Here is a 42,859-nt window from a genome sequence, read left to right as displayed (position 1 = left end):
CGGCGGCCATGGCCGCCGAACCGGCGAAGACACCGGGCAAGAGCTTCATGGTCAGGATGACGAGCGCGAGTTCCAGCACGGCGGCCAGGGCGCCGCGCGGCCGGCCGAACTGCCTGGTGATCGCGAGTACCGGAAAGAGCGTGAAGAGGAAGAGGATCGGTGTCGACATCTGCCGCATCGCGCTCAGGAAGTCGACGGGCAGATCGTGCGCCAGGTCATTGGCGCCGCTGAGGCCGAGGACGACCACCGCGCCCCAGGCGCCGCCGAGCAGCGGCGCGAGCCACTTCCTGGGCGCGAGGATGCCGAGGATGTCGGTGGGCAGGAAGAGCAGCCACGGGTTGAGCACACCGCTGGAGAGGGCCATCGGGGCGCCGAGCCCGAAGACGAAGCCGACCGAGAGCCCGAAGGACACCGCCGTGGTGCCGGAGCGCTTGGCGCGTCCCTGGACGAAGTCGAGCATGAAGGGCCGTACGCCGTCGTTGAACACGGCCAGGGCCAGATGCGAGACGAAGGCGGTCAGCGCGCACAGGGCCACGACGAGCAGCTTCTGCGCCGGTGACATGTCCGGACCGGTGCTCGCCGCGAGGACGGTGTTCACGGGATGTCTCCTCCGGGCGCCGGTTCATCGCTCCACGGGCAGGCGGCTACGGGCGGTCAGCCGCGTGCGGCGATCGCCCGGGCCATGACCGGGGCGACCACATCGATCTGGTCGAGGGCGAAGCCGAAGACCTTCTTGCCGTCCGCCAGCAGAGCGGTGACCTGGTCCTCGGTGGGCACCGACCGGCCGAAGGTGTGGCAGAGCGGCTGTCCCAGCAGCCCGACGAGGACGCCGAGGGAGGCGCCGGCGCCGGTGTGACAGGTGCCGAGGTAGTAGTCGGCCCGGCCGGCGCGGAGTCTCCGCGCGGCGTCCATGTCGTTGGAGACCGTGATCTCCAGTCCGTCGAGGGCGAGGGTGCTCACGGTGTCCGCGACCTCGGTCCTGCCGACGCCACCGGTGAGGATCTTTGTCATGGCTCAGTCCTTGTCCCTGGTTCTTGTGGGTCCTTCGGGGGCATGTCCTTCGGGGTCCTTCGAGGGGGCTTTCGCGGGGCGGTGCCGGTCGGCGGAGTGCTGACCGAGCACGGCCAGATGCAGGGCAAGGAAGTTGATCTCGGACTCCGGGAGCTCGGCGCCCAGCTCACGCCGGGCCCGTACGGAGACGGCGCGCGCCCGTGCCACGGCCCCGGGATGTCCGGCGAGTTCGGCCGCCACCTGCTCGTCCGTACGGAACCCGGCGACCGGTGTCCCGTCCAGAAGCCGGTCCAGCGCCATCATGAGATGGCTGGTGAGCATGGCCGCCGTGTCCTCGGTGACGGTGTTGCCCTCGGCGGCCAGGGCGTTCAGCTCGTCCCCGACGAACACGGCGATCTCAGGTCTGACCTGGCCGCTCTGCCGGAACAGCGTGATACGCAGGGCGAGCCGGGCGTCCATGGTGCTCCCTCTGTCCCTGACGATCTGTCCCTGGTGGTCGGACAGCGACCAGGATGTGTCTGACGCGTCGCGCCGGGGATCTCCTCGGGCGGGCCGTCCTTGTCGCGGAGGCCGGTAGGAGGGCATCGCGAAGGGCGCGCCCGCCTTCTCGAAGGCCGCGCGCAGCGCGGTGGCGGGCCCTGTCTAAGGGCGGGAGTACGGCAGCGGCATCGAGGCCGGCAGGGTGCCGAGCCCGGAGAGCCGCCGGGGTATCGAGCGGTCGGAGCGGGCGGGGAAGGTGCCGAGACGGCCCCGGGCCGTGGTCCCGACGGCCCGGGCGTTCTCCAGGAGCGGGAACGCGGCCTGGACGGTTCCGTTTCCGACACCCGGTTCCACGGCGAAGTCGCGGACACGCGGCAGCCGGGTGTCCGGCCCGTGGTTCAGCAGCAGAACGGCGAGCAGCCGGGCCGCGAGGCCGTTACGGGTCGGAAGACGCTCGTCGAGGCCGATCACGGAGACGACAGTAAACAGGATTCCGGACAGCGACAAGGCGCACATTTGTCCGTCTCCGTCTCCGTCTCCGCCGCCTCGGCGGCGGCCGACCGGCGTGCGAGCCGGAGCGTGGCCAGTGGGTGGCCGGCAAAGCGTGAGTACCCCGGGCGCGCACCCCGGCGCGCAAGGCCGAAACCCGCCGGCGGCCACCCTCCGCCGTACGATTCCTGTCGTCGCGAAGGCATCGGTTCCGACGCCCGGGGCACCCGATTTCCCGTGCCGGTACCAGGATCCGATCAACGAGGCGGAGCACGTCGAGGGGTTCGTACGATGCCTGGTCACCGAGGACAGGGCGGTGCCGGAGGCGGACGGCACTCCCGGTACTGTCGCCGTCGTGGCCCGCGCCCGCCGACGCCCACCGACCGAGGGCGCCCGCGCGGCGCCGCCCGGCCCGGCGTTTCCGCCCGCCGCATACCCGCCCGGTGAGCTGGGAAGACGACCGGAAGACGTAGATCGTCTACGCGTCCCTGCGTACGCGGCGCTACGTACCACCTTGGGGCGAGCTGTGAGGCTTCTCCGCAGATCGACGCACCCGCCCTCGTCAGGACGCATCAACGGCAACTGACGGGTACGTGCAAATTATTTGGGATGCCCCGTAATGGAACCCGCGAGGGCTCAGGCTCGTTGTTCACGACGTGAGCACGACACCACCTGTTCTCGCCGCAGAGCTGGCGCAGGCGTGGGCCGACATTCAGAGGTCCCACCCCGAGCTGCCGGATCTTGCCGCGCCAGAGTCCCTGATCGGAGAGTCCTCGTCCGCCTGCGGCGCCGAACTCTCCTTCGAACGACTGCTTCATGAAGCGGTCCACGGCATCGCCGCGGCCAGAGGTGTCCGCGACACCTCGCGCGCGGGCCGCTATCACAACCGCCGATTCCTGGCCATCGCCGAGGAGATGGGCCTCGACCATCCCGAGGAGCCGCATCCCAGCAGCGGTTTCTCGCTGGTCTCGCTCAGCCCCGAGGCCAAGCGCCGATATCGCCCCACCATCGAGCGCCTCCAGCGCGCGCTGAAGGCGCACACGGTCGCGACGGCCGCCGACACCAAGCGCAGCTTCCGCGGTCCGGCCGCCCGGCACGGCTCGTCCGGCGGCGGGGTCCGCGTCAAGGCGGTCTGCGACTGCGGGCGGAACGTACGGGTCGTTCCCTCGGTCCTCGCCCAGGCGCCGATCGTCTGCGGCGGCTGCGGGAAGCCCTTCCGTATCCCGGAAGTGGTGGGAGCCGCGAGCTGATCACCCCGTGCCGGAACGCGGGGTGGTGCGGGGCCAGGTGCGCGGCAGTGGGCCGCCGACGTGGGACACGTCCCGGTGTGCAAGTGTGGCAGAATGGCGAGCTGTACTCGACAGTCGCACAGGACCCCTCTCTCCTCCGGCTGACGCGTCCATCGGGCGGATCGGGTACCGCAACCCCACGCGGCATCCCGTTGTGCCCAACCACGTCAAGACCAGGAGACACCACTCCAGTGGCAGTCAAGATCAAGCTGAAGCGTCTGGGCAAGATCCGTTCGCCTCACTACCGCATCATCGTCGCCGACTCCCGCACCCGCCGTGACGGCCGGGCCATCGAGGAGATCGGTCTGTACCACCCGGTGCAGAACCCGTCGCGCATCGAGGTCGACTCGGAGCGCGCGCGTTACTGGCTGTCCGTCGGTGCCCAGCCGACCGAGCCGGTTCTCGCGATCCTCAAGCTCACCGGTGACTGGCAGGCGCACAAGGGCCTTCCGGCCCCGGCGCCGCTGCTCCAGCCGGAGCCGAAGGCCGACAAGCGCGCCCTCTTCGAGGCCGCCGCCAAGGACGCCGGCGACGAGCCCAAGGGCGAGGCCATCACCCAGAAGGCCAAGAAGTCCGACAAGAAGGCCGACGAGGCCGAGTCCTCGGCCGCCGCCGAGTCGACCGAGGCCTGAGCATGCTCGAGGAGGCTCTCGAGCACCTCGTGAAGGGCATCGTCGACAACCCGGACGACGTGCAGGTGGCCTCACGCAACCTGCGCCGTGGCCGTGTGCTGGAGGTCCGGGTCCATCCCGACGACCTCGGCAAGGTGATCGGCCGCAACGGCCGCACCGCACGTGCTCTGCGGACCGTCGTGGGCGCCATCGGCGGCCGTGGCATCCGTGTCGACCTTGTCGATGTGGACCAGGTTCGCTGACAGAGCTGGAACACCGGCACGGGCCGGGGAGGGCCACCGCCTTCTCCGGCCTTCGCTGCTTCCGCCGTCGTGTCGTCGTCGCCGTCGTGTCGTTTCATCGCCGCCGTGCCGACGGGAAACTCGTTGCCGTCGTGCCGGAAAAGATGCCGGAAAAGAAGGTGCAGCAGTGCAGTTGGTGGTCGGGCGGGTGGGCCGCGCCCATGGGATCAGGGGCGATGTCACCGTAGAGGTGCGTACGGACGAGCCGGAACTGCGGCTCGGCCCCGGCGCCGTACTCGCCACGGACCCGGCCTCGGCCGGACCGCTGACGATCGAGTCGGGCCGGGTGCACAGCGGCAGGCTGCTGCTGCGCTTCGAAGGAGTGCGGGACCGTACGGGCGCGGAGACGCTCCGTAACGTCCTGCTGATCGCCGAGGTCGATCCGGAGGAACTCCCCGAGGACCCGGAGGAGTTCTACGACCATCAGCTCATGGATCTGGATGTCGTCCTGGCCGACGGTACGGAGATCGGCAGGATCACCGAGATCTCCCACCTGCCCTCGCAGGACCTGTTCATCGTGGAACGGCCCGACGGCAGCGAGGTGATGATCCCGTTCGTCGAGGAGATCGTCACGGAGATCGATCTGGAGGAGCAGCGGGCCGTCATCGATCCGCCTCCCGGCCTGATCGACGACCGGGCGGAGGTCGCCGGCGGGCAGGGCGAGTCCGGCGCAGACGGTGAATCCGCCGGGGATGAGCACTGATGCGACTCGACGTCGTCACGATCTTCCCGGAGTATCTGGAGCCGCTGAACGTCTCGCTGGTCGGCAAGGCCCGTGCGCGCGGCCGGCTCGACGTCCATGTGCACGACCTGCGGGAGTGGACCCACGACCGCCACAACACGGTGGACGACACGCCCTACGGCGGCGGACCTGGCATGGTCATGAAGACCGAACCCTGGGGCGAGGCCCTGGACGAGATCCTGGCGGACGGTTACGAGACGGGGGCGCACGGACCGGTCCTGGTCGTCCCCACACCCAGCGGGCGCCCCTTCACCCAGGAAGTGGCCGTCGGACTGTCCGAGCGGCCCTGGCTGCTCTTCGCGCCCGCGCGGTACGAGGGCATCGACAGCCGGGTCGTGGAGGAGTACGCGACCCGGATACCGGTGATCGAGGTGTCCATCGGCGACTACGTGCTGGCCGGCGGCGAGGCGGCCGTGCTGGTCGTCACCGAGGCCGTCGCCCGGCTGCTGCCCGGTGTCCTCGGCAACGCCGAGTCGCACCGCGACGACTCCTTCGCCCCGGGGGAGATGGCCGATCTGCTGGAGGGTCCCGTCTACACCAAGCCGCCCGAGTGGCGCGGGCGCGGGATTCCGGACGTTCTGCTGAGCGGCCACCACGGCAGGATCGCGCGCTGGCGCCGGGACGAGGCGTTCCGCCGTACGGCGCTGAACCGGCCCGATCTGATCGAGCGCCGCGACGCGGCGGCCTTCGACAAGAAGGACCGCGAGACGCTCTCGATCCTGGGCTGGTCGCCGGAGCCGGGCGGCCGATTTTGGCGCAGGCCGGACGACGTGGAAGAATAGGCCGCTGCCGTACGTCCGGTGTGCGCCCCTGCCACAGGGGGAACGACGCCCGCCCGACGCCAACGGCACTCCGAACTCCTCTCCCGACATCCGCCGATGACCTGTGGCATCAGCGAGGAAGCAGATCCATATGTCCAGCCTGCTCGACACAGTCGACGCCTCGTCGCTCCGCAGCGACCTTCCCGCCTTCCGCCCCGGTGACACGGTCAACGTGCACGTACGGGTCATCGAGGGCAACCGCTCCCGTATCCAGCAGTTCAAGGGCGTGGTCATCCGCCGCCAGGGCTCGGGCGTCCGCGAGACCTTCACGGTCCGCAAGGTCTCCTTCTCCGTCGGTGTCGAGCGCACCTTCCCGGTCCACAGCCCGATCTTCGAGAAGATCGAGCTCGTGAGCCGTGGTGACGTCCGCCGCGCCAAGCTCTACTACCTGCGTGAGCTGCGCGGCAAGGCCGCCAAGATCAAGGAGAAGCGCGACAACTGAGTCGCGACCGGTCCGGCGTTCGTCACGTCGCACCCGGGTCCACAGGAGGGCCGGATAAGCTCTGGCCCCGATGGACACCGAAACGGAGCACACGGAGCGCGACCGCTCCTCCGGATTCCCTGCTGGGGCGAGCCCCACGGGGACGGAGGAGGGGTCGCGCTCCGCGCGTTCTCCACGGCGTTTCCCGGGCCCGCTCACCCTGCGTGGGGCGGGACTGCTCGGTGTCGGATGCGCGGTCGCCGTACTGCTCTTCAGCGCCTTCGTGGTGCAGCCCTTCCGGATTCCCAGTGGCTCGATGGAGCCCACCCTGCGGGCGGGGGACCGGGTGCTGGTCAACAAGTTGGCGTACCGTTTCGATGCCGAGCCGGAGCGCGGCGACGTGGTCGTCTTCGACGGCACCGGATCCTTCGTCCGGCAGCCGCCGCGGGAGAATCCCGTCACCGGACTGCTGCACGGCGCCGCCGCGGCCCTGGGGCTCGCCGAGCCCGCCGAGACCGATTTCGTCAAGCGCGTGATCGGGGTCGGAGGCGACCGGGTGGTCTGCTGCGACAAAGGGGGCAGGGTCGAGGTGAACGGCCGGGCGGTGGAGGAGCGGTATCTCCATTTCGGTGACGCGCCCTCCCGGGTTCCCTTCGACATCGTCGTACCGCGGGGCACTCTGTGGGTCATGGGCGACCACCGGAGCAATTCACGCGACTCCCGGGACCATCTCGGCGAGCCGGGCGGCGGCATGGTGCCCGTCGGCAAGGTCATCGGCCGCGCGGACTGGATCGGCTGGCCGCCGGGGCGCTGGTCCGGGCTGGACCCGACCGGCGCCTTCAGGGATGTACGGAGCCCGGACGGCGCCCATGGGTAAGCGCGGACGGCCCGCGGCCCATGGCGCCGACACCAGGCTCCCGACCGGCTCACGGCCCACCACGGGCCGGGCGCTGCCGGGCCGCGCCGAGCGGCGCAGACTCGCCCGAAGGGTCAAGCGGCGGCGCCGCAGGTCCGCCGTCGCCGAGATACCGATCCTGATCACCGTGGCGCTGCTGATCGCGCTCGTCCTCAAGACCTTCCTGGTGCAGGCCTTCGTGATCCCGTCCGGATCCATGGAGCAGACGATCAGGATCAGCGACCGCGTCCTGGTGGACAAACTCACACCGTGGTTCGGCTCCAGACCCGAGCGCGGCGATGTCGTGGTCTTCAAGGATCCCGGCGGCTGGCTCCAGGACGAGAAACCGCCGCCGGACGATTCGCCGGTCGTCGTCAAACAGATCAAGCAGGCGCTGACCTTCATCGGGCTGCTGCCCTCCGCCGACGAGCAGGATCTGATCAAACGGGTCGTGGCGGTCGGCGGCGACACCGTCAAGTGCTGTGGCGAGGACGGGAAGGTCTCCGTCAACGGCGTGCCCCTGGACGAGCCGTACCTGCATCCGGGCAATGTGCCCTCCGAGCTGACCTTCGAGGTCGAGGTGCCGGCGGGGCGCATCTTCGTGATGGGCGACCACCGGTCCAACTCGGCCGACTCGCGCTTCCATCTCGACGAGGCGTTCCGCGGCACGGTCTCGGAGGACGAGGTCGTGGGCCGGGCCGTCGTCATCGCCTGGCCGTTCGACCACTGGCGCGGGCTGGAGGAGCGGGGGACGTACGCTTCGGTGCCGGATGCTTCGATTCCGGATGCTCCGGCGCCGGTCGCTCCGGCCTCGGACGCCTCCGTACCGGATGTCTCGACCTCGGACGCGCGAGCCGCGCCGACGACGGCGCGAGGCGCGTCGAATAGTGTGTCCTCCCAGGATCTCAACGGATTGATCCGGCTCCCGAGCCCTGCGGAACTCCCGCTCGTTATGGGAGTGGTGGGCCTGTCCCGAATCGGCGGCAGGCGATGGCACCGCGTAATCGCGCGGAGCGCTCGCACGGAGTGAGGAGTGGATGTGGGGGATGTGGCGGTCGGCGCACGATCCGGACACGATGGTCCCGAGGAGGGACACGAGCAGCTCGCCGAGTCGCCCGAGACTGTGACGGACGCGACGGAACAGCGCAACGACAACCGGGACGTCGGTCGGGACGACGACGGACCCGATGCCGAGGACGGCGGATCCACGGACATGCGGAAGCAGCGTTCCTTCTGGAAGGAACTGCCTCTGCTGATCGGTATCGCGCTGCTGCTGGCGCTTCTGATCAAGACTTTCCTGGTACAGGCGTTCTCGATTCCGTCGGACTCGATGCAGGACACCCTCCAGCGTGGGGACCGCGTCCTGGTGGACAAGCTCACCCCCTGGTTCGGTTCCGAGCCCGACCGCGGTGAGGTCGTGGTCTTCCACGACCCGGGCGGCTGGCTGGAGGGCACCCCCACGCCCGATCCGAACGTGGTGCAGAAGTTCCTGAGCTTCATCGGGCTGATGCCGTCCGCGGAGGAGAAGGACCTGATCAAGCGGGTCATCGCGGTCGGTGGCGACACGGTGGCGTGCGAGAAGGGCGGCAAGGTCAAGGTCAACGGGCACCCGCTGAACGAGGAGGGGTACATCTACCCGGGCAACACTCCTTGTGATGACGAGCCGTTCGGGCCGATCAAGGTTCCCGAGGGCCGGATCTGGGTGATGGGCGACCACCGGCAGAACTCGCTGGACTCCCGCTACCACCAGGAACTGCCCGGCCGCGGCACGGTCTCCACCGACGAGGTGGTGGGCCGCGCCTTCGTCGTCGCCTGGCCGGTCAACCGCTGGTCGTTCCTGCCGGTGCCCGACACCTTCGGCCAGTCCGGGCTCGACACCCACGTGGCCGCGGCCGCCGCGGTGGCTCCCGGGGCGCTGGGTCTCGCCGGGGCGGTGCCTCTGGTGCTCTGGCGCAGGAGGAGGCTGACCGCCGGCGGTACCGCCGGGTAGGGTGCCGTCCCGGATCGCCGGTCTCCGAGGATCGTTCCCGGAGCGGCCGTTCTCCGGAGTGGGGGAAGTAGCTGGCATGAGCGGAACGGGACGTACGGAAGCAGGGCGTACGGAGTCGCCCGGGCAGGCGGCGCCCACGGAAGCGGGACAGGGGACGGACGGCCACGGCCGTCTCGGCAGTGTGCTGTCGGGGCTGGCCGTGGCCGTCGGCTGTGTGCTCTTCCTCGGGGGCTTCGGATGGGGGGCCGTGGAGTATCTGCCGTACACCGTGCCGACGGACTCGATGGACCCGACCGTGCGCGCGGGGGACCGGATACTGGCCCAGCGGATGTCCGGCGACGAGGTACGGCGCGGTGACGTGGTGGTCTTCACCGACGCGGACTGGGGCGATCTGCCGATGGTCAAGCGGGTGGTCGGGGTCGGCGGCGACCGGGTCGCCTGCTGCGACAAGGACCACCGGCTGACCGTGAACGGCGTACCGATGCGGGAGCCGTATGTGCGCGGGATGATCGGCGGGGTGGCGTCCACGACCGAGTTCGAGGCGTCGGTGCCCGCGGGACAGCTCTTTCTGCTCGGCGACGAGCGCAGCGGCTCGCTCGACTCGCGTGTGCATCTCCAGGACCCGGGACAGGGCTCCGTACCGCTCTCCGCGGTGGACGCGCGGGTCGATGCCGTCGTCTGGCCGCTCGGCCGTCTGATCGACCGGCCGGCGGCCTTCGCGGCGCTGCCGGGCGGGGTGTCCGAAGCGGGGCCGGTACGGCTGATGGCCTCGGCGGTCGTGGCAGGCACGGTGCTGATCCTGGGCGGTGCGGCGTACGGACCTGTCGCCCGGTGGCTGTCGCGCGGGCGGCGGGCCCGGCGGGCCGGGGAGGTGTCCGCCGGTGTCCGCTGAGGCGAAGCCCGAGGGAGGGCCCGAGGCGGCGCACGGCGGGCGGGGAGCGCTTCGCAAAGTGGCCCGGGTGGTGCTGCTGGATCCCGAGGACCGGATTCTGCTGCTGCACGGATTCGAGCCGGACGATCCGGACAAGGACTGGTGGTTCACGCCCGGCGGCGGTCTGGAGGGGGACGAGAGCCGGGAGGAGGCCGCGCTGCGCGAGCTGGCGGAGGAGACAGGGATCACACAGGTGGAGCTGGGGCCCGTGCTCTGGCGCCGGATGTGCTCCTTTCCCTTCGACGGGCGACGCTGGGATCAGGACGAGTGGTACTTCCTGGCACGTACGGCGCAGACCGAGACCTCGTCGGACGGGCTGACCGAGCTGGAGCTGCGCAGCGTCGCGGGGCTGAGGTGGTGGACCTCCGCCGAACTCTCGGCGGCGCGTGAGACGGTGTACCCGACCAGGCTCGCCGAGCTGCTGCGTACGCTGCTCGACGAGGGTCCTCCGGATCCGCCGGTGGTCCTCGCCCCCGAAATCGTCTGAGGGTGCGCGGCTCCGGAGCACAATGGGGGGACGTACGGCTGAAGGGGAACATGCCATGAGCGCCGAGGACCTCGAGAAGTACGAGACCGAGATGGAGCTGAAGCTCTACCGGGAGTACCGCGATGTCGTCGGTCTGTTCAAATACGTGATCGAGACCGAGCGTCGCTTCTATCTCACCAATGACTACGAGATGCAGGTGCACTCGGTGCAGGGTGAGGTCTTCTTCGAGGTCACGATGGCGGATGCCTGGGTCTGGGACATGTACAGACCCGCCAGGTTCGTCAAGCAGGTGCGTGTCCTCACGTTCAAGGACGTGAATATCGAGGAGCTGAACAAAAGTGACCTCGAACTGCCCGGCGGCTGAAGGGCATGAGCCGGGGTGTGAGCCCAAGGCGTGGGCTGGACGGTGTGAGCTCAGGGGTGTGGGCCGGACTGGCGTGACCTCAAGGGTGTGGGCCGGAGGGTGTGGACCCGCGGCGTGAGCCGGAGGGTGCGTGAGCCGGAGGGTTTCAGGCGCGCCGTTGTGCCTGCCCGCCGTGAGGCTCGGGCCCGCCGTGGAGGCCGGCCCGTCCGCTCGTACGGGTGAGCGGGTTTTCCACAACGGGTGAGTTGTCCACCAAGATCCACTCGTTGCGGACGGTCGCGTCAGAGTCGGTGCCGGAGGTGGTGCCGAGATGAACGCGACGGGGGCACTGGGACGGTTCGGTGAGGAGCTGGCGGCGCGTCGGCTGGCCGAGTCGGGAATGACCGTGCTGGCACGCAATTGGCGGTGCGGCAGGACGGGCGAGATCGACATCGTGGCCCGGGACAGCGACGCCCGGGGCAGCGATGTGCTGGTCGTCTGCGAGGTGAAGACCCGCAGGGCCGGCTCGTTCGAGCATCCGATGGCCGCCGTGACCCGGGAGAAGGCGGACCGGCTGAGACGGCTCGCCGCCTGCTGGCTGGAGCGGTGCGGCGGCCCGCCGCCCGGCGGTGTGCGGATCGATCTGGTCGGAGTGGTTGTGCCCCGGCGGGGCGCTCCCGAGGTCGAGCACGCGCGGGGGGTGGCCTGATGGGATTCGCCCGAGCGTGTTCGGTGGCGCTGGTGGGTGTCGAGGGCGTGGTGGTCGAGGTCCAGGCGGACCTGGAGCCGGGCGTGGCCGCGTTCACGCTGGTGGGGCTGCCGGACAAGAGCCTGGTGGAGAGCCGGGACCGGGTCAGGGCGGCGGTGGTGAACTCCGGCGCCGAGTGGCCGCAGAAGAAACTCACGGTGGGGCTGAGCCCGGCCTCCGTGCCCAAGGGCGGCAGCGGGTTCGATCTCGCGGTGGCCGCGGCGGTGCTCGGCGCGGCCGAGCGCCTCGACGCCGCCACGATCGCCGATCTGGTGCTGATCGGGGAGCTGGGCCTGGACGGGCGGGTCAGACCGGTGCGCGGGGTGCTGCCGGCGGTGCTCGCGGCGGCCGAGGCCGGCTATCGCCAGGTGGTCGTCCCCGAGCAGACCGCGGGCGAGGCGTCGCTGGTGCCCGGGGTGTCGGTGCTCGGAGTGCGGAGCCTGCGGCAGCTCATCGCGGTACTGACCGACGAGCCGGTGCCCGAAGAACCCCGGGACACCGTGACGGGACGTCCGGACGCCATGACCGCCGGGCTGATGGTGCCGGGCGCGGGCGTCGGCACCGGTCTGGCGGCCGGGGTCGGGGAGGGCGAGGGGCACCGGCCCGACCTGGCCGATGTGGCCGGTCAGGCAGCGGCGCGCAAGGCACTGGAGGTGGCCGCGGCGGGCGGGCACCATCTGCTGCTCCAGGGACCGCCGGGAGCGGGCAAGACCATGCTGGCCGAGCGGCTCCCCGGGATCATGCCGCCGCTGACCGGACAGGAGTCGCTGGAGGTCACGGCGGTGCACTCGGTGGCGGGCATTCTGCCTCCCGGCGAGCCGCGGGTCCGTACGGTGCCCTACTGCGCGCCGCACCACTCGGCCACCATGCAGTCCCTGGTCGGCGGCGGGAACGGACTGCCCCGACCGGGCGCGGTGTCGCTGGCGCACCGCGGCGTGCTCTTTCTGGACGAGGCGCCCGAGTTCTCCGGGCGCGCGCTGGACGCGCTGCGGCAGCCGCTGGAGTCGGGACATGTGGTGGTGGCGCGCAGCGCGGGAGTGGTGCGGCTCCCGGCCCGCTTTCTGATGGTCCTGGCGGCCAATCCCTGTCCGTGCGGGCGGCACACCCTGCACGGCGCCGGGTGCGAGTGCCCGCCCTCGGTGATCCGCCGCTATCAGTCGAGGCTGTCCGGGCCGCTGCTCGACCGGGTCGATCTGCGGGTCGACGTCCAGCCCGTGCACCGCGAGGACCTGATGGGCCAGGGCGGCAGAGGCGAGCCCTCGGCGGAGGTCGCCGCACGGGTACGGGACGCCAGGGCCCGGTCGGCGGCCCGGCTGGACGGCACTCCCTGGGCGGTCAACAGCGAGGTGCCCGGCCATGAGCTGCGTACCCGCTGGCCGGTCGCGCCCGGCGCGCTCGTGGCCGCCGAACGCGATCTGGAGCGCGGACTGCTCACCGCGCGCGGCCTCGACCGCGTGCTGCGGGTGGCCTGGACGGTCGCGGATCTCGCCGGGCACGGCAGACCTGAGGCACGAGATGTCGCCCTCGCGCTGGAGCTGCGCACCGGTATCGCCCGGGGCGCGGCGGCCGGAGCGCCGTCATGACGCCGGGCGTCAGCCCGGAGGAGCGGCTGGCGCGGGCGGCGCTCACCCGGGTGCTGGAGCCCGGCGACGAGCGCGGCGGGCGGTGGCTGCGCGAGTTCGGCGCCGCCGGTGTGCTGGAGCTGCTCACCTCGCCGGACGCCGGGCGCGGCACGCTCACCGGGGTCGGCGAGCAGCGGCTGGAGGGCTGTCGGATACGGGCCGAGGCGGCCAGGCCCGAGCGCGATCTGGCGGCGGTCGCCGCGCTGGGCGGGCGGTTCGTCTGCCCGGGCGACACCGAGTGGCCCAGTCAGCTCGACGACCTCGGGGAGGGCAGGCCCATCGGGCTCTGGGTGAGGGGCCGCGCGGACCTGCGGATCTGGTCGCTGCGCTCCGTCGCCGTGGTGGGCGCCCGCGCGTGTACCTCATATGGGGCACATATGGCGGCGAGCCTCGGCTCGGGTCTCGCCGAGCGCGGCTGGGTGGTGACCTCCGGCGCCGCGTTCGGTGTGGACGGCGCGGCACACCGGGGCGCGCTCGCCGCCGGCGGCGCGACCGTGGCCGTGCTGGCCTGCGGCGTGGACGTGGTCTATCCGCGCGGTCACGCCGAGCTGATCGGACGCATCGTCCAGCAGGGCCTGGTCGTCGCGGAGCTGGCGCCGGGCGACCACCCCACCCGCAGCAGATTCGTCCTGCGCAACCGGGTGATCGCCGCGCTCACCCGGGGCACGGTCGTGGTGGAGGCGCAGTACCGCAGCGGCTCCCTGGTCACCGCGCGCGACGCACTGCGGCTCGGCCGCTCCACGATGGGCGTGCCGGGGCCGGTCACCAGCGGGCTCTCGGCCGGTGTGCACGAGCTGCTGCGCGGCGAAGGAGTACTGGTCACGGACGCCGCGGAGGTGATCGAGCTGGTCGGCGACATGGGGGAGCTGGCACCGCCGCGCCGGGGGCCCGTACTGCCCAGGGACCTGCTCGATCCCGTCAGCGCGCGTGTCCTGGAGGCGCTGCCGGCCAGGGGCACCGCCACCGGGCCGGAGATCGCGCGCAGCGCCGGCACGGGCTCCGACGAGACGCTCGGCAGGTTGTACGAACTCCATTCCCTGGGGTTTGCCGAGCGCCACGGAGACGGCTGGCGGCTGGCCTCCCGGCCGACTCCGACGGCCACCGCGCGGCGAGGCGGTACTTGACCTGGGGCATTCGGGTGAAAGGGTGAGAGGGATGATCTCCGCGACTCCCTCAGCGATGCCTGAAGGACCGGCGCGAGCGGTGTCGGCCGTGGATCGAAGGTGTGGTCGAAGGCGTCCACCGGAGCGGGCGCGGTCGCCTGTTGCACGCGTGGAGCGACGCTCCACTCACGCTACGCTCACCTGCATTCCGGCCCCAGACAGACGACGTCCCCCGCATTCGACTGCAGAACGGCTCAAGGCAACGCATGCCCCAGCACACCTCCGGGTCTGACCGCGCGGCAGCGCCCCCGGCTGCACGGAGCGCCGTACGGCCCCCGGCACCCTCGTCGCTCGACGAGCTGTGGCGGTCGTACAAGACCACGGGCGACGAGCGGCTGCGTGAGCAGTTGATCCTGCACTACTCACCGCTGGTGAAGTATGTGGCGGGCCGTGTCAGTGTGGGGCTGCCGTCCAATGTCGAGCAGGCCGACTTCGTCTCCTCCGGCGTCTTCGGGCTGATCGACGCGATCGAGAAGTTCGACATCGAACGCTCCATCAAGTTCGAGACCTACGCGATCACCCGGATCCGCGGCGCGATGATCGATGAGCTCAGGGCCCTGGACTGGATCCCGCGCTCCGTACGGCAGAAGGCCAGAGCCGTCGAGCGCGCCTACGCCACGCTGGAGGCGCAGCTCAGACGCACGCCCTCCGAGGCCGAGGTCGCCGCGGAGATGGGAATCGCGCTGGAGGAGCTGCACGCGGTTTTCAGCCAGTTGTCCCTGGCGAATGTCGTGGCGCTGGAGGAACTGCTGCATGTCGGCGGCGAGGGCGGCGACCGGCTCAGCCTGATGGACACCCTGGAGGACACCGCCGCCGACGACCCGGTGGAGGTCGCCGAGGACCGCGAACTGCGGCGGCTGCTGGCGCGCGCCATCAATACGCTCCCCGACCGGGAGAAGACCGTGGTCACGCTCTACTACTACGAAGGTCTCACTCTGGCCGAGATCGGCCATGTCCTCGGCGTGACGGAGAGCAGGGTCAGCCAGATCCACACCAAGTCCGTGCTGCAACTGCGGGCCAAGCTGGCCGACGTCGGACGCTGACTCTGTACCGGAGACGCCCCATCCGTAAAGTAGGTGGCGTGCCCAGGATTCGAGCGGCCTCGGTGGCCGAGCACCGGACCATGCAACGCGGCGCCCTGCTGGACGCCGCACGCTCCCTGCTGTCCGAAGGCGGCACGGACGCGCTGACCTTCCCCGCACTCGCCGAGCGCACGGGCCTCGCCCGGTCCTCCGTCTACGAGTACTTCCGCTCGCGCGCCGCCGTCGTCGAAGAGCTGTGCGCCGTCGACTTCCCGGTCTGGGCGGCGGAGGTCGAGGCGGCCATGGCCGGGGCGCGGACGCCCGAGGCCAAGATCGAGGCCTATGTACGGCAGCAGCTCGCGCTGGTCGGCGACCGCCGGCACCGAGCCGTCGTGGCCATCTCCGCGAGCGAACTCGACGCGGGAGCCCGGGAGAAGATCCGCGCCGCGCACGGCGGTCTGATCGCCATGATCGTGGAGGCCCTCGGCGAACTCGGCCATGACCAGCCCCGGCTCGCCGCGATGCTGCTCCAGGGCGTGGTGGACGCGGCGGTCCGCCGTATCGAACTCGGCGCGGCCGAGGCTCCACCGGAGATCGCCGAGGCGGCGGTGTCCATGGCGCTGCGCGGCGTACGGGGCTGAGCCTGCGCGCCGGCCTGGGCCGGCGCGCGCCCGCCCGGCGGCGCCCCGCACGGTGCGCCCACATCGCGAGGGCCCACAGGACGACCGCGTGCGGTACGCCGTACGCCATCGACGCCACCGACGCCGCGGGCGGGAGGGGCGGCGGAGGCATCGCGCTTGGGGCGGTCTCCGGGACACCGAGGACCGGGAGCAGCCGGGACGGGCCCAGCCGGAGCAGCTCCGGCGGCAGCAGCGACAGCGGGTCCAGATAGACGGTGCCTCTCAGCAGGCCCCAGTGCAGACAGCTCGCGGCGCAGTGCGACAGGCCGGTGGACACGGTGGCCACCGGCCGGCCCGCGGTCACCTCGTCGCCCTCGGAGACCAGCGGCTCCACCGGCTCGTAGGTGATCCGTGACGGCGGGACGCCCGAGCCGGTCAGGGTGATCGCCAGCACTCCACGGCCCGCGACCCGGCCCGCGAAGGAGACCCGGCCTCCCGCGGCGGCCCGAACCACGGCTCCCGGGACAACGGCGAGATCCACTCCGCGATGACCCGGGCCGTACGCGGACGCGGGCGGCTCCCAGCCGCGCAGCACCACGGGCCGCGGCCCGACGGGCAAGACCCGGCCGCCGCTCCCGCCGCTCCCGTCCCGCGCCCCGGTGGCCGCGACGGCGCGGTGGCACAACAGTGGGAACAGCGGGACGAAGAGCGCGAGAACGAGCACGAGAACGAGCGCGACGACAGGACCCAAGGGCCGGACGGGCCAGGCGGAACGGCCGGTGCGACAGGTGTCGGTACGGACAGTGATCATGGCGCCCAGCGTGCCCCGGAACGGCATGATCGCGTTGATCATGGACCGGTTCTGTGGACAGCCGACCGCTTGTGGACAGCGCCGTCACCCGTCGGTGCGAAGGTCCCGTACACTTCTTGTGGCGATCCGGGTCACCGGGTCGACTTCGCACGCCCCGCCATCGGCCCTCTTCGCGCCGATGTCAGCGCTTCTCGGTCCTCCGTGGCACAGCGCACCGGGACGTCAGGCGCATCCGCCGTCCGGTGGACGCGACAACCGAGTATCTCAAGGAGTACGGCCATGGCCGTCGTCACGATGCGGGAGCTGCTGGAAAGCGGCGTCCACTTCGGTCACCAGACCCGCCGTTGGAACCCGAAGATGAAGCGCTTCATCTTTACCGAGCGCAACGGCATCTACATCATCGACCTGCTCCAGTCGCTGTCGTACATCGACCGCGCCTACGAGTTCGTCAAGGAGACGGTCGCGCACGGCGGCTCGATCATGTTCGTCGGTACGAAGAAGCAGGCCCAGGAGGCCATCGCCGAGCAGGCGACGCGCGTCGGCATGCCCTATGTCAATCAGCGCTGGCTGGGCGGCATGCTCACCAACTTCTCCACCGTCTACAAGCGCCTCCAGCGTCTGAAGGAGCTTGAGCAGATCGACTTCGAGGATGTGGCCGCCTCCGGTCTCACCAAGAAGGAGCTGCTGGTCCTCTCCCGCGAGAAGGCCAAGCTGGAGAAGACCCTCGGCGGTATCCGCGAGATGCAGAAGGTGCCCAGCGCCGTCTGGATCGTCGACACCAAGAAGGAGCACATCGCCGTCGGTGAGGCGCGCAAGCTCCACATCCCGGTCGTCGCGATCCTCGACACCAACTGCGACCCCGACGAGGTCGACTACAAGATTCCGGGCAACGACGACGCCATCCGCTCCGTCACCCTGCTCACCCGTGTGATCGCCGACGCCGTCGCCGAGGGCCTCATCGCCCGCTCCGGTGTCGCCACCGGTGACTCCAAGCCGGGCGAGAAGGCCGCTGGCGAGCCGCTCGCCGAGTGGGAGCGCGACCTGCTCGAAGGCGAGAAGAAGGCCGATGAGACGGCCGTCGAGGCCGCCCAGCCCGAGGCAGAGGTCCAGACGTCCGCCGAGACGGAGAAGGTCGCCGACGCGGAGGCCGAGGCCCCGGCCGCGGACGCCGAGCAGGCCTGACCTTTCATCGGTTCGGCAGTTGACGGCGGGGGCATCACGGCCCCCGCCGTTCACCCGTAGATCTTTCAGACCTTCGAGAGAGAATTACAGATCATGGCGAATTACACCGCCGCCGACGTCAAGAAGCTCCGCGAGCTCACCGGCGCCGGCATGATGGACTGCAAGAAGGCACTGGACGAGGCCGACGGCAACGTCGACAGCGCCGTCGAGTTCCTCCGTGTCAAGGGCCAGAAGGGCGTCGCCAAGCGCGAGGGCCGTTCGGCCGAGAACGGCGCCGTCGTCTCCCTCATCTCCGAGGACAAGACCTCCGGCGTACTGCTCGAGCTGAAGTGCGAGACGGACTTCGTCGCCAAGGGCGAGAAGTTCCAGAGCGTGGCCAACACGCTCGCCGCCCATGTCGCCGCGACGTCCCCGGCCGACCTGGAGGCGCTCCTCGCCTCCGAGATCGAGGCCGGCAAGACCGTCCAGGCGTATGTGGACGAGGCGAACGCCAACCTCGGCGAGAAGATCGTCCTGGACCGCTTCGCGCAGTTCACCGGCGGTTACGTGGCCGCCTACATGCACCGCACCATGCCCGACCTTCCGCCGCAGGTCGGTGTGCTGGTCGAGCTGGACAAGGAAGACGCCCAGGTCGCCAAGGACGTCGCGCAGCACATCGCCGCCTTCGCCCCGAAGTACCTCAACCGCGACGAGGTCCCGGCCGAGACGGTCGAGAACGAGCGCCGTGTCGCCGAGGCCACCTCGCGCGAGGAGGGCAAGCCCGAGGCTGCCCTGCCCAAGATCGTCGAGGGTCGCGTCAACGGCTTCTTCAAGGAGGTCGTCGTCCTGGAGCAGGCGTTCGCGAAGGACAACAAGAAGAGCGTCCAGAAGGTGCTGGACGAGGCCGGTGTCACCCTGAAGCGCTTCGCGCGCATCAAGGTCGGCATCTGAGTCCGTACGCGATCGACCGAAGACCCCGATAGGGTCTGACGCAGTCGTCCGCGTACGCGCCGGGCGACCGCAGATCTGACGAGGAGGCCATTGCCGCATTGGGAACCGCGAGGACCCCCGGGCAATGGCCTTCTTCGTATGTGCACGAGGAGATCTCCATGGAACAGGCCGACAAAGCCGATAAGAGCGACGACGGCACGAAGCACGGCCGCTTCATGCTGAAGCTGTCCGGTGAGGCGTTCGCCGGCCGGGGAGCGCTCGGCGTCGACCCAGACGTCGTACACGCCATCGCCCGCGAGATCGCCGCCGTCGTCCGGGACGGCGCCCAGATCGCGGTCGTCATCGGCGGTGGCAACTTCTTCCGCGGCGCGGAACTCCAGCAGCGCGGTATGGACCGGGCACGCTCCGACTACATGGGCATGCTCGGCACGGTGATGAACTGCCTGGCCCTCCAGGACTTCCTGGAGAAGGAAGGCATCGACTCCCGCGTCCAGACCGCCATCACCATGGGCCAGGTCGCGGAGCCGTACATCCCGCTGCGCGCCGTGCGTCACATGGAGAAGGGCCGTGTGGTCATCTTCGGCGCCGGTATGGGCATGCCGTACTTCTCCACCGACACCACCGCCGCCCAGCGTGCCCTGGAGATCGACGCCCAGGCGCTGCTGATGGGCAAGAACGGCGTGGACGGGGTGTACGACTCGGACCCCAAGACCAACCCCGACGCCGTCAAGTTCGACGCCCTGGAGTACAGCGAGGTGATCGCGGGTGATCTGCGCGTCGCCGACATGACCGCGATCACGCTGTGCCAGGACAACAAACTGCCGATTCTTGTCTTCGAACTGCTGAAGGAAGGCAATATCGCGCGTGCGGTCAAGGGTGAGAAGATCGGCACGCTCGTGAGCGACCAGGGCACCCGGACCTGATCCGGGCCGGCCCCGTACGGGATGGACAGAGCCCTGCCGGTCGGACACCGTGCAGGAGAAGACGCGACGCAGGTTCCGCCGGCCCACGCGCACGCCGGGCCCACTCAAGACACGCAGGAGCAAGTGGTGATCGAAGAGACCCTCCTCGAGGCCGAGGAGAAGATGGAGAAGGCCGTCCTGGTCGCCAAAGACGACTTCGCCGCGATCCGCACAGGGCGGGCACATCCGGCGATGTTCAACAAGATCGTGGCGGACTACTACGGTGCCCTGACCCCGATCAACCAGCTCGCCTCGTTCGCCGTGCCCGAGGCGCGGATGGCCGTGGTGACCCCGTTCGACAAGAGCGCGCTGCGCAATATCGAGCAGGCGATCCGTGACTCCGACCTCGGGGTCAATCCGAGCAACGACGGCAACATCATCCGGGTGGTGTTCCCGGAGCTGACCCAGGACCGCCGCAAGGAGTTCATCAAGGTCGCCAAGACCAAGGCCGAGGACTCGAAGATCTCGATCCGCGCGGTCCGCCGCAAGGCCAAGGAGACCATCGACAAACTGGTCAAGGACGGCGAGGTCGGCGAGGACGAGGGACGCCGCGCGGAGAAGGAGCTCGACGACACCACCGCGAAGTATGTCGCGCAGGTGGACGAGCTGCTCAAGCACAAGGAAGCCGAGCTGCTCGAGGTCTGATGAACGACTCTTCCCGGGGGGCCCCGCCGACGGCCGGTTACTCCGGTTACACCGACTACTGGGGACCGACCGACCACGGGGCCGCTCCGGCGGGTCCCGCGTACGACGCGCTGGACACGCAGCAGACTCGGCCCATGCCCATCGTGCCCGACGGACCCGCGAACGGCGGGGACCAGGATGACGACCGGGAGGGTGCTCGGCCGGGCGGCCCTCTGTTCCGTGACGAGACGCCACAGGAGCCCATGGGAGCACCGTCACCACCGCCACCGAGGAAGCGGGCGGGCCGTGATCTGCGCGCGGCCATAGGAGTGGGCCTCGGCCTCGGGGTGCTCGTCGTGACGTCGCTCTTCATCGTGAAGGCCGTGTTCGTCGGTGTCGTCGCGGTCGCGGTGGTCGTCGGGCTGTGGGAGCTGACCTCGCGGCTCGACGAGAAGAAGGGCATCAAGGCCCCGCTGGTACCGCTGGCGGTCGGCGGCGCCGCGATGGTCGTCGCCGGCTATCTGCGCGGTGCCGAGGGCGCCTGGGTCGCGATGGCGCTGACGGCGCTCGCGGTGCTGGTCTGGCGGATGACGGCACCGCCCGAGGGCTATCTCAAGGACGTCACCGCGGGGATCTTCGCCGCGTTCTACGTGCCGTTCCTGGCCACCTTCGTGGCGATGATGCTCACGGCGGACGACGGTCCGCGGCGGGTCCTGATGTTCATGGTGCTCACGGTCGTCAGCGACACGGGCGCCTACGCGGTCGGCTGGCGCTTCGGTACGCACAAGCTCGCGCCGCGCATCAGTCCCGGCAAGACCAGGGAAGGACTGGCCGGAGCCATCGTCTTCGCCATGGTGGCGGGCGCCCTCTGCATGCAGTTCCTGATCCACGACGGGATCTGGTGGCAGGGCCTGCTGCTGGGGCTGGCGGTCGCGGCCACCGCCACACTCGGCGATCTCGGCGAGTCCATGATCAAGCGGGATCTCGGCATCAAGGACATGGGCACGCTGCTGCCGGGGCACGGCGGCATCATGGACCGGCTCGACTCGCTGCTGCCCACGGCGCCGGTGGTCTGGCTGCTGCTGGTGATCTTCGTAGGCTCCTGACCCGGCGCCTCCGGTCACGTCTGTGGCCAGGACCGATGCGGTACGGGGGCCCGTTGTCCACAGGACGGCGGGCCCCCTTCGTATGTCTGCGACACTGGATCCACCATGCCTGTACCCGGAGAACTCACCTTTGTCGCGCCCCGCGGAGCCAAGAAGCCCCCGCGGCATCTCGCCGACCTCACTCCCGCCGAGCGCCGTGAGGCGGTCGCCGCGATCGGCGAGAAGGCGTTCCGTGCCAAGCAGCTTTCGCAGCACTACTTCGCGCGGTTCGCACACGATCCCGAGCAGTGGACCGACATCCCGGCCGCCGCGCGTCAGAAGCTCGCGGCGGAGCTGCTGCCCGATCTGATGTCGGTGGTGCGGCACATCTCCTGCGACGACGACACCACCCGTAAGACGCTCTGGCGGCTGCACGACGGCACCCTGGTCGAGTCCGTGCTGATGCGCTATCCGGACAGGGTCACGATGTGCATCTCGTCTCAGGCGGGCTGCGGGATGAACTGCCCGTTCTGTGCCACCGGACAGGCCGGTCTCGACCGCAATCTGTCCACCGCCGAGATCGTGCACCAGATCGTGGACGGGATGCGCGCCCTGCGCGACGGTGATGTGCCGGGCGGGCCCTCCCGGCTGTCGAACATCGTCTTCATGGGCATGGGTGAGCCGCTCGCCAACTACAACCGGGTGGTCGGTGCGATCCGCCGGCTGACCGATCCCGAGCCCGACGGTCTGGGCCTGTCGCAGCGCGGGATCACCGTGTCGACGGTCGGTCTGGTGCCCGCGATGCTGCGCTTCGCCGACGAGGGCTTCAAATGCCGGCTCGCGGTCTCCCTGCACGCGCCCGACGACGAGCTGCGCGATACCCTCGTCCCGGTCAATACGCGCTGGAAGGTACGGGAAGTGCTGGACGCGGCGTGGGAGTACGCGGAGAAGTCGGGCCGCCGGGTCTCCATCGAGTACGCGCTGATCCGTGACATCAACGACCAGGCGTGGCGCGGCGACCGGCTGGGCCGGCTGCTCAAGGGCAAGCGGGTGCACGTCAATCTGATCCCGCTCAACCCGACACCGGGATCGAAGTGGACGGCCTCGCGCCCCGAGGACGAGAAGGCGTTCGTCGAGGCGATCGCGGCCCATGGGGTGCCCGTGACCGTACGGGACACCCGCGGCCAGGAGATCGACGGAGCGTGCGGGCAGTTGGCCGCGTCGGAGCGGTAGGACACCGGCGCCCTGTGGGCGTCGGTGCCGCGTGGGCGGGGGCGCCGGGCCGGCGGATCCGCCCATGAGCGGGACCGTTCCGGAGGTGAACCGGGCCCGGACATGCCGTGCGTGTAGCCTTGACGCGAACGCATTGCATATTTTCCGACAGGGGAGCGCCACAGCGCTGAGAGTGCGGCACATGTCCGTGAGAGCGGGCAGCGGTCGCAGACCCTCTGAACCTCGCCCAGGTCATTCTGGGTAGGAAGTTCGGTCACCACTCAAGCTGTTGCGCCCTGCCCGCGGTCCGGTCCGTCCGGACCCCGGGCAGGGCCGCGTCTTCTCCTGGACATCCCAGGAGGAAAATCAGTGAGCATCATCAGTGTCAGGAGAATGGCGGTCGCGGCGGTCGCCACCGCGCTCGGTGTCTCCTCGCTCGCCGCCTGCGGCGGGTCAGACGGCTCGGCGCCGTCCGGCGACAGCGCCGGTACGCGCGGTGGCGGGACGGCGTCGAAGACCGTCACCCTGGTCAGCCACGACTCGTTCAACGCCACTCCCGCCGTGCTCAAGGAGTTCACCCGGCGCACCGGCTACACGGTCAGGGTGCTGAAGAGCGGAGACGCGGGCGAGGCCCTCAACAAGGAGATCCTGACCAAGGGTTCGCCTCAGGGCGATGTCTTCTTCGGCGTCGACAACACCCTGCTCTCCCGCGCCCTCGACAACGGTCTGTTCACACCGTACGAGGCGAAGGGCCTCGACCGGGTCGACGCGGAAACCCGGCTCGACGGGAGCAAGAACCGCGTCACACCGATCGACACCGGTGACATCTGTGTCAACTACGACAAGAAGTACTTCGCGGACAAGAAGCTCGCGCCGCCGCGGTCCTTCGGCGATCTGCTCAAGCCCGAGTACAAGAATCTGCTGGTCACCGAGAACGCCGCGACCTCCTCGCCCGGCCTCGGCTTCCTCCTCGGCACGGCCGCGCGGTACGGCGACGACGGCTGGCAGGAGTACTGGAAGAAGCTGAAGGCCAACGGCGTCCAGGTCGTGGACAGCTGGGAGCAGGCCTACAACGAGAACTTCTCGGGCTCGGCCGGCGGCAGGAAGGCCAAGGCCGACCGCCCGCTCGTCGTCTCGTACGCCTCCAGCCCGCCCGTCGAGGTGCTGTACGCCGAACCGCGGCCGAAGGAGGCCCCGACCGGAGTCTCCACCGGCACCTGCTTCCGGCAGATCGAGTTCGCCGGGCTGCTCACGGGCGCGAGGAACGAGGCGGGCGGCAAGGCCCTGCTGGACTTTCTGATCAGCGAGACCTTCCAGGCGGACATGCCCCTCAACATGTTCGTCAATCCGGTCGTCCAGGACGTGCCGCTGCCGGAGCTGTTCACCGAGTTCGGCACGACGGTCGACAAGCCGGAGACGATGGCACCCGACAGGATCACCGCCGGTCGTGAGCAGTGGATCCAGTCGTGGACCTCACTCGTAGTGAAGTAGCTCCCACACCCGGGGCCGGAACCGGCGCGACCGATGGCGCCGCGAACGGCCCCGGGACCGGGGCACGGGGCAGGGCCGGGCGCGCGAACGCCGTCCGGCTCGCCCTCATGGCCCTGCCCGTCGCGTTCTTCGCGGTCTTCTTCGCCTATCCCGTGGCCGCGATCGTCGGCCGCGGGCTCAAGGCCGACGGCGTCTGGCGGTTCGGCCGCGTCGGTGACGTGCTGAGCCGTCCCGACATCCTCGACGTCCTGTGGTTCACCACCTGGCAGGCGTTCGCCTCCACCGCGCTCACCCTGCTGATCGCCCTGCCCGGCGCGTACGTGTTCGCGCGCTTCGACTTCCCGGGCAGACAGTTCCTGCGCGCGGTCGTCACCGTCCCGTTCGTGCTGCCCACGGTCGTCGTCGGTACGGCCTTCCTCGCGCTGCTCGGGCGCGGCGGACCGCTCGACGAGCTGTGGGGCGTACGGCTCGACACCACCGTCTGGGCGATCCTCCTCGCGCATGTCTTCTTCAACTACGCCGTGGTCGTCAGGACCGTGGGCGGTCTGTGGGCCCAGCTCGATCCGCGCCAGGAGGAGGCCGCGCGGGTGCTGGGCGCGGGCCGGCTCATGGCCTGGTGGCGGGTGACACTGCCGGCCCTCGCACCCGCCGTGGCAGCCGCCGCGCTGATGGTCTTCCTCTTCACCTTCACGTCCTTCGGTGTCGTACAGATCCTGGGCGGCCCCGCCTACTCCACCCTGGAGGTGGAGATCTACCGGCAGACCGCGCAACTGCTCGACCTGCCCACCGCGGCCGTGCTCACCCTCGTACAGTTCGCGGCGGTCGGCGGCGTGCTGGCCGTGCACGCGTGGACCGTGCGCCGACGCGAGGGCGCGCTGAGGCTCGTCGATCCCGCGCTGACCGCGCGCCGACCGCGCGGCGCCGGGCAGTGGGCGCTGCTCGGCGCGGTGCTCGGCACCGTGCTGCTGCTGGTCCTGCTGCCGCTGGGCGTACTGGTCGAGCGCTCCCTCGACGTGCCCGGCGGGTACGGTTTCGGCTTCTACCGGGCGCTCGGCTCGGTGGAGGCGAGCGGCGGGACCTTTCTCGTACCTCCGCTGGAGGCCGTCTGGAACTCACTGCGTTACGCGCTGGTCGCGACGGCCGTGGCGCTGGTGGTGGGCGGTCTCGCCGCCGCCGCCCTCACCCGCCGCGCGGGCCGGCTCGTACGAGGCTTCGACGCGCTGCTGATGCTGCCGCTCGGAGTCTCCGCGGTGACCGTCGGCTTCGGGTTTCTGATCACCCTCGACAAGCCGCCGCTCGATCTGCGGGCCTCCTGGATTCTGGTGCCGCTCGCCCAGGCCCTGGTGGGCGTCCCTTTTGTCGTACGGACCATGCTGCCGGTACTGCGGGCGGTGGACGGACGGCTGCGTGAGGCGGCGGCCGTCCTCGGGGCGTCACCGCTGCGTGTCTGGCGGGAGGTCGATCTGCCGCTGGTGCGGCGGGCGTCGCTGGTCGCGGCCGGTTTCGCGTTCGCCGTCTCGCTCGGTGAGTTCGGTGCGACGGTGTTCATCGCGCGCCCGGACCGGCCGACGCTGCCGGTGGCCGTGGCGCGGTTGCTCGGGCGGCCCGGCGAACTCAACTACGGGCAGGCCATGGCCCTGTCCACCGTACTGATGGTGGTGTGCGCGGTGTCGCTGCTGGCGCTGGAACGTATCCGTACCGACCGCTCCGGAGAGTTCTGATGGCCCTGCTGACCTTGTCGGACATCACCGTACGGTTCGGTGACCGGGTCGCGCTCGACGCGGTCGACCTGGAGATCGCCGAGCACGAGACCGTGTGTGTGCTGGGGCCGAGCGGGAGCGGCAAGTCGACCCTGTTGCGTGTGGTGGCCGGGCTGACGCCGCCGGACGGCGGGCGGGTGCTGCTGGAGGGCGCCGACCAGTCGGGAGTGCCCGTGCACCGGCGCGGAGTCGGGCTGATGTTCCAGGACCACCAGCTCTTTCCGCAGCGGGACGTGGGTGGCAATGTCGCTTTCGGGCTGCGGATGCGCGGGGTCCCGCGCGCCGAACGGACCGGCCGGGTGGCGGAGTCGCTCGACCTCGTCGGACTGCAGGGTGCGGAGCGGCGGGCCGTCGCCGAGCTGTCCGGCGGTGAACAGCAGCGGGTCGCGCTGGCCCGTGCGCTGGCTCCCCGGCCACGGCTGCTGATGCTGGACGAGCCGCTCGGCCAGCTCGACCGCGGCCTGCGCGAGCGGCTGGTGGTCGAACTGCGCGGTCTCTTCGGACGGTTGGGTACGACCGTGCTCGCCGTCACCCATGACCAGGGCGAGGCGTTCGCGCTCGCCGACCGCGTCGTGGTGATGCGGGACGGGCGTGTCGCCCAGACCGGCACGCCGGTGGCCGTCTGGCAGCGGCCCGCCTCGGCCTTCGTGGCGCGCTTCCTCGGCTTCGACAACGTCGTGGACGCGACGGTGGGGGGCGATGCGGCCGATACGGTCTGGGGACGGATCCCGGTGCCGGAAGGATCGGCGCGAGGGGAGCGGTCGGTGCTGGTGAGACCGGCCGGTGTACGGCTGGTCGCGCCCGGCGAAGGGCTGCGCTGCACGGTCGAGGCGCGTACGTTCCGCGGCAGCCGGGTCGCGGTGCTGCTGCGGCCCGACGGGCCCTCGGGCGGCGGACCGGTTCTTGAGGCCGAGTGCGGCCTCAGGGACGCGCCGCGGCAGGGCGCGGTGGTGGGAGTGGTGTTCGCCGCGGAGGACGTGGTGGTGCTGCCCGACCGTGACACGCGGCTTCGGCGACCGTCGTAGGGCGAGGCGCCGGAGCGTGGGGCACCGGGCTTCCGGGGTGCGGCGACCGGGCGTCGAGTAGCGTGGTCCCTCCGTGCCGGGACGGTCCGGAGCCCCCGCGGGGGCCGCTCCATCCGCTGAAGGGGTCAGGCATCGAACTCCAGGAGAAGGCCGCGGCCGGGACCGCGGCGGCCGAGAGCCCCGACGGCGCCTCGCCCCCGCGGATATCCGGGCGTCCCGGACCCGGCCGGCCGGCCGCGGGGCTGATACCCGCGGCGTCCGCCCTCGCCCTGGGCATGTGGGGCATCACGCGCGACGGCACCATGTGGCGCGACGAGTCCGTGACCTATCAGGTGGCACACCGGAGTCTTTCCGAGATCTGGCGGCTGCTGCATCACGCCGACGCCGTCCACGGCCTCTACTACGTCTTCATGCACGCCCTGTTCGGACTCCGGGACGGGGGCCTGCTCACGCTCCGCCTGCCCTCCGTACTCGCCATAGCGCTGGCGGCGGGGTGTGTCGGGCTCATCGCCCACCGGCTGGCCGGGGCACGGGCGGGAGTCCTCAGCGGAGTGGTCTTCGCCCTTGTCCCGGACATCCAGATGTACGCGCAGGAGGGGCGCTCCTACGCGATGGTGTGCGCGCTCGTCGCGTGGTCCACCTACCTTCTGGTCCGGTCGCTCGACAGACCGTCCCGCACGTGCTGGGCGCTCTACTCGCTGGTGAGCCTGACCGCGATCTGGCTCCATGAGTTCGCCGTACTCGCGCTGTTCGCGCACGGTGTCTCGGTCGCTGTCATCCGTCCCGGGCCGAGGAACGCACGGGGCTGGCGCGTCGCCGCCGGCCTCGCGTTCGCGGGATCGCTTCCGCTGATCCTCTTCAGCATGGGCCAGTCCGATCAGGTCTCCTGGATCGGCCGGCCCAAGGCGGGGGAGTGGTGCGAGATCGCGGGGTGGGCACTGGTCGCCCTGCTCTGCGCCGGACATCTGGGGACGGGCGGAGGCAAGGGCCGGAGCCGGGACACGGACACCGGCGCGGACACGGACACCGGCGCGGGCTCGGACACCGGCGCGGGCGCGGACACCGGCTCGGGCTCTGGCCATGCCGTCGTGCGGAGCGTGGGACTCTCTCTCGCCGTGGTCCCCACCGCCGCTCTGCTGCTCGGTTCCCTCTACGCGTCCATGTACGTCGACCGGTATGTGCTCTTCACCAATCTGGGCATCGCGCTGCTGCTCGGCACCACGCTGGACCGGCTGCTGAGGTCGCGCCGGTGGCCCGGCACCGGTGGCGCGCACCACCCGGGCGGCGCGCACCGCCCTGCCGTCCGTGTCGCCGCCCTGGCCGGGCTGATGGCCGTACTCGCGCTCGTCCTGGTCCCTGTCAGCCGGCAGTTGCGGACGCCCGAGAGCCGTAAGGACGATCTGACGGCCATAGGGAAGGCGGTCGAAGAGGTCTCCGCCGACGGGGACGGGGTGATGTTCACCCCCGCGCGGCGCCGTGAGTGGAAGCTCTCCTCCACCGGCCCCTTCGACACCCTGGACGATCTGGCCCTCCAAGAGAGCCCGGCCGCGTCCGGTTCTCTCCAGGGCGAGGAGATGTCCGCCGACCGTATCCGCGCACGGATGCTGTCCACACCGCGCATCGTGGTGCTGAGCGATCCGCCGGGCGAGCCCGAGGACGCCGTGGCACGGGAAGCGGTGAAGCGCGCGGTGCTCCGTACGTACTTCCACGCCTGCGCGCGGGAGCGGGTCCGGGGAGCGCAGGTGACGCTGTACGCCAGATCGGCCGCCGCGTGCGACGACGCGGGGTGAGAACGGCCGCGGGGCCGGGGAGTCGATCCCCGGCCCCGCACACTCCCGGCCCCCGCCGTCCGGTCCCGGACGGGACGGCGGGCTTCTGGCCTACGTCGTCAGCGGGACCGCCGCCAGGGCCGCCACCATCCAGGTCAGTGGGGCGAAGATCGCCAGGATCGCGGTCGCCCGTACCGCCGCGGCCGTACGCAGCAGTCCGGCGTGGGCGCCCAGATGGTGCAGGGTCGTGGTGGTGGGGACCCGGGCCTGCCGTGTCTCCAGGGCGGCGGTCAGCAGGGTGGCCGCCGTACAGCCGATGACCAGGGCCGCGCCGAGGCCGGTGAGCGGGCCGAAGGGAGGCTCGTCCCGGGGTCCGTAGAGGGAGTTGGCGGCGAACACACCCGAGAGCACCGCGCACAGGACGCCCAGCGGACGGCCGATCCCATGGGCCTCGGCCATCAGCGTGCGGCCCGCCAGCAGCCGGATCGCGCCGGGACGCACGGTCTGGAGCAGCCGCCCGCAGAGATAGGTGATGCCGGGACCGGCCAGGGCCAGCCCGACGGCCGTCAGCGACCAGCCCGCCAGCACCCCGGCCGAACTGCCGTCGAAGCGGCCCGGCAGCGGCGGCGTGGATCCGCCGCCTCCTCGGCTCGCGTAGGTCTCGATCGCCAGGCCCGCCGTGGTGAGGGCGACTCCCCAGGGCAGTCCGGTCGGCGCGGGCGCCGGGTCCGTACTCTCCGCGGGACGGGCGGTCCTGCGGGTGTGCCGCCGCATCACCAGTCCGGTCGCCGCCGTCGCGAACGTCGGCACCAGTGCCAGCAGCGTCAGCACGGCGGCCAGCGGGAGCGGCTGGTTCCTGGCGAGGAGGTCCGCCGCCTGCCCGGCGAAGAGCGTCCCGGTCAGATCGCTCCGCAGACGCAGGAAGCACAGCAGCGCCACCACGCTGCCCAGGGTGCAGGAGACGGCGGTCGAGGTGGCGGCCAGTGTGGTCAGCCGGGCCGGGCCGAGCCCCACCGCCGATAGTCCGGTGCGTGGCCGGGTGCCGGGATCGGTACGGGCGACCGCGACCGCGAGCTGCACCGTCGCCGCCAGCGGAATCAGACACCACAGCAGCCGTGGCAGGGAGCCGACCGGATGTTTCATCGCCCAGCCCAGCGTGCACAGCAGGAGAAAGCCGACCCCGGCGGACGCCGCCACGACCAGCAGACGGCGCAGCAGGGCCAGGGGGCGGGCGCCACGGCCTAGACGGAGAGCGAGCACGCGGCCTGACCTTCCGCCTCGGAGGGCCCCAGGGAGCTGACCCGGCGTCCGTCCACCAGGGGGACCGTACGGTCGGCGAGCGCCGCGACCTCCTCGTCCAGGGTGGCCAGGACGACGGTGATGTTGTGCGTACGGGCCGCGGTGGTCAGCGTACGGATCACCTGGGCCCGGTCCGTACGGTGCAGCGGGGCCGTCGGCTCGTCGGCGAAGAGCACCGCGGGCGTGGTGACCAGGGCGCGGGCGACCGCGATCCGCTGGCGCTGGGCCTGGAGCAGGGCGTACGGACGCTTCCTGGCGCAGTCACCGATGTCGAGGCGGTCCAGCCACTCCATCGCGGCGGTCTTGGCGACGCGGTGCGGGGCGCCGCGCAGCAGCAGCGGGAGCGCCGCGTTCTCCCACGCGCTCAACTCGGGCACCAGCGCGGGAGCGGGGTCGATCCAGCTGAAGCGGTCCCTGCGGAGCCGTTCGCGGACGACCGCGCTCATGGTGTGGACGGGCGAGTCGTTGAACCAGACCTCGCCCTCCTGCGGGACGAGCTGACCCGACAGGCAGCGCAGAAGAGTCGTTTTTCCGCTGCCGCGCGGGCCGTACACGGCGAGGATCTCGCCCTCGCGCACGCCGAGCGAGACACCGTCGAGCGCGGGCGATCCATTGTGGGAGTAGGTCAGGGAACGCGCCCAGAGCACGTCGTTGTCAGGCGGGGCCACCATGGCGTACACCTCGGTTCTGATCGGACTTACCTCCGCCGTCCGGGTGAACGAAGGCGGCGACGATCGGTCACAGGGCACGCTAGGTATTCGGAACGGGGTGAGCGGACAGCACACGGCCCGGGTGCCGCCCTTCTCACTCGAAAGGCGGCACCCGGGCCGTCATGCGGGTGGTCCGGTCAATCGCGGCCCGGTCCACCGGACCGCCGGAGCGTGGTACACGTCCGCGGCGGCGCGGGGCTCGCCGTCACAGCTTCGTCCAGGCCTCCGTCAGCACCGAGCGCAGAATCCCCTCGATCTCGTCGAAGGTCGACCGGTCGGAGATCAGCGGCGGCGCGAGCTGGACGACCGGGTCGCCACGGTCGTCGGCGCGGCAGTACAGCCCGTTCTCGTACAGCTCCTTGGAGAGGAAGCCGTAGAGGACGCGCTCCGTCTCCTCGTCCGTGAACGTCTCCTTGGTGGCCTTGTCCTTGACCAGCTCGATGCCGTAGAAGAAACCGTTGCCGCGCACGTCGCCGACGATCGGCAGATCGTGCAGCTTCTTCAGGGTGTCGAAGAACGTGCCCTCGTTGTCGAGAACATGCTGGTTGAGGCCCTCGCGCTCGAAGATGTCGAGGTTCGCCAGACCGACCGCGGCCGAGACCGGGTGGCCGCCGAAGGTGTAGCCGTGCAGGAAGGTGTTGTCGCCCTGGTAGAACGGCTCGGCGAGCCGGTCGGAGACGATGCAGGCGCCGATCGGGGAGTAGCCCGACGTCATGCCCTTGGCGCAGGTGATCATGTCCGGTACGTAGTCGAACTTGTCGCACGCGAACATCGTGCCGAGCCGGCCGAAGGCGCAGATGACCTCGTCGGAGACGAGCAGGACGTCGTACTGGTCGCAGATCTCACGGACCCGGCGGAAGTAGCCGGGCGGCGGAGGGAAACAGCCGCCCGCGTTCTGCACCGGCTCCAGGAAGACGGCCGCGACCGTCTCGGGGCCCTCGAAGAGGATCTGCTGCTCGATCTGGTCGGCGGCCCAGCGGCCGAAGGCCTCGGGATCGTCGCCATGGATCGGCGCGCGGTAGATGTTGGTGTTCGGGACCTTGTGCGCACCCGGGACGAGCGGCTCGAACGGCGCCTTCAGGGCCGGCAGGCCGGTGATCGACAGGGCGCCCTGCGGGGTGCCGTGGTAGGCGACGGCGCGTGAGATCACCTTGTACTTGGTCGGCTTGCCGGTCAGCTTGAAGTACTGCTTGGCGAGCTTCCAGGCGGTCTCGACCGCCTCGCCGCCGCCGGTGGTGAAGAAGACCTTGTTGAGATCGCCGGGCGCGTAGTGGGCGAGCCGTTCGGCCAGCTCGACCGCCTTCGGGTGGGCGTAGGACCACACCGGGAAGAACGCCAGCTCCTGGCCCTGCTTGTAGGCGGTCTCGGCCAGCTCGTGGCGGCCGTGGCCGGCGTTGACCACGAACAGCCCGGAGAGACCGTCGAGGTAGCGCTTGCCCTTGTCGTCGTAGATGTAGGTGCCCTCGCCACGCACGATGGTGGGCACGGGTGCGTTCTCGTAGGACGACATGCGGGTGAAGTGCATCCACAGGTGGTCGTACGCGGTCTTGGAGAGGTCCTTGCTCACGGCTATCGGGTTCCCCACATATAGGTCTGCTTCTTCAGCTTCAGATAGACGAAACTCTCGGTGGAGCGCACGCCGGGGAGCGCGCGGATCCTTCGGTTGATCACTTCCAGCAGGTGGTCGTCGTCCTCGCAGACGATCTCCACCATCAGATCGAACGAGCCCGCGGTCATCACCACGTACTCGCATTCGTCCATGGCCGCCAGGGCGTCCGCGACCGTCTCCATGTCGCCCTCGACATTGATCCCGACCATCGCCTGCCGCCGGAAGCCCACGGTGAGCGGATCGGTCACGGCGACGATCTGCATCACGCCCTGGTCGAGCAGCTTCTGGACGCGCTGGCGCACGGCCGCCTCGGAGAGTCCGACGGCCTTGCCGATCGCCGCGTAGGGCCGCCGTCCGTCCTCCTGGAGCTGTTCGATGATGGCGAGGGAGACGGCGTCGATCGACGACGACGCCCCGTTCCCGGTCCTGGAACCGGGCCCGGAGTCTGATCTGGAGTCTGCGCTACGACTGGCCACGCGCCTCACTGTGCACTGCGACTCCTCCGTCCCGCAACCCTCCAGCGATGATATTCGTTGTTGAAGGGCTGCTATCTCACTGAATCCGAAGTTCCCGGGGGGTTGGCCTGTCGAAAGCGTCGGCCGAAGGACTAGGGTTGGGGTGTCTCACCCATCGGACATCCGAGCATGAGCGACCAGGAGGAGGGGTGGCAGTGACCACCGAGGTGCGCCGGCTGCGCAACTACATCAACGGGGAGTTCCGGGACGCCGCCGACGGGCGGACCATCGAGGTGGTCAACCCGGCCACGGGCGAGGTGTACGCGACCTCCCCGCTCTCGGGACAGGCCGATGTCGACGCCGCCATGGAGGCCGCCGCGGCCGCCTTCCCCGGCTGGCGCGACACCACCCCGGCGGAGCGGCAGAAGGTACTGCTGAAGATCGCGGACGCCATCGAGGAGCGCGCCGAGGAACTGATCGCCGCCGAGTCCGAGAACACCGGCAAGCCGCTGGAGCTCACCCGTACCGAAGAGATCCCGCCGATGGTGGACCAGATCCGCTTCTTCGCGGGCGCGGCCCGGATGCTCGAAGGCCGCTCGGCCGGCGAGTACATGGAGGGCTTCACCTCGATCGTCCGCCGTGAGCCGGTCGGTGTCTGCGCCCAGGTCGCGCCCTGGAACTACCCGATGATGATGGCCGTGTGGAAGTTCGCACCGGCCCTCGCCGCGGGGAACACCGTGGTGCTCAAGCCGTCGGACACCACGCCGGTCTCCACCCTGCTGATGGCGGAGATCATCGGCGCGATCGCCCCCAAGGGCGTCTTCAACGTCATCTGCGGCGACCGCGACAGCGGCCGGGCGATGGTCGAGCACCCGGTCCCGGCGATGGCGTCCATCACCGGTTCCGTGCGGGCCGGGATGGAGGTCGCCGGCTCCGCGGCCAAGGACGTCAAGCGGGTCCATCTGGAGCTGGGCGGCAAGGCTCCGGTGGTGGTGTTCGAGGACGTGGACATCGCCAAGGCCGTCGAGGACATCGCGGTGGCGGGCTACTTCAACGCGGGCCAGGACTGTACGGCCGCCACCCGGGTCCTGGTGCACGAGTCGATCCACGACGAGTTCGTGGCGGCGCTGGCCAAGGCCGCGTCCGAGACCAGGACCGGTGCCGCGGACGACGAGGACGTGCTGTACGGGCCGCTCAACAACGCCAACCAGCTCAAGCGGGTCTCCGGCTTCATCGAGCGGCTGCCCGCGCACGCCAAGGTGCAGACCGGCGGCAATCAGGTCGGGGAGAAGGGCTACTTCTACGCGCCGACCGTCGTCTCCGGGCTCAAGCAGGACGACGAGATCATCCAGAACGAGGTCTTCGGCCCGGTCATCACCGTCCAGTCCTTCACGGACGAGGCGCAGGCGCTGGAGTACGCGAACGGCATCGACTACGCCCTCGCCTCCTCGGTGTGGACGAGGGACCACGCGCGTGCGATGCGGATGTCGAAGGCCCTGGACTTCGGGTGCGTATGGATCAACACCCATATCCCGCTGGTCGCGGAGATGCCCCACGGCGGGTTCAAGAAGTCCGGCTACGGCAAGGACCTGTCCGCGTACGGCTTCGACGACTACACGCGCATCAAGCATGTGATGACCTCGCTCGACGCCTGACGCGCCTGCCCGGCGCCCGGCGCCCGGCGCTCGTGGCCCGGGGCGGGCGGCGGACAGCTTGTCCGCCGCCCGCCCCGTACGGTCCCGGCATCCGGCGCCGTACGGGCTCGCGCCGCCGTCAGGGCTCACGGCGGCCCACCCCGAACCGCGCCACCTTCGCCGCGACTTCCTCCTCGTCGGGGTCGGGACGCCGACGCGCGCAGGAGAGGCGCCCGGCTCCAGCGGCTCCAGGTCCGGCGAAGCGTCGTCACCGGCCTGGGGCGGCCGGCCGCGGAAACGGGCGCGCCGAGCGGCCGCCCTCCGTGTCAGCATGCAACTCCGTCCAGCGGAGGAACAGCGAGCTCATGGCGAACGAAATGGTCACGGTCTGCCTGCGGCCGGACTCCCATCACGACCTGCGTGCCGCGATCGAAACGGCCTTGGCGCCCTTCGACATGAACGGCGACCACCAGCCCTACCGGGGCGAATGGGACCAGTGGTGGCTCGGCCGGGCGGGCGAGGAGTTCGACGTGCTCCCAGGCCACGAAGGCGACTCCCGCGTTGTCCGAGCACCGCTGGACTCCCGTGGGAACCCCGTGACGGGGCTCTCGGACAGTGCGACGGAGGCCCGCGCGGTCTGCTCGACTTCAAGGGCATGCGCACCCGCGCCGCGGAACTGGCCGCGGCGCTCGACCCTTGTCTCGCCGGTCAGACCCCGTATCGGATGAGAGAGCCCGAGTGGACGGTTCCCACGGAACACCTGCTCACCCTGGACGGAACGTGGATCCACGTCACCTCCACGCCTGAGTCCGGGAGCAGCCCCCTCGATTCCGCCAACGCGTACCTGGACGGTCTGGCGCCAGACGTCATGGTCGTCCGCCTGCGTATCCATTGCTGACGGCCGGTCATCTCCCGGCACCTCGGCGCCGGTCGCGGGCGATGCCGGAGCGCACGCGCCCCGCCGGCAGTGGTGCCCTACGAGCCGGGAGGCGCGGCGGCGGTCAGAAGAGCGGCCAGGACATCGACGCGGTTGGTCGTGATCGAGTCTGCGCCGCGGGCGATCAGCCTCCGCATGCTGCGCCGGGTGTCGGCGGTCCAGGCCGAGACCAGCAGCCCGTCGCGGTGGTTGCGGTCGGCCAGCTCCCGGCTGATCAGCCCGAAGCGGTAGTTGAGCCAGCGCGGCCGGACCGCCGCGAGCAGCGCGGGCCGTGGCGGCGCGAGCGTCGTCCACGTCATCGCGATCTCGGCGCCCGCGTCGGCGGCCCGGACGGCGAGCATCGCGCCTGCGCCCGCGCAGTAGTACACACGCTCGGCGGCGCCGCACTCGCGCACCGTACCCACGACCGTCCGCACCGACTCCTCCGTGGCACCCGGGAGATCGATCATGAGCCGGGCTCCGTCCACCGCCGTGAGCACCTCCCGCAGGGTCGGCACTCCGCCGGCGCTCACCTCGTCCAGCTCCTGGTGCGTCAGCTCCGCCAGGGGCCGGTCATGGCCCCAGAGCCGCCTCGTCGTGCGGTCGTGCAGCAGGACGGGCACGTCGTCCCTGGTCAGCCGTACATCGATCTCGACGGCGTGGGCTCCTCGCTCCAGCGCCGAGCGTATCGACGGGAGGGTGTTCTCACGGATGCGGTAGGGATCGCCGCGGTGGCCCACGGCGACCACCGTCCGCGCGGCTTCCCCGCCGTCGCCGGTCACCGTTCCTACCGCGCGAGCCATGCGGCGGTGTACGTGTCGATCTCCGCGGCGAGCCGTTCCTTGCCCGGCGCGTCGAGGAAGGACGCCTCGACCCCGTTCTTCGCGAGATCGGCGAGCCCCCGCTCGTCCAGTCCGAGCAGCCGCGCCGCGACCGCGTACTCCTGGTTGAGGTCCGTGCCGAACATCGGCGGATCGTCGCTGTTGACCGTCACCAGCACACCGGCCGCGACCATCGCCTTGATCGGGTGCTCGTCGAGATCGGCGACCGCGCGGGTGGCGATGTTGGAGGTGGGGCACACCTCCAGCGGGATGCGGTGCTCGGCGAGATACGCGAGCAGCTCCGGGTCCTGGACGGCGCTGGTGCCATGGCCGATGCGCTCCGCGCGCAGATCCCGCAGGGCGTCCCAGACGGTCCCGGGCCCGGTCGTCTCACCGGCGTGCGGTACGGAGTGCAGCCCGGCGTCGATGGCGCGGTCGAAGTAGGGCTTGAACTGCGGCCTGGGCACGCCGATCTCGGGACCGCCGAGCCCGAAGGCGATCAGGCCCTCGGGACGCAGATCGACCGCGAGCCGGGTGGTCTCCTCGGCCGCTTCGAGCCCTGCCTCGCCCGGGATGTCGAAGCACCAGCGCAGGACGACGTCCAGCTCGCTCTCGGCGGCCTTCCTGGCGTCCTCGACGGCCTCCATGAAGGCCACCTCGGGGATGCCGCGGCTGGTCGAGCTGAACGGCGTGATCGTCAGCTCGGCGTAGCGGATGTTCTGCCGGGCCATGTCACGGGCGACCTCGAAGGTCAGCAGCCGGACGTCCTCGGGCGTACGGATCAGATCCACGACGGAGAGATAGACGTCGATGAAGTGGGCGAAGTCGGTGAAGGTGAAGTACTCGACGAGCGCCTGCGGGTCGGCGGGCACCTTGGAGTCCGGGTGCCGGGCGGCCAGTTCGGCCACGATACGGGGCGAGGCGGAGCCGACATGGTGGACATGCAGCTCCGCCTTGGGCAGCCCCGCGATGAAGGGGCGCAGATCGGTCATCGGGATCCTCCGGAGGGTGAGGCGGACGCCTGTGGTGAGGCCGGCACGGCGTTCCGCGAGCCGCGTCGCCCGCCCCTGCCCGGGGCGGCTCGGGTCAGGGATCATCGTAGGCCGGGCCGGTTCCGCGTGGAGGGCAGGCCTTAGCATGACGGCATCACGATGGGGGAGGCTCAATGTCCGACAAGAGCGAGCGGCCGTCCGGCGGCTACGAGCCGAGCGATCCCTGGGCTCCACCGGAGCACAGGATTCCGCCGGACGGCCCGGCGGCGCACCAGGGACCGCACGGGCCGCGGGACGGGACCGTGCACGAGCAGCCGACGGTCGTCGGGATACCCGGCGGCGAGCCCGGCGCCGTACCACCGCCGCCGACCGCCCCGGGCGGACCGGCCCAGCCTGCCCCGGGACCGTACGGCTACCCGGGCGTCCCGCCGCAGCCGACGCCGGGCGCCCAGCAGTCGGCGCCGCCGTACGGTGCCACCCCGGGTTACGGCTACCCCGCTCCCGGCTATCCCGCTCCCGGTTACCCGGGCTACGGCTCCGCCGGCTGGCAGCCGAGCCCGTCGAACGGCATGGGGACCACCGCGATGGTGCTGGGCATCATCGCCGTCGTCGTCTTCTGCTTCTGGGGCGTCGGGATCATCGTCGGAGTCCTCGCGCTGATCTTCGGGGTCATCGGCCGCCGCAAGGCCCGGCGGGGCGAGGCGACCAATGGCGGGATGGCGCTCGCGGGCATCATCCTCGGCTCGATCGGCACGCTGATCAGTGCCGTGTTCCTCGGTTTCCTGATCTGGGCCCTCGCCAACGACGAGAGCCTCGACACGACGGACACCGATCCGTTCGCCACCTCGCTCGTGGCCGGCGCCGGCCGCTGACCCGGGCCCCGGGTCCCTCATATCGACCGGAGCCGCTCACGCGCCTCCATCAGCGCGAAGCCCAGCAGATTCAGCCCGCGCCAGCGCGCGGGATCCCGGGCGCGCTCGTCGTCCGAGGCCAGTCCGATGCCCCAGATCCGGTCCATCGGACTGGCCTCGACGAGTATCCGCTCGCCCGTGCCCAGCAAAAACGCGCGCAGCCCGGCATCCTGTCCGAACTTGTGGACACTGCCCGCCACCACGATGCCGAAGCGCTCGCGCTCCCAGACGGCCTGGTCGAAATCGCGCACCAGCCGGCCCGCCTTCTTGGCGAGCGCCGGATTCACCGCGCCGACGGCCGCGCGCTCGGCCTCCTCGTCCCCGAAGAGGCGGGCCTTGGCCGCCATCATCCAGTGCTCCGCCGTCGCGTACTCCACACCGGCGACCGTGAAGGGCGAGGGCCACCACTGGCTGAGACAGCTCGCGTCCAGCGCGCCGTCCCGCCGCGGGGTGTGCCCCCAGAAGCACACATACCTCATCGTTCCGCCGCGCTCCGCCCGCTCGACCAGCTCCGCCGCCGTGCGGATCACACTCCCCCGGTGATGCGTCATGCACGCGAGTCTGTCAGTCACCACTGACACTCCGTATGCCTCCGAGCCTGCCGAAGCGACACATGGTCGACCGATTCCGTTGCGTAACCAAAAGGCAACAACGGAATCCCTTGTTGAGGAGCATGTGCTCTGTCAGGATCGGCACTCAATTGAAGCCGGAGCTACAACTGGGCCAATGGAGAGCGTCATGACGAACCGCTTCCAGGTGCGGGACCGCTTCGCGGACGGCGCGCAGTTCATCGGCGGGCTGCCGCGGCAGGGTACGTCGGGACGTACGCACGCCGTGGTGAACCCGGCGACGGGCGAGGAGATCCACCGCTACGAACTGGCGGGCGCGGCCGATGTCGACGCCGCCGTCGCCGCCGCGCTCGCCGCCTTCCCCGGCTGGGCGGGCGCCACTCCCGGCGCGCGCTCCGACGCCCTCCACCGCTTCGCCGAGGTCCTCGCCGAACAGGCCGCGGACTTCGCGTACGCCGAGACGCTCCAGTGCGGCAAGCCGATCAGGCTCTCCACCGAGTTCGACGTACCGGGCACGGTCGACAACACCGTCTTCTTCGCGGGCGCGGCCCGCCGTCTCGAAGGTGTCTCCGCCGGTGAGTACAGCGGCGACCACACCTCCTACGTACGCCGCGAGCCGATCGGGGTCATCGGCTCCATCGCGCCCTGGAACTATCCCCTCCAGATGGCCGCCTGGAAGATCCTCCCGGCCGTGGCCGCGGGCAACACCATCGTGCTCAAGCCCGCCGAGATCACCCCGTTCACCTCGCTGATGTTCGCGCAGGCCGCCCGGCGCGCCGGACTTCCCGACGGTGTGATCAACGTCGTCACCGGTGCGGGCCCGGACGCCGGTGAGCATCTCGTCGGCCACCGCGATGTCGTGATGACCTCTTTCACCGGCTCCACCGCCGTCGGCCGGCGTGTCGCCGAGATCGCCACCGCCACCGTCAAGCGCCTGCATCTGGAACTCGGCGGCAAGGCGCCCTTCCTCGTCTTCGACGACGCGGACCTGGAGGCGGCGGTCCACGGCGCGGTCGCCGGATCGCTCATCAACGCGGGACAGGACTGCACGGCCGCCACCCGCGCCTATGTCCAGCGTCCGCTGTACGACGCGTTCGTCTCCGGAGTCGCCGCGCTGATGGAGACCGTGCGCATGGGCGATCCGCTGGACCCGGAGACCGACCTCGGTCCGCTGATCACGCACAGCCACCGGGACCGGGTCGCCGGCTTCGTCGACCGGGCGCGCGGCCACGCGCGTGTCGTCACCGGCGGCGAGGCGCCCGGAGGCGAGCTCAAGGAGGGCGCGTACTACCGCCCCACGCTGATCGTGGACGCCGCGCAGGACAGCGAGATCGTCCAGTCCGAGATCTTCGGACCGGTCCTCGTCGTTCTTCCCTTCGACACCGACGACGAGGGCATCCGCCTGGCCAACGACACCCCGTACGGCCTCGCCGCCTCCGCCTGGAGCCGTGACGTCTACCGCGCCGGCCGCGCGACCCGGGAGATCAAGGCCGGCTGTGTCTGGGTCAACGACCACATTCCGATCATCAGCGAGATGCCCCACGGCGGCTACAAGGCCAGCGGGTTCGGCAAGGACATGTCCGTGTACTCCTTCGAGGAGTACACCCAGGTCAAGCATGTGATGTACGACAACACCGCGGTGGCCAGGAAGGACTGGCACCGCACGATTTTCGGCGACCGCTGTTAGGCCGGCCGGCCGCCGGTCTTCTCACCCACCCGAAAGGGCACAGCGCATGGAGCAGTACGAGCCCGACCGTCTCTCCGCGGCCCAACTGGCCGCCGTGCGGCGCAGCATGACCAGTGGCCGGGGCGCCCTGACCCGCCGGTCGATGCTGCGCGCCACCGGTGCCGGCGCCCTCGCGATCGGCGGGCTCGCCGGTCTGAGCGGCTGCGGGATCCCGCCCGCCAAGCGCGAGGGCGACGGACCCGCGTCCACCGACCACTCGGCGACGGAGAAGCGGGTCGTCTTCTCCAACTGGACCGAGTACATGGACGTCAGCGAGGACGAGAAGCACTACCCCACGCTGGACGCGTTCACCGAACGCACCGGGATCACGGTCAAGTACACCGCGGACATCAACGACAACGTCGAGTTCTTCGGGAAGATCCAGCCGCAGCTCGCGGCCGGCCAGGACACCGGCCGTGACCTCATATGCGTCACGGACTGGCTCGCCGCGCGGATCATCCGGCTCGGCTGGGCGCAGAAGCTCGACCCCTCGAACCTGCCCCACGCGTACGCGAACCTCTCCCAGCAGTTCCGCTCGCCCGACTGGGATCCGGGCCGCGCCCACAGCTATCCATGGACCGGAATCCCCACCGTCATCGCCTACAACGCCAGGGCGACCGGCGGACGGAAGGTCGACTCGGTCTCCCAGCTCCTGGACGATCCGCAGCTCAAGGGCCGGGTCGCCTTCCTCTCCGAGATGCGCGACACCATCGGGATGACCCTGCTGGACCTCGGCAAGGATCCGGGGAGCTTCAGCGACGACGACTTCGACGCGGCGGTCGCCCGGCTCCAGAAGGCCGTCGACAAGAAGCAGATCCGCCGCTTCACCGGCAACGACTACACCGCGGACCTCGACAAGGGCGACATCGCCGCCTGTGTCGCCTGGGCCGGTGATGTCGTCCAGCTCCAGAGCGACAACCCGGACGTCAAGTTCGCGATCCCGGAGACCGGCTACATCATCTCCAGCGACAATCTGCTGGTACCGGCCAAGGCACGGCACAAGACCAACGCCGAGCGGCTCATCGACCACTACTACCAGCCGCCGATCGCCGCCCAGCTCGCCGCGTACATCAACTACGTCTGCCCGGTCGACGGGGTGCGCGCCGAACTCACCAAGATCGACAAGTCGATGGCCGACAACACGCTGATCCTCCCCGACGCGGCGATGGCCGCCTCCTCGCACGCCTTCCGCTCGCTGAGCGGCAAGGAAGAGACGGCGTACGAGGAGAAGTTCGCCAAGCTCATCGGCGCCTAAGAGCCGCCCGCCCGTCCACCTCTCATCCCCGGGACCGTTATCCATGACAGAGACCGCATCCACCAGCCGGGGCGGCGGCGACGTCCGCCTCACCGGGATCAGCAAGACGTACGGCTCCTTCCAGGCCGTCAAGCCGCTCGACCTGACCGTGCCCGAGGGCTCCTTCTTCGCGCTCCTCGGCGCCTCGGGCTGCGGCAAGACCACCACGCTGCGGATGATCGCCGGCCTGGAGGATCCGACCACCGGCACGGTCTTCCTCGGGGACACGGACGTCACGGAACTGCCGCCCTACAAGCGCCCGGTCAACACCGTCTTCCAGAGCTACGCGCTCTTCCCGCACCTCGACATCTACGAGAACGTCGCCTTCGGACTGCGCCGCCGCGGGATCAAGTCCGTACGCAAGCAGGTCGGCGAGATGCTCGACCTGGTCCAGCTCGGCGACTTCGCCAAGCGCAAGCCGCACCAGCTCTCCGGCGGCCAGCAGCAGCGGGTCGCCGTCGCCCGCGCGCTGATCAACCACCCGCGGGTGCTGCTGCTCGACGAACCGCTCGGCGCCCTCGACCTCAAGCTGCGCCGGCAGATGCAGCTCGAACTCAAGCGCATCCAGACCGAGGTCGGCATCACCTTCATCCATGTCACCCACGACCAGGAGGAGGCCATGACCATGGCCGACACGGTCGCGGTGATGAACGCGGGCCAGGTCGAACAGCTCGGCAGCCCGGCCGACCTCTACGAGAACCCGGACACCACCTTCGTCGCCAACTTCCTGGGCACCTCCAATCTCATCGAGTCCGAGGTCGCCGAGATCAGCGGCGGCGATGTGGTGGTCACGGCGGGCGGCGTCAAGCTGCGGCTGCCCGCGGACCGCTGCTCCGCGCCGACCACGAGCGGCGGCCGGCTGCTCGTCGGCGTACGGCCCGAGAAGATATCGCTGGTGCACGCGGACGACGCCGGGACCGTGCCCGAGGGCCGCAACCGGATCACCGGCCGGATCGCCGACTCCAGCTTCATCGGGGTCTCCACGCAGTATGTGATCGACAGCCCGGTCTGTCCGGAATTCGAGGTCTACGCGCAGAACATCGAGCGGGACGGCCGTCTCGGCCCCGGCGCCGAGGTCGTCCTGC

The 42,859-nt window shown here is 70.5% G+C and carries 41 protein-coding genes and 4 pseudogenes; 33 read left to right on the top strand and 12 right to left on the bottom strand.

Going from position 1 to position 42,859, the window contains the following annotated elements; all coding sequences use genetic code 11:
• The 4 genes and pseudogenes from BFF77_RS18120 to BFF77_RS18105 form a co-directional block, all read right to left on the bottom strand.
• On the bottom strand, positions 1-598 hold a 598-nt coding region (locus BFF77_RS18120), incomplete at its 3' end, for a YhfT family protein (RefSeq protein WP_245703569.1).
• A gap of 56 nt (positions 599-654) precedes the next feature.
• The gene (locus BFF77_RS18115) at positions 655-1,011 is read right to left on the bottom strand and encodes a DUF2620 domain-containing protein (RefSeq protein WP_066950744.1); all 357 of its coding nucleotides are present in this window, start codon (positions 1,009-1,011) and stop codon (positions 655-657) included.
• A gap of 93 nt (positions 1,012-1,104) precedes the next feature.
• Positions 1,105-1,470 (bottom strand): annotated as a pseudogene (locus BFF77_RS18110) (transcriptional antiterminator); the annotation flags it as partial.
• Positions 1,471-1,581: 111 nt separating this feature from the next.
• A pseudogene (locus BFF77_RS18105) lies at positions 1,582-2,007 on the bottom strand (helix-turn-helix domain-containing protein); the annotation flags it as partial.
• 629 nt (positions 2,008-2,636) lie between these two features.
• On the opposite strand from BFF77_RS18105, the gene BFF77_RS18100 reads away from it, so the two are divergent.
• The 17 genes and pseudogenes from BFF77_RS18100 (at position 2,637) to BFF77_RS18020 (ending at position 16,008) form a co-directional block, all read left to right on the top strand.
• A complete protein-coding gene (locus BFF77_RS18100) occupies positions 2,637-3,230 on the top strand; it encodes a hypothetical protein (RefSeq protein ID WP_066950741.1) in 594 nt (197 codons plus the stop codon).
• A 230-nt stretch (positions 3,231-3,460) separates the two neighbouring features.
• Positions 3,461-3,901, top strand: coding sequence for a 30S ribosomal protein S16 (gene rpsP, locus BFF77_RS18095; protein ID WP_066950739.1), 441 nt, complete (start codon positions 3,461-3,463; stop codon positions 3,899-3,901).
• A 2-nt stretch (positions 3,902-3,903) separates the two neighbouring features.
• A complete protein-coding gene (locus BFF77_RS18090; RefSeq protein WP_005311361.1) occupies positions 3,904-4,143 on the top strand; it encodes an RNA-binding protein in 240 nt (79 codons plus the stop codon).
• A gap of 166 nt (positions 4,144-4,309) precedes the next feature.
• Positions 4,310-4,885: a ribosome maturation factor RimM gene (gene rimM, locus BFF77_RS18085; protein ID WP_066950736.1), complete on the top strand. Its 576-nt coding sequence runs from the start codon at positions 4,310-4,312 to the stop codon at positions 4,883-4,885.
• The gene (gene trmD, locus BFF77_RS18080) at positions 4,885-5,706 is read left to right on the top strand and encodes a tRNA (guanosine(37)-N1)-methyltransferase TrmD (protein ID WP_066950734.1); all 822 of its coding nucleotides are present in this window, start codon (positions 4,885-4,887) and stop codon (positions 5,704-5,706) included. Before rimM ends, trmD begins: the two co-directional genes overlap by 1 nt.
• A 130-nt stretch (positions 5,707-5,836) precedes the next feature.
• A complete protein-coding gene (rplS, locus tag BFF77_RS18075) occupies positions 5,837-6,187 on the top strand; it encodes a 50S ribosomal protein L19 (protein ID WP_066950731.1) in 351 nt (116 codons plus the stop codon).
• 70 nt (positions 6,188-6,257) lie between these two features.
• A complete protein-coding gene (gene lepB, locus BFF77_RS18070) occupies positions 6,258-7,043 on the top strand; it encodes a signal peptidase I (protein WP_066950728.1) in 786 nt (261 codons plus the stop codon).
• Positions 7,036-8,171: pseudogene (gene lepB, locus BFF77_RS18065) on the top strand (signal peptidase I); the annotation flags it as partial. The gene lepB (BFF77_RS18070) and the pseudogene lepB (BFF77_RS18065), both read left to right, overlap by 8 nt.
• Entirely contained in the window at positions 8,101-9,051 is a 951-nt protein-coding gene (gene lepB / locus BFF77_RS18060; RefSeq protein WP_425424385.1) for a signal peptidase I, read from the top strand. The pseudogene lepB (BFF77_RS18065) and the gene lepB (BFF77_RS18060), both read left to right, overlap by 71 nt.
• A gap of 76 nt (positions 9,052-9,127) precedes the next feature.
• Complete coding sequence (gene lepB, locus BFF77_RS18055) at positions 9,128-9,943, top strand: signal peptidase I (RefSeq protein WP_079125258.1); 816 nt, start codon at positions 9,128-9,130, stop codon at positions 9,941-9,943.
• Entirely contained in the window at positions 9,933-10,469 is a 537-nt protein-coding gene (locus tag BFF77_RS18050; protein ID WP_066950725.1) for an NUDIX hydrolase, read from the top strand. The genes lepB (BFF77_RS18055) and BFF77_RS18050 overlap by 11 nt, the downstream gene beginning before the upstream one ends.
• 55 nt (positions 10,470-10,524) lie before the next feature.
• Complete coding sequence (locus BFF77_RS18045) at positions 10,525-10,833, top strand: DUF2469 domain-containing protein (protein ID WP_014675276.1); 309 nt, start codon at positions 10,525-10,527, stop codon at positions 10,831-10,833.
• Between the two features lie 310 nt (positions 10,834-11,143).
• Entirely contained in the window at positions 11,144-11,521 is a 378-nt protein-coding gene (locus BFF77_RS18040; RefSeq protein WP_066950723.1) for a YraN family protein, read from the top strand.
• On the top strand, positions 11,521-13,143 hold the full coding sequence (locus BFF77_RS18035; RefSeq protein ID WP_066950720.1) for a YifB family Mg chelatase-like AAA ATPase: 1,623 nt from the start codon (positions 11,521-11,523) through the stop codon (positions 13,141-13,143). The genes BFF77_RS18040 and BFF77_RS18035 overlap by 1 nt, the downstream gene beginning before the upstream one ends.
• Positions 13,140-14,306 (top strand): DNA-processing protein DprA, encoded by a 1,167-nt coding sequence (gene dprA / locus BFF77_RS18030; RefSeq protein WP_066950719.1) that lies wholly within the window; start codon positions 13,140-13,142, stop codon positions 14,304-14,306. Before BFF77_RS18035 ends, dprA begins: the two co-directional genes overlap by 4 nt.
• Before the next feature lie 245 nt (positions 14,307-14,551).
• Positions 14,552-15,388 (top strand): RNA polymerase sigma factor WhiG, encoded by an 837-nt coding sequence (gene whiG / locus BFF77_RS18025; protein ID WP_066950716.1) that lies wholly within the window; start codon positions 14,552-14,554, stop codon positions 15,386-15,388.
• An 80-nt stretch (positions 15,389-15,468) separates the two neighbouring features.
• On the top strand, positions 15,469-16,008 hold the full coding sequence (locus BFF77_RS18020; RefSeq protein WP_066950753.1) for a TetR/AcrR family transcriptional regulator: 540 nt from the start codon (positions 15,469-15,471) through the stop codon (positions 16,006-16,008).
• A 298-nt stretch (positions 16,009-16,306) separates the two neighbouring features.
• Here BFF77_RS18020 and BFF77_RS33350 read toward each other — a convergent pair.
• Positions 16,307-16,798 (bottom strand): annotated as a pseudogene (locus BFF77_RS33350) (peptidoglycan DD-metalloendopeptidase family protein); the annotation flags it as partial.
• A 279-nt stretch (positions 16,799-17,077) separates the two neighbouring features.
• Here BFF77_RS33350 and rpsB point away from each other — a divergent pair.
• From rpsB to BFF77_RS17970, 10 genes are all read left to right on the top strand, one after another.
• Positions 17,078-17,980: a 30S ribosomal protein S2 gene (rpsB, locus tag BFF77_RS18015; protein ID WP_066950712.1), complete on the top strand. Its 903-nt coding sequence runs from the start codon at positions 17,078-17,080 to the stop codon at positions 17,978-17,980.
• Positions 17,981-18,073: 93 nt separating this feature from the next.
• Entirely contained in the window at positions 18,074-18,910 is an 837-nt protein-coding gene (gene tsf, locus BFF77_RS18010; RefSeq protein ID WP_066950710.1) for a translation elongation factor Ts, read from the top strand.
• Positions 18,911-19,068: 158 nt separating this feature from the next.
• Positions 19,069-19,833 carry a UMP kinase gene (pyrH, locus tag BFF77_RS18005; RefSeq protein ID WP_046499667.1) on the top strand — a complete coding sequence of 255 codons (765 nt, stop codon included), beginning with the start codon at positions 19,069-19,071 and terminating at the stop codon, positions 19,831-19,833.
• Positions 19,834-19,959: 126 nt separating this feature from the next.
• Entirely contained in the window at positions 19,960-20,517 is a 558-nt protein-coding gene (gene frr, locus BFF77_RS18000; protein ID WP_046499668.1) for a ribosome recycling factor, read from the top strand.
• Positions 20,517-21,602 carry a phosphatidate cytidylyltransferase gene (locus BFF77_RS17995; RefSeq protein WP_066950707.1) on the top strand — a complete coding sequence of 362 codons (1,086 nt, stop codon included), beginning with the start codon at positions 20,517-20,519 and terminating at the stop codon, positions 21,600-21,602. Before frr ends, BFF77_RS17995 begins: the two co-directional genes overlap by 1 nt.
• 105 nt (positions 21,603-21,707) lie before the next feature.
• Positions 21,708-22,814 (top strand): dual-specificity RNA methyltransferase RlmN, encoded by a 1,107-nt coding sequence (rlmN, locus tag BFF77_RS17990; protein ID WP_066950705.1) that lies wholly within the window; start codon positions 21,708-21,710, stop codon positions 22,812-22,814.
• A gap of 372 nt (positions 22,815-23,186) precedes the next feature.
• Positions 23,187-24,284, top strand: a complete 1,098-nt coding sequence (locus BFF77_RS17985; protein ID WP_425424386.1) for a thiamine ABC transporter substrate-binding protein — start codon at positions 23,187-23,189, stop codon at positions 24,282-24,284.
• Between the two features lie 107 nt (positions 24,285-24,391).
• The gene (locus BFF77_RS17980) at positions 24,392-26,005 is read left to right on the top strand and encodes an ABC transporter permease (RefSeq protein WP_066950702.1); all 1,614 of its coding nucleotides are present in this window, start codon (positions 24,392-24,394) and stop codon (positions 26,003-26,005) included.
• On the top strand, positions 26,005-27,069 hold the full coding sequence (locus tag BFF77_RS17975; RefSeq protein ID WP_107422180.1) for an ABC transporter ATP-binding protein: 1,065 nt from the start codon (positions 26,005-26,007) through the stop codon (positions 27,067-27,069). The genes BFF77_RS17980 and BFF77_RS17975 overlap by 1 nt, the downstream gene beginning before the upstream one ends.
• Before the next feature lie 275 nt (positions 27,070-27,344).
• Positions 27,345-28,859: a glycosyltransferase family 39 protein gene (locus BFF77_RS17970; RefSeq protein ID WP_079125259.1), complete on the top strand. Its 1,515-nt coding sequence runs from the start codon at positions 27,345-27,347 to the stop codon at positions 28,857-28,859.
• Positions 28,860-28,949: 90 nt separating this feature from the next.
• Here BFF77_RS17970 and BFF77_RS17965 read toward each other — a convergent pair whose 3' ends face one another.
• The 4 genes from BFF77_RS17965 to BFF77_RS17950 all read right to left on the bottom strand — a co-directional run bounded on the left by BFF77_RS17965 (position 28,950) and on the right by BFF77_RS17950 (position 32,932).
• On the bottom strand, positions 28,950-30,098 hold the full coding sequence (locus BFF77_RS17965) for a hypothetical protein (RefSeq protein WP_066950700.1): 1,149 nt from the start codon (positions 30,096-30,098) through the stop codon (positions 28,950-28,952).
• Positions 30,080-30,808 carry an ABC transporter ATP-binding protein gene (locus tag BFF77_RS17960; RefSeq protein ID WP_066950697.1) on the bottom strand — a complete coding sequence of 243 codons (729 nt, stop codon included), beginning with the start codon at positions 30,806-30,808 and terminating at the stop codon, positions 30,080-30,082. The genes BFF77_RS17965 and BFF77_RS17960 overlap by 19 nt, the downstream gene beginning before the upstream one ends.
• Before the next feature lie 244 nt (positions 30,809-31,052).
• Complete coding sequence (locus BFF77_RS17955) at positions 31,053-32,432, bottom strand: aspartate aminotransferase family protein (RefSeq protein ID WP_066950695.1); 1,380 nt, start codon at positions 32,430-32,432, stop codon at positions 31,053-31,055.
• On the bottom strand, positions 32,417-32,932 hold the full coding sequence (locus tag BFF77_RS17950) for an Lrp/AsnC family transcriptional regulator (RefSeq protein WP_066950693.1): 516 nt from the start codon (positions 32,930-32,932) through the stop codon (positions 32,417-32,419). The genes BFF77_RS17955 and BFF77_RS17950 overlap by 16 nt, the downstream gene beginning before the upstream one ends.
• A gap of 194 nt (positions 32,933-33,126) precedes the next feature.
• Between BFF77_RS17950 and BFF77_RS17945 the strand changes: the two genes are divergently transcribed.
• Together BFF77_RS17945 and BFF77_RS35190 are read left to right on the top strand one after the other, a co-directional pair.
• On the top strand, positions 33,127-34,566 hold the full coding sequence (locus tag BFF77_RS17945; protein ID WP_066950690.1) for a gamma-aminobutyraldehyde dehydrogenase: 1,440 nt from the start codon (positions 33,127-33,129) through the stop codon (positions 34,564-34,566).
• Between the two features lie 344 nt (positions 34,567-34,910).
• On the top strand, positions 34,911-35,273 hold the full coding sequence (locus BFF77_RS35190) for a hypothetical protein (RefSeq protein ID WP_141698458.1): 363 nt from the start codon (positions 34,911-34,913) through the stop codon (positions 35,271-35,273).
• A gap of 247 nt (positions 35,274-35,520) precedes the next feature.
• Here BFF77_RS35190 and BFF77_RS17935 read toward each other — a convergent pair whose 3' ends face one another.
• The gene (locus tag BFF77_RS17935) at positions 35,521-36,264 is read right to left on the bottom strand and encodes a glycerophosphodiester phosphodiesterase (RefSeq protein ID WP_066950685.1); all 744 of its coding nucleotides are present in this window, start codon (positions 36,262-36,264) and stop codon (positions 35,521-35,523) included.
• A complete protein-coding gene (locus BFF77_RS17930) occupies positions 36,249-37,274 on the bottom strand; it encodes an adenosine deaminase (protein ID WP_066950683.1) in 1,026 nt (341 codons plus the stop codon). The genes BFF77_RS17935 and BFF77_RS17930 overlap by 16 nt, the downstream gene beginning before the upstream one ends.
• Before the next feature lie 173 nt (positions 37,275-37,447).
• On the opposite strand from BFF77_RS17930, the gene BFF77_RS17925 reads away from it, so the two are divergent.
• A complete protein-coding gene (locus BFF77_RS17925) occupies positions 37,448-38,146 on the top strand; it encodes a DUF4190 domain-containing protein (protein WP_066950680.1) in 699 nt (232 codons plus the stop codon).
• A gap of 17 nt (positions 38,147-38,163) precedes the next feature.
• Here BFF77_RS17925 and BFF77_RS17920 read toward each other — a convergent pair whose 3' ends face one another.
• On the bottom strand, positions 38,164-38,664 hold the full coding sequence (locus tag BFF77_RS17920; protein ID WP_245703570.1) for a riboflavin biosynthesis intermediates N-glycosidase: 501 nt from the start codon (positions 38,662-38,664) through the stop codon (positions 38,164-38,166).
• A 259-nt stretch (positions 38,665-38,923) separates the two neighbouring features.
• On the opposite strand from BFF77_RS17920, the gene BFF77_RS17915 reads away from it, so the two are divergent.
• The 3 genes from BFF77_RS17915 to BFF77_RS17905 all read left to right on the top strand — a co-directional run.
• Positions 38,924-40,441, top strand: coding sequence for a gamma-aminobutyraldehyde dehydrogenase (locus tag BFF77_RS17915; RefSeq protein ID WP_107422182.1), 1,518 nt, complete (start codon positions 38,924-38,926; stop codon positions 40,439-40,441).
• 46 nt (positions 40,442-40,487) lie between these two features.
• Complete coding sequence (locus tag BFF77_RS17910) at positions 40,488-41,735, top strand: ABC transporter substrate-binding protein (protein WP_066950672.1); 1,248 nt, start codon at positions 40,488-40,490, stop codon at positions 41,733-41,735.
• Positions 41,736-41,778: 43 nt separating this feature from the next.
• Positions 41,779-42,859 (top strand): ABC transporter ATP-binding protein (locus tag BFF77_RS17905; protein ID WP_066950670.1); only part of this gene is annotated, 1,081 nt, incomplete at its 3' end.

The sequence above is a fragment of the Streptomyces lushanensis genome (genome assembly GCF_001700515.1).
In the GTDB taxonomy this organism is placed as follows: Bacteria; Actinomycetota; Actinomycetes; order Streptomycetales; family Streptomycetaceae; genus Streptomyces; species Streptomyces lushanensis.
This window is presented reverse-complemented; position numbering and strand designations above follow the sequence as displayed.

Bases quoted from the DNA above. Each gene is read 5' to 3' on its own strand.
- BFF77_RS18115 (WP_066950744.1), bottom strand. From the start codon at position 1,011: ATGACAAAGATCCTCACCGGTGGCGTCGGCAGGACCGAGGTCGCGGAC.
- BFF77_RS18090 (WP_005311361.1), top strand. From the start codon at position 3,904: ATGCTCGAGGAGGCTCTCGAGCACCTCGTGAAGGGCATCGTCGACAAC.
- trmD (WP_066950734.1), top strand. From the start codon at position 4,885: ATGCGACTCGACGTCGTCACGATCTTCCCGGAGTATCTGGAGCCGCTG.
- rplS (WP_066950731.1), top strand. From the start codon at position 5,837: ATGTCCAGCCTGCTCGACACAGTCGACGCCTCGTCGCTCCGCAGCGAC.
- lepB (WP_066950728.1), top strand. From the start codon at position 6,258: ATGGACACCGAAACGGAGCACACGGAGCGCGACCGCTCCTCCGGATTC.
- lepB (WP_079125258.1), top strand. From the start codon at position 9,128: ATGAGCGGAACGGGACGTACGGAAGCAGGGCGTACGGAGTCGCCCGGG.
- BFF77_RS18045 (WP_014675276.1), top strand. From the start codon at position 10,525: ATGAGCGCCGAGGACCTCGAGAAGTACGAGACCGAGATGGAGCTGAAG.
- BFF77_RS18040 (WP_066950723.1), top strand. From the start codon at position 11,144: ATGAACGCGACGGGGGCACTGGGACGGTTCGGTGAGGAGCTGGCGGCG.
- BFF77_RS18035 (WP_066950720.1), top strand. From the start codon at position 11,521: ATGGGATTCGCCCGAGCGTGTTCGGTGGCGCTGGTGGGTGTCGAGGGC.
- dprA (WP_066950719.1), top strand. From the start codon at position 13,140: ATGACGCCGGGCGTCAGCCCGGAGGAGCGGCTGGCGCGGGCGGCGCTC.
- whiG (WP_066950716.1), top strand. From the start codon at position 14,552: ATGCCCCAGCACACCTCCGGGTCTGACCGCGCGGCAGCGCCCCCGGCT.
- BFF77_RS18020 (WP_066950753.1), top strand. From the start codon at position 15,469: ATGCAACGCGGCGCCCTGCTGGACGCCGCACGCTCCCTGCTGTCCGAA.
- rpsB (WP_066950712.1), top strand. From the start codon at position 17,078: ATGGCCGTCGTCACGATGCGGGAGCTGCTGGAAAGCGGCGTCCACTTC.
- tsf (WP_066950710.1), top strand. From the start codon at position 18,074: ATGGCGAATTACACCGCCGCCGACGTCAAGAAGCTCCGCGAGCTCACC.
- pyrH (WP_046499667.1), top strand. From the start codon at position 19,069: ATGGAACAGGCCGACAAAGCCGATAAGAGCGACGACGGCACGAAGCAC.
- BFF77_RS17995 (WP_066950707.1), top strand. From the start codon at position 20,517: ATGAACGACTCTTCCCGGGGGGCCCCGCCGACGGCCGGTTACTCCGGT.
- rlmN (WP_066950705.1), top strand. From the start codon at position 21,708: ATGCCTGTACCCGGAGAACTCACCTTTGTCGCGCCCCGCGGAGCCAAG.
- BFF77_RS17985 (WP_425424386.1), top strand. From the start codon at position 23,187: ATGGCGGTCGCGGCGGTCGCCACCGCGCTCGGTGTCTCCTCGCTCGCC.
- BFF77_RS17980 (WP_066950702.1), top strand. From the start codon at position 24,392: ATGGCCCTGCCCGTCGCGTTCTTCGCGGTCTTCTTCGCCTATCCCGTG.
- BFF77_RS17975 (WP_107422180.1), top strand. From the start codon at position 26,005: ATGGCCCTGCTGACCTTGTCGGACATCACCGTACGGTTCGGTGACCGG.
- BFF77_RS17970 (WP_079125259.1), top strand. From the start codon at position 27,345: ATGTGGGGCATCACGCGCGACGGCACCATGTGGCGCGACGAGTCCGTG.
- BFF77_RS17960 (WP_066950697.1), bottom strand. From the start codon at position 30,808: ATGGTGGCCCCGCCTGACAACGACGTGCTCTGGGCGCGTTCCCTGACC.
- BFF77_RS35190 (WP_141698458.1), top strand. From the start codon at position 34,911: ATGGCGAACGAAATGGTCACGGTCTGCCTGCGGCCGGACTCCCATCAC.
- BFF77_RS17935 (WP_066950685.1), bottom strand. From the start codon at position 36,264: ATGGCTCGCGCGGTAGGAACGGTGACCGGCGACGGCGGGGAAGCCGCG.
- BFF77_RS17930 (WP_066950683.1), bottom strand. From the start codon at position 37,274: ATGACCGATCTGCGCCCCTTCATCGCGGGGCTGCCCAAGGCGGAGCTG.
- BFF77_RS17925 (WP_066950680.1), top strand. From the start codon at position 37,448: ATGTCCGACAAGAGCGAGCGGCCGTCCGGCGGCTACGAGCCGAGCGAT.
- BFF77_RS17920 (WP_245703570.1), bottom strand. From the start codon at position 38,664: ATGAGGTATGTGTGCTTCTGGGGGCACACCCCGCGGCGGGACGGCGCG.
- BFF77_RS17915 (WP_107422182.1), top strand. From the start codon at position 38,924: ATGACGAACCGCTTCCAGGTGCGGGACCGCTTCGCGGACGGCGCGCAG.
- BFF77_RS17910 (WP_066950672.1), top strand. From the start codon at position 40,488: ATGGAGCAGTACGAGCCCGACCGTCTCTCCGCGGCCCAACTGGCCGCC.